The following is a 54,425-nucleotide window of genomic DNA, read 5'->3' as shown; positions in this document are numbered from 1 at the left end:
ACCAAGCAGGCCAGGGAGATCAACCCGGCGACCAAGGTGATGGCGTCACCGTGGAGCGCGCCGCCGTGGATGAAGGACAACGGCGACTTCAAACTGGGCTGGCTCAAGGCCGAGTACTACCCGGCGTACGCCCAGTACTTCGTCAAGTACATCCAGGCGTACCAGGCGCAAGGTGTCCCGATCCATTACGTGTCGGTGCAGAACGAGCCGACGTGCTGCGCGAGCTATCCGTCGATGAACTGGAACGGCGCCGGTCTCCAGTACTTCACGAAGACGAACCTGCTGCCCGCCTTGAAGGGACTGTCCACAAAGGTCCTCGCGCTGGACTGGAACTGGGACAAGTACGCGGAATTCGGCGCGCCGACGATGGACGACGCCTCGATCCGCACCGACCCGAACTTCGGCGGGATGGCGTGGCACGGCTACGGCGGCGACGTCGCGCAGCAGACCGCCGTGCACAACCAGTACCCGAACGTTCCCGCGTACAGCACGGAACACTCCGGCGGCACCTGGGTGAGCCACCAGCAGGCCGAAGACATGGCGAACATCGTCGACTACACCCGGAACTGGAGCAAGAGCTTCGTCAAATGGAGCCTCGCGGTGGACCAGAACATGGGGCCGCACAACGGCGGCTGCGGCACCTGCACCGGGCTGATCACCGTCCACAATGGAGATTCGCGGCACGGGCAGGTCGACTACACCGTCGAGTACTACACGATGGGTCACCTGACGAAGTTCGTGAAGCCGGGCGCGTACCGGATCTCGTCCAACGACAACTCCGCCGTGCGGAACGTCGCGTGGAAGAACCCGGACGGGTCGAAGGCGCTGATCGCGTACAACACCAGTGGTACGAGCCAGAACGTGCGCGTCAACTGGGGCGGGCAGTCCTTCACGTACACCCTGCCCGCGTCGACGTCGGCGACGTTCACCTGGGCGGGGACCCAGTCGGGCGAGGGCGGGCGCACGGGCGCGATCACCGGGCTGGGTGGTAAATGCGTCGACGTCGCCGGGGCGGACAGTGCGAACGGGACGGCGGTGCAGCTGTACGACTGCAACGGTTCGGGCGCGCAGCGGTGGTCGTTCCAGGCGGACGGCACGGTGCGGGCGCTGGGCAAATGCCTCGACGTCACCGGGATGTCCACGGCGGACGGCGCGCGGCTGCAACTGTGGGACTGCGCGGGCGGACCGAATCAGCGATGGGCGGCCAACGCCGCCCGCGACCTGGTGAACTCCGGTTCGGGTAAATGCCTGGACGCCACCGGGAACTCCTCGGCCAACGGCACCCGCCTGCAGATCTGGTCCTGTACCGGCGCCGCCAACCAGAAGTGGACCACCCCCTAGCGCCCCTCGCGTTTCGTCCTCTGAATGCGGTGGTTCGTATCGCGGACTACCGCATTCAGAGGACTAAATGCGTCAGGGGGAGCGCTCGGCGTAGGCCTCGACGAGCTGGTTTTCGGCGTCGGTGAGGTACTGCGCCAGCAGCTTTTCGGCACCCAGGCCGTCGCCCGCCTCGATCCGCTCGAGGATCTCCGCGTTGCGCTTGAGGTACGGCTCGTGGAAGCGCCGCGGGTCGGCCATCATGTGGAACACCAGCCGCAGCTCGGCGAGGATGCCGCGCATCAGCTCGTCGATCCGTTCGCTGCCGCTCAGCTCCGCGATCGCCGAATGGAACCGGATGTTCGCGGTGCCGAGGTCCTGCCAGCGTTCACTCCGCTCGGCGATCTTGCCGTCCTCGACCAGGCGCGCGAGCTTCGCGAACGTCGGGGGCTTCTCCGTCACCGCCCGCACCGCCGAGCACTCGACGACCTTGCGCACCTTGTAGAGGTCGACGACGTCCTCGACGGGCAGCACCCGCACGAAGACACCGCGGTTGAGCTCGTGGGTCAGCAAACGTTCGTGGGTGAGCAGCCGGAACGCCTCGCGCAGCGTGTTGCGGGAGACGCCGAGCGCCGAGCCGATGTCGTGCTCCGACAGCCGGACCCCGGGCAGGAAGAACCCTTCCGCGATACGCGTGCGGAGGACGCCGGCGACCCTTTCGGCCGTGCTGGTGCGGCTGATCATGCCGCGATCCGCTTCGAGTCCTTGAACCGAGGCAGGACCACCCTCCGCGATCGTCACGTGACCGATCCTAACCGGCAACAAGAGGCCAAGCCAAGGATCCCCTTGTGGAATTGTTGAACAATACCTACAGTGGCTCAGCATGTGACCCGTGCCACGATGGGATTCACCCTCTGGAGGTGCCGATGGACGCGACAGCCACTACCGAAGACACACGCCCCTTCGCCTGGTTCCGCACGCTCGGTTCGCGAGGCCGCCGGGCCTTCGTCGGCGCGTTCGGCGGATACGGGCTCGACTCGTTCGATTACCAGACCCTGCCGCTGGGCCTGGCCGCGATCACCGCCTACTACGGCCTGTCCGGCGGCGAAGCGGGCCTGCTCGGCACCACCACACTGGTGGTCTCGGCGATCGGCGGGATCGGCGCGGGTGTCCTGGCCGACCGCATCGGCCGGGTCCGCACCCTCCAGATCACCATCGCGATGTACACGGTCTTCACCGTGCTCTGCGGGTTCGCGCCGAACTTCGAGACGCTCCTGATCTTCCGCGCCCTGCAGGGCCTGGGCTTCGGCGGTGAATGGGCCGCCGGCGCCGCGCTGGTGGCGGAGTACTCGCAGGCGAAGTACCGCGGCCGCACGGTCGCCTTCGTGCAGAGCGCGTGGGCGGTCGGCTGGGCGCTGTCCGTCGTCGTCTACACCGTCGTCTTCAGTATCTGGAGCCCGGACATCGCGTGGCGCGTGATGTTCTGGACCGGTGTCATCCCCGCGCTGCTGGTGCTCTGGGTCCGGCGGAACGTCCAGGACGCGCCCGTCGCGGAAGCCGCCCGTGCCTCGAAGAAGGAACGCGGCTCGCTGGCGGGCATCTTCAAACCGGACCTGCTGCGCACGACGTTCTTCGCCGCGCTGCTCGCCACCGGTGTCCAGGGCGGTTACTACACGCTCGCGACCTGGCTGCCGAGCTACCTGAAGACCACCCGCGGCCTCACCGTCATCGGCACCGGCGGCTATCTCGCGTTCCTGATCTCCGGCGCCTTCATCGGGTACATCACCGGCGGCTATCTCACGGATCTCCTGGGCCGCAAGAAGACGTTCCTGCTGTTCTCGGTGCTGTCGGCGGGCCTCATCGTCGCCTACACGCAGATCCCGGCGGGCGCGAACACGCTCGTGCTGTTCCTCGGCTTCCCGCTCGGGTTCTCGATGTCCGCGATCTTCAGCGGGTTCGGCGCCTTCCTCGCCGAGCTGTACCCGTCGGCGCTGCGCGGGACCGGGCAGGGCTTCACCTACAACCTCGGCCGGGCCATCGGCGCGACGTTCCCCGCCGTGGTCGGTTTCCTCGGCGCGGGCGGCGCGATGGTGTTCGGCGCGGTCGGCTACGGGATCGCCGTACTGGCGCTGCTCGGCCTGCCCGAGACTCGCGGCCGCGAACTTCTGTGACCACAATCGGAAGAGGAGGCACCGCGATGACCACCTTCGACGACCCGGCGACGTTGACCCCCGGCGAGGCCCGCGCCCTGTTCCGCGCGGGCACGGCCCGCCCGACCACCGGCTGGGCGAACGGGTTCACCCAGACCAATCTGATCGCCGTCCCCGAGGACTGGGCCTACGACGTCCTGCTGTTCTGCCAGCGAAACCCGCAGCCTTGTCCGGTGCTCGACGTCAGCGACCCCGGCGATCCGTCGACCCGGCTGGCTCCCGGCGCCGATCTGCGCACCGACCTGCCGCGCTACCGCGTCTGGCAGAACGGTGTGCTCTCCGGTGAGCTCGCGGACGCGACCGGGTTGTGGCGCAGCGACATGGTCACGTTCTCGATCGGGTGCAGTTTCACCTTCGAATCGGCGCTGGCAGCCGAGGGCATCCCGCTGCGGCACGTCGACCAGGGCCGCAACGTGGCGATGTACGTGACGAACCGCGAATGCGTCCCGGCCGGGCGGCTGCACGGGCCGATGGTGGTCTCGATGCGGCAGATCCCCGAAGACCGCGTGGACGACGCCGTGCGCATCACCCGCGGGATGCCCGCCGTACACGGTGCGCCGGTGCACATCGGCGATCCCGGCGCGCTCGGCATCGCCGATCTCGCCCACCCCGACTTCGGGGACGCGATCGCCGCGGAACCCGGTGACGTGCCGGTGTTCTGGGCGTGCGGCGTGACTCCGCAGGCGGCGCTGATGGCCTCGCGGCCGCCGTTCGCGATCACGCACGCGCCGGGCTACATGTTCGTGACCGACAAGCTCGACAGTGAGTTCAGGGTGGCCTGATGGACCTCAACAGTGATCTCGGCGAAGGTTTCGGCGCTTGGAAGATGGGCGACGATGACGCCATGCTCGACATCGTCACCAGCGCGAACGTCGCCTGCGGCTTCCACGCCGGCGACCCGTCGGTGATGCGGCGCGTCTGCGAACGCGCGGCGGAGCGGGGCGTCGTCATCGGTGCCCACGTCGCTTATCGCGATCTGGCGGGCTTCGGGCGGCGGGCGATGGACGTCGCCCCCGCCGACCTGGCCGACGACGTGCTCTACCAGATCGGCGCGCTCGACACGTTCGCGCGCGCGGCGGGAACGCGCGTGCGGTACGTCAAACCGCACGGGGCGCTGTACAACACGGCGGCGGTGGATCCGGAGCAGGCGGCCGCCGTGGTCGAAGGGATCCGGCGGTTCCGTCCCGAACTCGCGCTGTTGTGCCCGCCGGGATCGGAAATGGCCAAGCAGGCCGAAAAAGCCGGGCTCTCCGCGTACGCCGAGGCGTTCGCGGACCGCGCGTACACCTCCGAAGGCCTTCTCGTCTCCCGGAAACTGCCCGGTGCCGTGCTCCACGACGCCGACGAGGTGGCTTCCCGGGCGGTCACGATGGCGACCACCGGCAAGGTCGTCGCCGCCGACGGGACCGAGCTGGCGTTAGAGCCGCATTCGCTGTGCGTGCACGGCGACACGCCCGGCGCCGTCGAACTGGCGCGCCGGATCCGCGCGGGGCTCGGCGAGTCCGGTGTCCACATCGGATCGTTCCTCGAGGCACCGTGATGCGAGTGCTGCCCTATGGGGCGCGTGCGGCCATGGTCGACTTCGACGATCCGTCGGAGGTCCTCGGCCTGCACACGTCACTGGAGCAGGACCCGCCGGACGGCGTCCTCGAACTGGTCCCGGCCGCGCGGACCCTGCTCATCCGGTTCGACCCCGGCCGGACCCACCACGACCGGCTCGCCGAAGACGTCCTCCATCGGTCCACAGTGGACATCAAGCCGCGCGAAGCCGCCGAGATCGTCGTGCCGGTGCATTACGACGGCCCGGATCTGGCCGACGTCGCGGCCGCCGCCGGCATGTCCGCGGAGGCCGTCGTCCGTCGCCACGAGGACGGCACCTACGTCTCGGCGTTCTGCGGCTTCGCCCCCGGTTTCGCCTATCTGACCGGGCTCGACCCCGCACTGCACCTGCCGCGCCGGACGAGCCCGCGCACCCGGGTGCCCGCCGGCTCGGTCGCGATCGCGGGCGAATACACGGCGGTGTACCCGAACGCCTCACCCGGCGGCTGGCAGCTGATCGGGCGGACCACGCTGCCGGTGTGGGACGTCGAGCGGGAGCCGCCGAACCTGCTGGCGCCCGGTACGCGGATCCGGTTCACTTCATGACCGCGAAGATCGAAGTGGCCCACCCCGGAGTCTTCTCCACCGTGCAGGATCTCGGCCGCCCGGGGCTGGCCGCGATCGGCGTCGGCCGCTCCGGCGCCGCCGACCGCGGTTCGCTGCGGCTGGCGAACCGGCTGGTCGGGAACCCCGAGGGACACGCGGCCCTGGAATGCGTTCTGGGCGGCCTCGTCCTGCGGTTCCCGGCTCCGGCGACCGTCGCCGTCACCGGCGCGCCGTGCTCGATCACCGTCGGCGGGCGGGCTTTCGGCCCCTCCTCTCCGATCCCGGTCGGCCCCGGCGAAGAGCTCGTCCTCGGGATGGCTTCTCACGGTTTGCGTTGCTATGTCGCCGTGCGCGGCGGCATCGACGTCCCCGCGGTGCTGGGCGCGCGGGCGACCGACACGCTCGGCAAACTCGGCCCACCCGCGCTTTCGGCCGGGATGACCTTGCCGGTGGGGCAGCGGACGTTGCCCCAGCCCGGGGTGGATCTCGCTCCTCGCGCGCCCTTGCCGGACGTGCCGGTTCTGCGGGTCACCCCAGGGCCCCGGGTTTCGTGGTTCGTCCCCGGCGCACTGTCCACTTTGGTCTCTTCCGGTTACGTCGCCACCGCCGACGTCGACCGGGTGGGTGTGCGGCTGGACGGTCCCGTGTTGTCGCGGGCGCGAGGTGGCGAGTTGCCACCCGAAGCCGCCGTTCCGGGGGCGTTGCAGGTACCTCCTTCGGGGCAACCGATCCTGTTCCTGGCCGACCATCCGGTGACCGGGGGCTATCCGGTGATCGCCGTGGTGGAGGAAGCGGATCTGGATCTGGCCGCGCAGGTGCGGCCGGGGCAACAGGTGCTTTTCCGGCTCGCTTAAGGCCCTTTCGCAACGTCGGCCGTGGCCAGGCCCGGTACCGCCCGGCGATCATGTCGCGAAAGCCACTTTCGGGACATCAGACGTCTCGAAAGTGGCTTTCGCGACACCACCCCAGATCAGAGCTGTCCGTCCTGACCACTCACCAGTCCCGAAACCCGCAAAGTGATGTTCAACCGCCCCGCCAGCCCCAGCGCCGGATCAGCGGTCCCCGGCAACACCCGAGGCACCCCGTGGAACGCCAGCCGCGACTCCCCGCCGAAAACGAACAGATCCCCCGACCGCAGATCCACATCCGTATACGGCCGCCCACGATCGACCGTGTTCCCGAACCGGAAAACACAGGCGTCCCCGAGGCTCAGCGACACGACGGGCTCCAGCGAGGCCTCGTCCTTGTCCTGATGCAGCCCCATTTTCGCGGCGGAGTCGTAGAAGTTCACCAGCGCGATGTCCGGCTCGTACGACGACGGGCCATAGGCGGACGAAACCGCCCGCCGCCCGAGATCGCCCAGCCACGAAGGAAACGGCAGCACCGGGGAGCCGTCGTCGGTCACCTTCGAATACCGGTACGGGTGCCAGTGCCAGCCGAGGCAGACCGTCCGCACCGACATGACGCCGCCGTTCGGCAGCCGCGTTTGCCGGTAACCACGCCAGCCGCGGCAGGCTTCGACCAGACGGCGTTGCTCGTCGAAATCGAGCCAGTCCGGAACGTGCACCGCGCCGGGAGCGACTTCGGTACGCGGGCGAGGGATCAGCGCGTCCACATGTCGAGTCTGCCAGGGCGCGCGCCGATGATCCGGTGGCCCCGCATCATGACACCGGCCGCGGCGAACCAGCGGAGCACGCGCGAGCCGAATCGTGGCCTCACCGGGGCATCCATGACCGTCACAGCGAAGCAAGCTGCCATAAAGAGCCCGGAGAAGCCACCTTTCGGACTACTCCGATCGGCCGGTTGACCGCAGTGCGTTCACCCGGTCACCGTGCGAATTCGACCACCGTCACCCCGGCCCGCGCGGGCACGGGATCGTTCATCTCCGCGAGCACCGCGGGGACGTCGTCGAGGCCGACCCGCTTGCCGATCATGCCTTCGAGATCGATCCCGGCCGTCTCCACCACCCGCAGCATCTCGGGGTACTCGTGCGCCTGCAGGCCGTGGATGCCGACGATCTCCAGCTCTCCGCCGATCACCCGGTGCATCGGGATCGGCGCGATGCCCTGCGCGGGCGGCATCAAGCCGGCCTGGACGTGCCGTCCGCGTTTCCGGAGGCTGCCGACCGAGGCGGCACAGGTGGTCGGCGAGCCGAGGCAGTCGAGCGAGACGTGCGCGCCGCCGCCGGTCAGCTCCCGGACGTGCGCGGCGATGGCCTCGTGGCCTTCGAAGCCGGACGGATCGACGGTCACGAGCGCCCCCATCCGCGACGCCAGCGCCCTGGCCTGCGGAGACGGGTCGACGGCGACGACCGAAGCACCGGCCGCGACGGCCAGCAGGATCGACGAGACGCCGACGCCACCGCAGCCATGGACCGCGACCCACTGACCAGGCCGGACCCCGCCCTGGCGCAGCACGGCCCGGAACGCCGTCCCGAACCGGCAGCCCAGCGCCGCCGCTTCGGCCGCGGAGAGCGTGTCCGGCAGCGTCACGAGGTTGACCTCGGCGTTTTCGATGGCGACGTACTCGGCGAACGAACCCCAGTGGGTGGCGCCCGGCTGGAACTCGCGATCGCAGATCTGCTGGTCACCGGCGGCGCACTGGGCACAGGCGCCGCAGGCGCAGACGAACGGCACGGTCACCCGGTCGCCCGCCGACCAGCCCCGGACGCCCTCGCCGAGCGACGCGATCCGGCCGGCGAGTTCGTGCCCGGCGACGTGCGGCAGTTTCACCGACGTGTCGTGGCCCTGCCAGGAGTGCCAGTCGCTGCGGCACACCCCGGTCGCCTCGACGGCGATCACCACCCCGCCCGGCGGCGCGACCGGATCCGGCACCTCGCGTACCTCGGGCAGCACCCCGAACTCCTCGAAGACGACCGCCCGCACCCGCGCTCCTAAGTTCCCGTGTCCCGGCCTCGCTGCATCACGAGGCCCTCGCCGGGCACCGTACACCGGGCGGCCCGCCCACGCGGTGGCCCGAGAAGCCGCGACAGGGACTCCGGCGGCACCCCGAGGATCTCCTCGAGATTCTTGAGCACCAGCAGGGATTCCGGCCGTTCGGGACGGCACCGTCCCGACTGCCAGTGGCTCAGCGTCGCCAGACTGACCGAGCACCCCCGGCCTCTCAGCCGGTACCGGATCCGATCGAGCCCGAGGCCCCTCGCCCTGATCGCCGCCCGGAGGGCGTCCGCGAACGGCCCCGTCTCCAGCAGCCGCCTGAGTTCACGTCCTTCCGCCGCCCCCCGGTCGATGGTGTGTGTCCGCTGACCGGTCATCTTTCATCGCCTTCGCACGCTCGCTAGCCACCCGGAATAGCGCAGCCTAGGCGCGGGATCACATGATCGGAAGGGCCTTAGATCACCTTTCCGCACGGCAGGCGGGTGACGTAATTATGCAGAGACGTAGGGAAAATTCCCACCGTGTGTCCCCGCCGGTACGGGTCCACAGTGGACACGGCCTCAGCGCAGCGCGACCGAAAGCGCCTGTGCGATCTCCTTGCCGATCGCGTGCGTCGCTGCGTCCGGCGGCGATCCGACCTTGACCACCATCGGGCCGCCGAAGGGCTGGCGTTCGACGACCTCGATCCGCTCGCCGAGGCCGATCGAATGCTCGGTCAGGTAGCGCAGGAGTTCCGGATCGGTGTCCCAGACGCGGACGATCTCGCCGACCGCACCGGGCGGGAGGTCGTCGAGAATGCGCATCGGCATCTCCTCGACACTGCCGTCGGGGGCGGGGATGGGGTCGCCGTGCGGGTCGCGCACCGGGTTGCCGAGCTTCGCCGCGATCCGTTCGACGAGCCTGTCCGACACCGCGTGTTCGAGCGCGTCGGCCTCGGCGTGCACCTCGTCCCAGGTGTAGCCGAGTTCGGACACCAGGTAGGTCTCGATCAGCCGGTGACGGCGGAGCACCGAGCGGGCCAGCAGCCTGCCCTCGGTGGTCAGCTCGATCCCCCGGTACGGGACGTGCGCGACCAGCCCCAGCTGGGACAGTTTGGTGACCATGCCGGACGCCGACGACGGGCTGACCTCCAGCCGTCCGGCCAGCGACGTGTTGGTGACGGCCTCACCGCGCTCCACCAGCCCGTAGATCACCCGGACGTAGTCCTCCACGGACGACGACCTGCGACTTGCCCCTTCACCCATGCGTGCGAGTTTACGGCTTGCCGCTTGGTCGCGGCTCACCCAGCGTGCGGCCGCCAGCGGTACCGGATCCAGCCGGGGACGGGGTCGGCGCCGAGCTGGGCGTAGAACGCCTCGCCCTTCTCGTTGCCCTCCTGCATGTCCCATTCGACCCGGCCGGGCGAGCGCGCGGCCAGCTCGTCGAGCAGCTCCCGCCCGAGGCCGAAACGGCGGTGCTCGGGACGCACGAAGAGGTCGTCGAGCCAGATCCCGGGCCGGGCCTCCCAGGTCGAGAAGTTCCAGCTGCAGAAGGCGAAGCCCGCGACCTTGCCCGGCTCCTCCGGAGGGGTGGCCAGCAGCACCCAGGCCTTCGGGTCGGGCCCGAAGAGGAAGCCGGACATCTCCTGCCTGTCGAGCTTCAGATCGTGTTTGTCCTCGTAGACCGCGTGCTCCTCGATGAGCGCGCAGATCTCCTCGATGTCGTCCGCGACCGCGTCCCGTACCGGCATGGGTCTCAGCTCCGTTCGTAGACGATGTCGCCGCCGACGGCGGTGGCGACGACGTGGATCGAATCCAAAGTGGACTCGTCGGTCGGGTCGGCCGAGAGGACGGCGAAGTCCGCGAGCTTGCCGGGCTCCAGCGTGCCCAGGTCCTTCTCGGCGAAAGCGGCGTACGCGGATCCGTAGGTGTACGCGCGCAAGGCTTCGGCGGGGGTGAGCCGCTCATCGGGACCCAGCACGACACCGGACGCGGTCTTCCGCCGCACCATGTCGGCCAGCGCGAGCAGCGGCGCGCCTTCGACGACCGGGCGGTCCGAGCTGGCGGGCAGCACACATCCGGCGTCGAGCAGGCTCTTGAGCCGGTAGCACCACGGCTCGCGTCCGGGCCCCAGCGCGGCGCGCATCCCGTCACCGATCTCGTTGACGAACCGGCCCTGCGGCGACGCGATCAGGCCCAGCGACGCCAGCCGCTTCAGCTCCTCGGGCCGCAGCACCGCGCAGTGCTCGATGCGGTGCCGGTGGCCGGGACGCGGGTCGGCCTTGAGCGCGGCTTCGTAGGCGTCGAGGACGACGGTGATCGCGCGGTCGCCGATGGCGTGGGTCGCGATCTGCCAGCCCGCCCGGTGCGCGGCGGCGATCATCCGCGCGATCTCGTCCTCGGGTACCTGGAAGTAGCCGACATTGTCGGATTCCCCGGCGAACGGTTCGTGCATCGCGCAGGTGCGGCCGATCAGCGAACCGTCGGCGAACAGCTTCATCGCGCCGAGCCGCAGCCATTCGTCGCCGAATCCGGTGCGCATCCCCAGGTCGAGACCAAAGCCCGCACCCGCGTCCAGCTCGTGGAGCACGCTCGCCGCGACCATCACCGTGCTCCGCACCCGCAGCACGCCGCGATCGCGCGCCAGCTGGTACGCGGCGAGTTCGGCGGGGGTCTCCCCCACGAGACCCCCGCCGATCCCGGCCTCCTGCACGCTCGTGATGCCCTCGGCCAGGTACCGCTCGCTCGCCCTGTCCAGCCCGCGGACGACCCGCTCGACCGGCGTCGGATAGGTCAGCGGCCGCAGCAGGAGCTGGGCCTGTTCCCGCAGCAGCCCGGTCGGCGAACCGTCCTCGTCGCGGACGACATCGCCGCCAACGGGCACGTTCGCCAGGTCCAGCCGCTCCAGGACCGCCGAGTTGACCACGGTCATATGCCCGGACGTGTGCTTGAGCCGCACGAGGTGCCCGGGAGCGGCGCGGTCGAGCCCCTGCCGCGTCGGATGGCCGCCGACGAGCTTGTTCTGGTCGTAGCCGCTGCCGATGATCCAGCCGCCCGGCGGTGTTTCGGCCGCGCGCCGCGCGACAGCGTCGTACACCTCGTCGACGCTGCGGCAATCCGAAAGGGCGACGTCGTCGAGAGCCATGCCGAACCAGGCCATGTGGTTGTGCGCGTCGTGGAACCCGGGCACCACCACCGAGCCGCCCAGATCCACGCGGCGCTTCGCGGAAAGCGCAGCAGCATCGTGCCCCAATGCGACAATTCGTCCGTTCAGCGCGGCAAGCGCTACGGATTCCCCCGTCCCGGTGAGGAACCGGGCGTTCTCGTAGACCGTGTCGACCCGCATGGATCCGACCCTATCGATCGATCGATCGGTCGTCTAGGCTCGCGGTCATGAGCACCGTGGATTACGCACTCGACGACGGCATCGCCGTGATCTGGCTGAACCGCCCCGAACGGCTCAACGCGGTGGTCGCCGAACTGGTCGACGACCTGCTGGAGGCGCTCGACGCGGCCGCCAAGTCGGACGCGCGCGCCGTCGTGCTCGCCGGCCGCGGACGGGCCTTTTGCGCCGGTCACGACCTCAAAGAGCCCACCCCGGAGGGTGATTCACGCCCGCGACTCGACCGACTACAGGACGTGACACGACGCCTTCGCGGCCTCCGCCAGCCCGTCATCGCCGCGGTCCACGGTTACGCGATCGGCGCGGGCGCCGAGTTCGCGATGGGCTGCGACCTGATCCTCGCCGCCGAAGACGCGGTGTTCGCCTTTCCCGAGGTCTCCCTGGGCCTGAGCGTCACGGGTGCGGCGTCGCGGCTGCTGCCGCTGCTGGTCGGCCCGTTGAAGGCCAAGGAACTCCTGCTGCTGGGCGAACGGGTGAGCGGGACCAAGGCGCATGAACTCGGCCTGGTCAACGCCGCCGTGCCCGTCGACGACCTGATGGACACCGCACTCGCGTGGGCGGCCAAGATCGCCGCGCATCCGGCCGCCGCGGCCACGATGGCCAAACGCGCCCTCGATTCCGGCATCGACAGTTCGCTCGACGCCGCGCTCGAACTCGAAGTCAGCCACGCGCTGATCACCGAACATTCCGCCGAGGTCGCCGCTTCGGCCGAGGCCTTCCGGAGCCGGACATGAGCTCGCTCGCCGGGATCGACACCCTGGTGGGGCTGACCACGAGGGCCGCCGCGCTCTGGCCGGACAAGACGGCGTGGATCTTCGACGCCACCGGGGAAAGCTTCACCTTCGCCGACGTCGACGCACGCAGCACGGAGTACGCCCGCGCGCTGCTCGACCTCGGCGTGACACCGGGCGACCGGGTCGCGGTGATGCTGCGCAACCAGCCCGAATTCCCGTTGCTGTGGCTGGCCTTGGCCAAGATCGGCGGGGTGCTCGTGCCGGTCAACACCGGGTACCGCGAGTTCGACGGCGCCCACGTGCTGCGGCATTCCGGCGCCAGGTTCGCCGTCGCCGCCGGGGAATTCCTGGAGCTGCTGGACAAGATCGCGCCGGAGACCTCGCTGGAACGTGTGCTCACGCCCGCCGAACTCGTGGCACCTCGGGACGGTGCCTGGATGACCTTCTGGTCCGAAGGCGAACGTCCGGTCAACATCCAGTACACCTCGGGTACCACGGGCGCGCCCAAGGGCTGCGTGCTGCCGAACCGGTATTGGACGACACTGGCGATCAGCCTGGCCACGGACTTCCCGTCGGTCGGCGCGGACGACGTCATCCTGACCGCGCAACCGTTCCACTACATCGATCCACAGTGGAACGTGGCGCTGGGGCTCGCGGGCGGCGCGACGCTGGTGGTGCTCGACCGCTTCCACCCGTCGACGTTCTGGGAGAAGATCCGCGAACACGGCGTCACCTGGTTCTACTGCCTCGGCCTGATGCCCACCCTTCTGCTGCGCCAGCCGGAAAGCGAGCTGGACAAGGCGCACCAGGTCCGCGCGATCTGCGCCTCGGCCATCCCGCGCGACCTGCACGCCGCGCTCGAAGCACGCTGGGGCGCGCCGTGGTTCGAGGCCTTCGGCATGACCGAGACCGGCGGCGACATCCGGATGTACCCGGCGGATCACGAGGAGACGGTCGGCACCGGCTGCCTCGGCAGGCCGGCGCCCACCCGCGAGGTGATGATCGCGGACGCGGCCGGGAAACCGCTGCCGCGCGGGGAAACCGGCGAGCTGCTGATCCGCGGGGTCGGCCTGATGCACGGCTACCACGACGACGCCGAAGCGACCAGGCGCGCGTTCGACGGCGGCTGGTTCCACACCGGCGATCTGGCCACAATGGACGGCGAGGGCCGCGTGTACTACGTGGGTCGCACCAAGGACATGATCCGCCGCAGCGGCGAGAACATCTCCGCCGACGAGGTCGAACGGGCGCTGCAGCTGCATCCCGCGGTCAAGCTCGCGGCCGTCATCGCGGTGCCGGACGACATCCGCGGCGAAGAGGTCAAGGCGTACATCGTCCTCGACGAGAACGAGGGACACCGGTGCGAACCGGCCGAGCTGGCGGAGTTCTGTTCGGCGAAACTGGCCTACTTCAAGGTTCCCCGGTTCTGGGCCCTCGTGGCGGAGCTGCCGATGACACCGTCGGAACGGGTCGCGAAGGGTGAGCTCAAGAAGGTGGACGACCTCCGCGCCGGTTCGTGGGACAGGACCACCGGAACATGGTTGTGAACACCCGCGAAAGGGTCCGGCAGGCCGCGGTGAAACTGTTCGCCGCCAAGGGATTCCACGGCACCGGCATCCGGGATCTGGCGCAGGAGGCGGAGCTGTCGTCCGCCAGCCTGTACCACTACATGGGCACCAAAGAGGATCTGCTGGTCGCCATCATGAACGAGTCGCTGCGGCGCCTGCTCGACGCGGCCGAGCTGGCGACCGCCGGGCTCTCCGATCCCGTGTCACGGCTCGGATCCCTGGTGGCGCTGCATGTGCTCGCGCACGCCATCCAACCGGATGACACCCGCGTGGTGGACAACGAGGTCCACGCGCTCACCCCCGGCGCCAGGGCCGGAGTGGTGGGACTGCGCGACGCCTACGAAAGGCTGTGGGCGGACGCCATCGAAGCCGGTGTCGCGGCCGGCGTCTTCCACACCGATCAGCCTTCGGTCACCCGGCTCGCGCTGGTGGAGATGTGCAGCGGGGTCGCGCGCTGGTATTCGCCGAGCGGGCCGCTCACCCTGGATCAGCTGGCCGCCCATTACGCGGAGCTGGCGCTGCGGGCGCTCGCCTGTGAGCGCCCTCTGGACGTCACGGCGCTGCAAAACTGCCGTGAAGTGGTCTCAGGAGTGTGGCGAGTGCCCGTTTAGCGGCGACTTTAGGTCGGTACGCCTTGCTCAGACGGCTTCTCTGGGGGACGCTCGAAGGGTGACTGAGCAAACGATCCAACTCGAACTGGACGACTCGGGTCTCTCGCCGGCGTTGCCGGTGCCTTCGAACCCCCGTGATCAGGTGCAGGACGTCCCCTACCGCCCGGTGGGATTCCGGGACGACGACCTGCCCACGGCCCTCGAACGGTGCGCGACATGGCTACGCCAGGCTCAGGAGTGGCTCGGGGAACCGGTCGATGTGCTGGCCGTCCATCTCGACTATGACGACCGCAAGGGTTCGCCCTACTACGACGTGAAACTTCTCTGCAACGAAGAGGACCTGGCCGGGGTCCCGATCGCGATGCGGAACCAGAAGGACGAGGACGAGGACTAGAGAGACCGACTGCAATGAAGGGGCCTTTCATCGCGAAATTTGCGATGAAAGGCCCCTTCATTGCACGTGGCGGGTGCTGAAGGGGACCTTCCCCGCGTCTCGTGCGGTGAAGGGAGCCTTCGTCGCATGACATGCGGGAAAGGCGTCCTTCACGCGGCAGGGCGGCGGTACGGAGTGGGCCGGGCGGGGGGGGGGGGGGGGGGGGGGGGGGGGGGGGGGGGGGGGGCGGGCGGCGCCCCCCGCCCCCCCCCCCCCACCCCCGCCCCCCCCCCCCCCCCCCCGCCCGCCCACCGCCCGGGGGGGGGGGGGGGGCGGCGGGGGGGCGGGGGGGTGGGGGGGGGGGTAGTGGTCTACCCCCCCCCCCCCCCCCCCCCCACCACCTGTACCCACGTCTCAGCCCAGGGTGCCGCCGACCTTCACGTGCCCCTTGAGCAGGTTGCGCGCGATGGTCCGGCGCTGGATCTCGTCGGTGCCCTCGTAGATCCGCAGCAGCCGCAGTTCGCGGTACCAGCGCTCGACCGGCAGTTCCCGCGTGTAGCCCATTCCGCCGTGGATCTGCAGGACCCGGTCGACGATCTCGTTCGCCTTAACCCCGCCGTACAGCTTCGCCATCGACTGCGCGTGCCGCGAGTCCAGCTTCTGGTCGACCTGCCAGGCGGCGTGCAGCACCAGCCAGCGCAACGCCTCGAGCTCGGTGCCGGAATCCGCGATCATCCACTGGATGGCCTGGCGCTCGGCGATCTTCTGCCCGAACGTCTCCCGCGTGTTGGCGTGCTCGATGGCCATCGAGATCAGCCGTTCGCACGAGCCGATGGCGCGGGCGGGCAGCAGGTAGCGCCCCGCGCCGATCCACTGCATGGCCAGGTCGAACCCGTGGCCGAGTTCGCCGAGGATCTGCGTCTCCGGCACACGGACGTCCTCGAAGACCAGCGCCGCCGGGCCCCATTCGCCCATGGTGTCGATGTACTCGGACTTCCAGCCCGCGTCGCGGTCCACGAGGAAGCAAGTGACGCCGCCGTTCGCGCCCTTCTCGGGGTCGGTGATCGCGAAGACCATCACGAAGTCGGCCTCGTTACCACCGGTGATGAAGGTCTTCTCGCCGTTGATGACCCAGTCGGTGCCGTCCTTGCGGGCGGACGTCCGGATGGCCTTGGCGTCCGAACCCGCGCCGGGTTCGGTGATCGCGAAGCACGACTTGCGTTCGCCCGAGATCGTCGGGAGCAGGTAGCGCTCCTTCTGCTCGTCGTTGGCGTAGTAGAGGATGTTGTCCGCCGAGCCGCCGAAGCGGAACGGCACGAACGTGCGGCCGAGTTCGGCCTCCAGCAGCGCGGTCATCACCGCGGACAGGCCCATGCCGCCGTACTCCTCCGGCGTCTGCACACCCCAGAAGCCGGACTCCTTGGCCTTGAGCTGCAGCTCGCGCAGCTCGTCGGTGGTCAGGCCGGGCCGGCCGGCGCGTTCGCGGCGCAGCACCTCCTGCTCACGCGGCATGAGGTCGCGCTGGACGAACGTGCGCACCCAGTCGCGCACCTCGCGTTCCTCGACGCTCAGAGAGAAATCCATGGTCAGCCCGCTCCCGTTCGACAGTGACCTAGCGCTGACTAAGCGCTCGCTTAGTCAAGCGTACCGCTTCGGTTGTCGTTCGCCGAGGAGTTGTCATAAGTTTTCGCAACCTGTTCCCGTCGCGTCGAAGGGCACCCATGAGCACGACAGCACCCGCGACGAAGCGGGATCGCACCCATTACCTGTACATCGCCGTCATCGTGGCGGTGGCGCTCGGCATCGCCGTCGGCATCCTGTTCCCCGAGGTCGGCAAGGAACTGAAGCCGCTCGGGACCGGGTTCGTGAACCTGATCAAGATGATGATCTCGCCGATCATCTTCTGCACGATCGTGCTCGGCGTCGGCTCGGTGGCGAAGGCCGCGAAGGTCGGCCGCGTCGGCGGGCTCGCGATCGGCTACTTCCTGATCATGTCGACGGTCGCGCTGGTCATCGGCCTGGTCGTCGGCAACATCCTCCAGCCCGGCAGCGGACTGCACCTGACCCCCGAGATCGCCGAAAAGGGCCAGGACCAGATCGCCAAGAGCGAGGGCACCGTCGAATTCCTGCTCGGGATCATCCCGAAGACGCTGGTCTCGGCGTTCACCGAGGGCGAGGTGCTGCAGACGCTGCTGGTCGCGCTGCTCGCCGGGTTCGCGTTGCAGAAGCTCGGCACGAAGGGCGAGCCGATCCGCCGCGGTATCGAGCACATCCAGCGGCTCGTGTTCCGGATCCTGGCGATGATCATGTGGGCGGCCCCGATCGGCGCGTTCGGCGCGATCGCCGCCGTCGTCGGCTCGACCGGCTGGAAAGCGCTGCAGAGCCTCGCGGTGATCATGCTCGGCTTCTACATCACCTGCGCGCTGTTCGTGTTCGTGGTGCTCGGGCTGATCATCGGCCTGTTCGCCAGGGTCAACATCTTCAAACTGCTGAAATACCTCGGCCGCGAGTTCCTGCTGATCCTGTCCACGTCGTCGTCGGAATCGGCGCTGCCGAGGCTGATCGCGAAGATGGAGCACGCCGGGGTCTCCAAACCGGTGGTCGGCATCACCGTGCCGACCGGGTACTCGTTCAACCTCGACGGCACCGCGATCTACCTGACGATGGCGTCCATCTTCATCGCGGACGCGCTCGACAAACCGCTGACCATCGGCGAGCAGATCTCCTTGCTGGTGTTCATGATCATCGCGTCGAAGGGCGCGGCCGGGGTCACCGGCGCGGGGCTCGCGACCCTGGCGGGCGGGCTGTCCTCGCACCGGCCGGAACTGGTCGACGGCGTCGGGTTCATCGTCGGCATCGACCGGTTCATGTCCGAGGCCCGCGCGCTGACGAACTTCGCGGGCAACGCCGTCGCGACCGTCCTGATCGGCACCTGGACCAACGAGATCGACCGAGAGCAGCTCGACCGTACGCTGAACGGCGAATCACCGTTCGACGAAGCGACCTTGCTCGACGAAAACGCGAGTAACGCCGACGCCGAATCGGGTATGAAGGAGACGTGATCGATTGTGCGGTCCGCTGGTCGGAACCCCTGCCCGCTGAACCCCGGTTCTTGGCCCTGCTCGACGAGCTGGAGCAGGGCCGGTACGGAAGCTACCGCCAGGACATCGACAAACGCCGGTTCCTGACCGGGCGGGTGCTGGCGAAGACCGTCGCCGCCGAGCGCCTCGGGCTGGCCGTCGAGGACGTGCGCTTCGACGCGACCTGCGAAGACTGCGGCAAACCGCACGGGCGGCCCAAGGTCCCCGGCGCGCCGCTGATGCTGTCGATCTCGCATTCCGGCGACCTCATCGGCGTCGCGGCCACCGCGGGGACGCCGGTCGGCCTCGACGTCGAGACGGCCACCAGGCGCGCCGAGGACTCGCTCATGGAGTACGCGCTGACCCCCGCGGAGCTGGCCGCGATCTCCGGCCTCTCCGACGACCAGCGCGCGACGGCGTTCTTCACCTACTGGACGCGCAAGGAAGCGGTCATGAAGGCCACCGGGAAGGGCCTCAAGATCCCGCTGCAGAGCATCACGTTCTCCGGCTACGACGAGCAAGCGCGGCTGGTCCGGTCGACCCACGAAGCCCTCGATCCGGACCGGACCCGCCTGGCGGATCTGAAGGCGACCGAGGGCTACCGGGCCGCCGTCGCGCTGCTGACGTCGGAGGACATCTCGGTCACCGAAGCCTTCGCGACCCTCTAGATCTCCAGGCCCATCGCGGCCAGCAGGGTGCGGAACTTCGCCGAGGTCTCGTCGAGTTCGGTCTGAGGATCGGACGCGGGCACGATGCCGCCGCCGGCGTACAGCCGCATGGAGGTGTCGGCGATCTCCGCGCACCGGATCCCGACGGCCCATTCGCCGTCTCCCGCCGCGTCGACCCAGCCGACGGCGCCCGCGTAGTACGCGCGGTCGAACGGCTCCAGCTCCTGGACCAGCGAGCGCGCGGCACCGGTCGGGGTGCCGCACACGGCAGGCGTCGGGTGCAGCGCGGCGGCGAGGTCCAGCGCGGTGACGTCCTGATCGATCAGCTCGCCGGTGACGGTGGTCGAGAGGTGCCAGATCGCCGGCGTCGAGACGAGTTCGGGGCCGCGGACGTCGAGCGTGCGGCAGAACGGCCGCAGGATCTCGACGACGGACTCCACCACCACGGCGTGTTCGACGTGGTCCTTTTCGGACGCCAGGAGCGCCTCACCATTGGCCTTGTCGATCGCCGGGTCGGCCGACCGGGGCATCGACCCGGCATGCGGCCGGGACAGGACGGCACCGCCGGTGCGGGACACCAAGAGCTCGGGGGTGGCGCCGACCAGCGTGCGCCCGTCGGGCAGCTGAGCGGCGTAGGTGGTGTGCCGGGGGTTCCCGTTCGCCAGGTTCCGGACGACTTCGGCGACCGGGACGGCCTCGGCGAAGTCGAGATCGAGAGCGCGGGCCAGGACGACTTTGCGCAGGTCACGGTCGCTCAGCGCGGAGACGGCCGCGCGGACGGCGGCCAGATGCGCCTCCGGTTCGGGCACGGGAGAGACCTTGACCGGCTGCGGAAGCGAGGTTCGCGGCGGGACGGCCGCGTGCTCGGAAGACGCGCGGTGGATCGCGCGGGGCAAGACCAGATGGCCCGGCAGCGAAGTGGTGTCGAAGGGCAGCACGCCGACCGCGATCGACGCGCCCGAGTCGGTGAACAGCCCGGGGAGCGCCCCGGACAGCCGCGACGGCTCGGTGTCGGTCGCGGTGGCCACGGCCCCGCTCGCGAGGAGCGCGTGCCGTGCCGTGGCCAGGAGGAAGTCGCCCCGCTCGTAGCGGGCGGCCAGGTCTGCCGGGGTCGCCGGTGCGGTACTGGTCGTCACCCCACCAGCGTCCCAGGCTCCGGCTGAGACCAGGGGAAAGTGTTGCCCGGGCAACAGCCTCTCAGGCAACACCTTCCCCCGGACAGCCCGTGACCTGGGCAGTGTCTCTCAAAAGCGCGCTGCCGGATTTCCGTAACCGGGCCGTGGCAACGGCTGGCCACTCGCCCAGCCATGTCAGCGGCCCGCCTCCGCAAATCCGAGGCCTCCGGCCGAGAGAGACGCGCCCGCGTTACTTCAGCGCCTCGAGAAGGGCCTCGCGCTGCCGCTCGCCCAGGCCGGCGGCGCGCCGGTCCGGGTCGATCCCGGCCTGCTCCAGCAGGGCGGCGACCTTGACCGCGCCCAGGCCGGGCACGGCCTTCAGCAGCTGCGTGACCTTCGTCTTGCCGATGGTCTTGTTCTCCTTGGCCTGCTTGAGCACCTTGTCGATGCTCTCCTTGCCGGACTTGATCGACGCAAGCAGCTCGGAGCGCGCTTTGCGAGCCTCAGCCGCCTTGGCGAGGGCATCGGCGCGCTGCTCCGGAGTCAACGTGGGCAGAGCCAACGTAGTAGTCCTTTCATCTCAGGTCTCCGCTTTCGCGGCCGACGGCCTTTAAACCATGCTTGCAAGAGCAAGCGCTGGCCAGCCGTCTCTGTACCACGGCTCCAGTAAACGCCACCCGTTCCTCGGCCGTGAAACCGACACGCACTTATTACCCCTCGACCACGCCACGGGCAACCCGCCTCAGCCTGCGGAAACACGCCGTTCGAGCGGCGATTCGCCCGCGTTCATCACCCTTATGAGCGATGTCTTCACTTCGCACAGTCGGCCATTTTTCGTTTCATGGTAAGAAAAATACGAATTATTGATGATCTTGGCCCGAACCGGCGAACACCCGTTAGCGCGACACTGTGACCGAACGGTTGCCTGCGATGTTACTGACCGGTTCACCCCTCCCGGATTAGAGTCGGCGCAACCCCAGTTCACCGGAGAACGAGCACCACGGGAGTACGCGATGTTGAGCACGATGCAGGACGGGCAGCTGTCACTGGGCAGGCTGCTCCGCCATGGGACCACGGTGCACTCCGAGAGCGAAGTCATCACCTGGACCGGTTCAGAAGCCCGCCGGGAGACCTACGGCGAACTCGGCAAGCACGCCGCCCGTCTGGCGAACGCCCTCCGGAGCCTCGGCGTCACCGGCGACCAGCGCGTCGGCACCTTCATGTGGAACAACGCGGAGCACATGGCCGCGTACCTGGCCATCCCGGCGATGGGCGCGGTGCTGCACACCCTGAACATCCGGCTGTTCCCGGAGCAGCTCGTCTTCGTCGCCAACCACGCGGAGGACCAGGTCGTCATCGTCGACGGCACGCTGGTCCCGCTGCTGGCCAAGCAGCTGCCCGAGCTGAAGACCGTGCGGCACGTCATCGTGGCCAACGGCGACGCCTCCACCCTCCCGGCGCCCGACGGCGTCCAGGTGCACGCCTACGACGAACTGCTGGCCGGTCAGCCGGACACCTTCGACTGGCCCGAGGTGGACGAGCGCTCGGCCGCCGCGATGTGTTACACCTCGGGCACCACGGGTGACCCGAAGGGCGTCGCGTACTCCCACCGGTCGATCTGGCTGCACTCGATGCAGGTCACGATGACCGACAGCATGCGGCTGGCCCAGCACGACAAGGCTCTCGCGATCGTCCCGATGTTCCACGCGATGGCGTGGGGCATGCCGTACGCGGCGCTGATGGTCGGCGCCTCGCTGCTGATGCCGGACCGCTTCCTCCAGCCCGCGCCGATCGCCCAGATGCTCGCCGCCGAGAAGCCGACCTTCGCCGGCGCCGTCCCGACGATCTGGCAGGGCCTGCTCTCCCACCTCGACGCGAACCCGCAGGACATCTCGCATCTGCGCGAGGTCGTCGTCGGCGGATCGGCGGCGCCGCCGTCGCTGATGCACGCCTTCGAAGACCGTTACGGCGTGCCGATCCTGCACGCCTGGGGCATGACCGAGACGTCGCCGCTGGGCAGCGTCGCGCGTCCGCCCGCCGCCGCGACCGGCGAGAAGGCGTGGGAGTACCGCTACACCCAGGGCCGGTTCCCCGCGTCCGTCAGTGCCCGGCTGATCGGTGACAACGGCGAGGAACTGCCGTGGGACAACGAAAGCGTCGGCGAGCTCGAGGTGCAGGGCCCGTGGATCGCGGCGTCGTACTACGCCGGGACGACCGGTGACGAGCCCGACCCGGAGAAGTTCCACGACGGCTGGCTGCGCACCGGCGACGTCGGCAAGATCAGCCCCGACGGCTATCTCACGCTGACCGACCGCGCGAAGGACGTCATCAAATCCGGCGGCGAGTGGATCTCGTCGGTGGACCTGGAGAACCAGGTGATGGCGCATCCCGCGGTGGCCGAGGCGGCCGTGGTCGGCATCCCCGACGAGAAGTGGGACGAGCGCCCGCTGGTCGCCGTCGTGCTCAAGGAGGGCCAGCAGGTCACGGCCGGGGAACTGCGCGAGTTCCTGTCCGACAAGGTCGCGAAGTGGCAGCTCCCGGAGAATTGGACCTTTGTGGACGAAGTCCCGAAGACCAGTGTCGGCAAGTTCGACAAGAAGCGGCTGCGGGCGTTCCACTCCGAAGGCAAACTCGACGTGAGTCAGCTCTAACGGGTTAATCTCCCGCGCGCCTGCCCTTCGGTGAAGGCCATCTTGAGGGACTCTGGTCCCTGAAGGTGGCCTTCACTGCGTTCGGCGAAGGGTTTGTTGGTGCGTAAGACAAACAGGCGAATGTTCCTGACACTGGCGGGAACGGCCGTACTTTCCGCCTGCGGGTCCAACACTGTCCAAACGGGCGGTGTCCAACCAGGGAAGCCTCCCCCATCGACGGCTTACTCCGCCGGGATGACCAGGCCGAAACCCAAACCGGTGGATCTCACCCAGTGGTACCACCCGTATCCCGAAGCCGGTGTCCAGGAAGCCGTCACGCGGTACGCGGCCGCGTACCAGAAGTCCAAGGTCGCGGTGCAGTGGAATCCCGACGACTACGAGGCGAAACTGAACGCCGCGCTGCAGGCGGGCCCTGTCCCGGACGTCTTCGAAGGCCAGGTCACGGTCGATCGCGTCCGGCAGAATCTGCTCGTACCGCTCGACGACGTCATCGGGCCCGTGCGCGGGGATTTCAACCCCTCGGTGCTCGCGGCGCAGTCGGTCGACGGCAAGACCTACGGCATTCCTCAGGCTCTGGACACCCAGGTCCTCTTCTACCGCAAGAGTTTCCTGCAGGAGGCCGGGGTTCAGCCGCCGCAGACGCTCGACGAACTCGTCGACGCGGCGAAGAAGCTTTCCAAGGACGGCGTCAAAGGACTGTTCGCCGGCAACGACGCGGGCGCGGCGGCGCTCGCCGGGCCGCTGCTGTGGTCGGCCGGGCTCGACTACGTCAAGGACGGCAAATCCGTCGGCTTCGACGATCCGCGCGCCGCCAAGGTGTTCGCGAAACTCCACGAGCTCAACGGTTCGCTGCTCCTTGGCGCCGCGACGGACTGGCCGGATCCGCTCCCGTTCGTCGACGGGCTCACCGCCATGCAATGGACATGGCTGTGGAACCTGCCGAAGATCCAGGACACCGTGAAGGACGATTTCGGCATCCTGGCCTTCCCCCGGCTCGACGCGGCGGGCGCGCCGTCCGTCCCGGTCAGCGGGTTGAGCGCGATGGTGCACTCCAAGAGCCTGAACGCCAACGCCGCCAAGGACTTCGTCAAATGGCTGTGGCTGGAGCGCACCGACTTCCAGCAGGAGTTCGCCACCAGGTTCGGTTTCCACCTGCCCGCACGGCTGAGCGTGCTCGACAAGGTCACCACGGCGGCCGACGCCGCGAAGCTGGTCAAGGAGAACGGGCGCGCCGCCGGTCCACTGTGGACACCGACGGCGAACACCGCGCTCGTCGACGCGCTGGGCCGGATAGTCCGCGACGGCGCCGACGCGGTCGCCGAGACCAAGGCCGCCGTCGAGGCCGTCAAAGCCGAACTGGGTCGCTTGTCCGCGTGAGCCGCCGCGAACGTACGTAAGCGAAGATCAGCGCGATCGACAGGATCACCGCGCCACCGTCGGTGACCACCGAGGGCAGCACGCCCGGCCACCCGTGTTCAGCCAAGGCGGCCCGGTGCACCTCGAACGGCACGACGAACACGCCGAAGGCCTGGCCGGCGTTGACCGCGAGCACCGGCCAGAACAGCCATCGCCGGCGGAACCACACCAGCAGGCCCAGCGCGTTGCCGACGATGAAAACGTTCCCCACCAGCCGCAACGCTCCGAGATAGGCGGGCGCGTCGCCGGTTTCGACGCCTTTGAGCCGCATGCTCGCCTCGATCAGGTCCAGATCGATGATCACGTAGTTCTGCAGCGTCGTCCCGATCACGAAGACGAGCGAGCACAGCACCGTGACCAGGCGGATCTTCGGTGTCCAGAGCATCACTTCCCCCGTTCTCTATCAGTGATAGAGACCAATCTATCACTGATAGGGTCCTCGGGTGGCACGCAAAGGCTCGCTCGACCTCGCCAAGATCACCGAGGCGGCCGTCGCACTGCTCGACGAAGCCGGTCTCGCCGAGCTGAGCACCCGGCGCCTGGCGGCGAAACTCGGCGTCAGCTCACCGACGCTGTACTGGCACGTGAAGGACAAGGCGGAACTGCTGGATCTCGTCGCCGAAGCGATCTGCGCCGACGCCTTCGAGATCGACCGGGACCTGCCGTGGCGTGATCAGCTCGCGAGCGGGCTCCGCCAGTTCCGCGCCCTCCTGCTGCGTCACCGGGACGCCGCCGCGCTGCTGCGCGAGCGGCCGCCGACCGGGCCGCACCGGCTGGGCCATATCGAGACGACCGCGCGGATCCTGCTGGAGGCGGGCTTCTCCGAAGCGGACACCGCCGGGATCTCGCGGCTGCTCACCGCGCACGTGCTCGCGTCGGTCGAAACGCTCCCCGCGCGGAAGCCGGACGAAGGATTCCTCGAACGGCTCGCGGCCTATCCCCACGTGGGCAGGCTCGGGCGGGCTTTCGCTCGCCAGAGCGGGGAGGACGTCTTCGCGCTGGGGGTCGAGGTGATCCTGGACGGACTCGAAGCCCGGCTCCAGCCCCCGGAACACCCACTGTGTGGATTTTGGTGCGTCAGATGACCTGAAATCCACACAGTCCCGCGTGACCGGTCCTGTCACGAAGACATGCGAGGGGGTGTGTGGATATAGGGACATTGAACGTCCCTATATCCACACACCCCTCACCCTCGGTGACACCTCAGCGTCCCGCGCGGGTCGTGAGTGGGGATTCGGGTTAGAGCCAAGGGTGTCTCAGGTACCTGAATATGGCGGCCAGGTGGCCGCAGGGTCGTGAAGGCCTCCTTGCCTACCCTGAAGGTAGGGAAGGAGGCCTTCACGGACTACCCGAATCGCCACTCACGACCCCCGTGACCCGAAGCCCGGCTCTAGTCGCCGGAAACGCCCCAGATCGCCAGTTCGACGGCGACGTCGTCCGCGTAGAGCAGCGCGCAGTTCGCGCTCCAGCGCGGGCGGCGTTCGTACGGCAGCCGTCCCGCCTTGTCGAGTTCGTCGAAGGCGGCGACGGACGGCTCCTCGGTACCGAAGGCGGCGACGAGTTCCGCGTCGGTCAAGGGCCGGATCGTGCCGAAGTCGTCCTCACCCGTGGCGCTGATGAACTCGTGGACGTCGAGCACCGAATGGGTCCCGGACTCCTGGACGCTCCGCACCTCGTACAGTTCCTCGATCGAATCCGGGCGGCCGAGTTCGTCCTCTTCCCAGAGGTAGTCGCCCTCCTCGAAGACGCGCGCCTTCATCGCGTCCAATGCCGCCTCCGGATCGCCGTCGAACCGGCCGCGGACGGACCAAGCCGAAGCACCCACCGGACCACCTCCCGCGTTCGCCAAGCGGCCAGCGTAACCAGCCCGCTTGGCTCCTCGGCCATTCGGCCGAACGTGACAAATTTTCGCATTACCCTTTTCTGGCGTTCACCCCACGGCTAACGTCTTGCGGCATCGTCCTTCCGCGACACCCACCCGCGACGACTGGGGGCACCGCCATGTCCGACATCTCCAGGCGCACCTTCACCGCGGCGGGCGCCGCCGGCGTCGGTCTGCTGCTGTGCACGCCGACCGCCAACGCGCTCGACCGGGCGCTGGCGCTCACCACGTCCCGCGCGGTGCGCACCGCGGGCACCACACTGGAAGCCGCGGCGGCCCCGCGGACCAGCGGCCCGGGCTACACCCGGCTGACCGCGGGCCCCGGCTGGCCGCTCGTGGTCCGGGGCGATCTCGCCGCGCCGAAGTCCGGCCGCGACGACCGGCGCCGCGCGATGGCCTCCTTCGCGCAGTTCACCGACCTGCACTTCACCGACGCCGAGAGCCCGGCGCGGTTCGAGTACCTGCACCCGTTCGTTGGCTCGGCGCACCGGCCGCAGGAGACCCTCGGCCCGGTCGCGACGACGGCGCTGGTGGAGCGGGTCAACAGCCTGAAGGCGGGCCCGTTCACCGGGCGCGCGATCGACTTCATGGTCACCACCGGCGACAACACCGACAACCACGAGCTGATCGAGCTCGAATGGTTCCTCAAGGTGCTCAACGGCGGCACGGTGAACCCGACCTCGGGCGACCCGAATGTGCACGAGGGCGTCCAGACGTCCGGGTCCTCGCAGTACTGGAACCCCGGCAAGACGCTGGACGACGCGTACACGAAGAAGGGCTTCCCGCAGCTGCCCGGTCTGCTCGGCGCGGCGTCGAACACCTTCACCTCGCCCGGTCTCGACGTCCCGTGGTTCTGCACCTTCGGCAATCACGACGACAGCATCGTCGGCACGGTGCCGGATCTGCCGGGGATGGACGCCTGGTACACCGGCCGCTTCAAGGTGATCGGCAAGGACGAGACGACGTCGCGCAAGCTCGCCAACGCGATCAACTCGGGATCCGGCGTCCCTGTCACCGAGTTGTTCGGCGGCTCCGGCACGATCCGCGAGATCACCCCGGACGAGCGGCGGCGGCCGTTCAGCACCGCGGAGTTCGTCCAGCACCACCTCGACTCCGCCAACACCGGCCCCGGCCCGGTGGGCCACGGGTTCAGCGGGAACAACGCCGACGGGCGGAACGTGTACTACACCTTCCGCATCGCGCCGGGGATCACCGGCATCAGCCTGGACACCACGACGATGGCCGGACTGGCCGACGGGTCGATCGGGCTCGGGCAGTTCACCTGGGTGGAGAACACGCTCAAGCGCAACAGCTCGACGTACTACGACTTCTTCGGGCGCAAGGTCACGCAGAACGTGACGGACGAGCTGTTCATCCTCTTCAGCCACCACACCAGCGACACCATGGGCAACGTGCTGCCGGACGCGCGGCATCCGCTGGAGATCCGGCTCAACGGCGACACGTTCGTCTCGCTGCTGCACCGGTTCCCGAACGTGCTGGCGTGGGTAAACGGGCACACGCACCGCAACAAGATCACCCCGCACGCCGGCAAGACCGCGAAGCAGGGCTTTTGGGAGATCAACACCGCTTCGCACATCGACTTCCCGCAGCACGCGCGGATCATCGAGGTCGCCGACAACGCCGACGGCACGTTGTCGCTGTTCACGACCCTGATCGAGGCGGAAGCGCCGTACGAGGCGCCGTATTCGGACACCTCGACGCAAGCGCTTGCGTCGCTGTACCGGGAGTTCTCGTACAACGACATCCACGCCTCACTGGACGCGGTCGGCACCCCTCAGGACCAGAACACCGAACTGCTGCTCCCCCACCCGCTCGCCTGAACCCGTTACCCCGGAGGTAATCGACACGGGGCGCGGTGCCGGGCACGCTCGACGCCATGATCGACGACGAAGGCACCGCGCTCTTCCACCGGACCATGCCGTTCACCGAGCGGCTCGGCATCGAGGTCCTGGAACACGCCCCGGCCGCCGTCCGTGCCCGGATCGCCTGGGACGAGACGCTCTGCACGCTCGGCGGGGCGCTGCACGGCGGCACGCTGATGGCGCTCGCCGATTCCGCGGGCGCGGTCTGCGCGTTCCTCAACCTGCCGGAGGGCGGGCAGGGCACGACGACCGTCGAGTCGAAGACGAACTTCCTGCGCGCGATCCGGTCCGGCCACGCGACGGCCACCGCGAAACCGCTGCACGCGGGCCGCAGGCTCATCGTGGTGGAAACCGAGATCCGGGACGACGAGGGCAAGCTGGTCGCGAAAGTGACACAGACTCAGGCCGTCTTGTAGGCAACTGTTTACATACCTCGCGCGACCGGCGAAAATCCCTTCCCTACTGGGTGGAATCGAGGGATGGAGCCGGGATGCGCATACGAGGGCTGGTCACGCTGCTGACGATCGCGACGATGACCGCGGTGACGGCACAGACGGCGGAGGCGGGTCCCGGTCGTCCGGACGACGAAGCGATCGACTACCACGAATGGTCCGGTCACCACGGTTTCCGCGACGGCAGGCTGGAAGGCCTCGGCCTCGACCACGGCGCGCTGCGCATCGACCGCCCGATCGGCACGATCGAGCACACCGAACCCGCGCTCGGCACCACGAAGACCTACGAATACGGCCAATGGACGTCGCGGAGCCACACGCAGGGCTTCGACGCCTCGCAGCTGGTCGCCTCGTGGAACGCGAAGACCCCGGCGAAGACCTGGGTCAAGGTGGAGGCGAAGGGCCGCACCGCGTCGGGCACCGAGACCTCCTGGTACGTCATGGGCCGGTGGGCGAGCGGGGACGCCGACATCAAGCGCACCAGCGTCGACGGCCAGAGCGACGCCAACGCCGCGGTCGACGTCGACACGCTGGTCATGAAGGCGGGCGTCGCGCTGCGTTCGTACCAGCTCCGGGTCAGCCTGTACCGCGAGGCCGGCTCCCGCGCCACGCCGTCGGTGACGTCGGTCGGCGCGATGACGTCGCTGGTCCCGGACCGCTTCGAGGTCCAGGCCACGAAACCGGGCCGCGCCACCGGGATCGAGCTCAAGGTGCCCGCGTACGCGCAGAACCTCCACAAAGGACAGTTCCCGCAGTACGGCGGTGGCGGCGAGAACTGGTGCAGCCCGACGTCCACCGAAATGGTCGCCGAGTACTGGGGCAAACGGCCCAAGCCCGAAGACATGACGTGGATTCCGGAGGGTTACGTCGATCCGACCGTCGCGTACGCCGCCCGTTACACGTTCGACTACGCCTACGACGGAACCGGCAACTGGCCGTTCAACACCGCGTACGCCGCTTCACTCGGTCTGCGTGGGCACATCACCCGTTTGCACTCCCTGAACGAACTCGAGAACTACATCGCGCGCGGCATCCCGGTGATCACGTCGCAGTCGTTCAAGGCCGAGGAACTCGACGGCGCGGGCTACGGCACCGCCGGGCACATCATGGTCGTCGTCGGCTTCACGAAGGACGGTGACGTGATCGCGAACGACCCGGCCGCGAGCAGCAACGACCGGGTCCGGAACGTCTACAAACGACACCAGTTCGAGACGATCTGGCAGCGCACCAAGCGGTACAACACGAATGGCGGCGTTTCCGGTGGTCCTGGCGGGGTCGCGTACATCATCACGCCGCACTGAATCAATACCGCACCCGAGCGGATGTCGCGATCCGGGCCGCCCACGTGGCAAGCTCGGAGGTTCGACGACTCGGAGGTGGGTATGCCGTACGAGGTCCAAGGCGTCGTTTCCCGCGCCAAGGGTGAACCGGTCTCGCTGGAGTCCGTGACGGTGCCCGATCCCGGGCCCGGCGAGGCCGTCGTCTCGGTCAAGGCGTGCGGCGTCTGCCATACCGACCTGCACTACCGCGAGGGCGGGATCAACGACGAGTTCCCCTTCCTGCTCGGCCACGAGGCGGCGGGGTTCGTGGAGGCCGTCGGCGACGGCGTCACGGACCTCGAACCCGGCGACTACGTGATCCTGAACTGGCGCGCGGTCTGCGGCACTTGCCGGGCCTGCCGCCGGGGCAGGCCTTGGTACTGCTTCTCCACGTTCAACGCCGCCCGGCCGATGACACTGGCCGACGGCACCGCCCTGTCGCCGGCGCTCGGCGTCGGAGCGTTCCTCGAGAAAACGCTAGTCCATAGTGGACAGTGCACGAAGGTCGACCCCGCCGCCGAACCGGCCGTCGCCGGGCTGCTCGGTTGCGGGGTGATGGCCGGTCTCGGCGCGGCTTTGAACACGGGCGCGGTGAGCCGCGGTGATTCCGTCGCGGTCATCGGCTGCGGTGGCGTCGGTGACGCCGCGATCGCGGGGGCGAATCTGGCGGGCGCGAAGACCATCGTCGCCGTCGACACGGACGACCGGAAACTCGCCTGGGCCAAGGACTTCGGCGCCACGCACACGCTGAACAGCAAGGGGTTGAGCGAAGACCAGGTAGTCGAGGCCATCCGGGAGTTCACCGATTCGTTCGGCGCGGACGTCGTGATCGACGCGGTCGGCAGGCCCGAAACCTGGCGGCAGGCGTTCTACGGCCGCGATCTCGCGGGCACGGTCGTGCTCGTCGGCGTCCCGACCCCGGACATGCGCCTGGACATGGCGCTGATCGACTTCTTCTCGCGCGGCGGCTCGCTCAAGTCGTCGTGGTACGGCGATTGCCTGCCCTCACGCGATTTCCCGATGCTGATCGACCTCTATCTCCAGGGCAGGCTCCCGCTCGACAAGTTCGTCACCGAGCGGATCGCCCTCGACGGCGTCGAGCAGGCCTTCGAGCGTATGCATCACGGCGACGTCCTCCGCAGCGTGGTGACGTGGTGAAACTCTTCACCGACGCCGATTTCCCGGCCGATCCGTATCCGGGAGCGCGGCCGGGGCATTCGTTCGTCCACTTCGACGGCGCCGGGCACAGCCTCGACACCGCGCCGGAGGGCTGGCGCGAACGCCAGGCAGTGCTCGCCTACGGCTCGAACGCGTGCCCGTCCAAGATCACCTGGTTGCGCGAGAACATGGGCCTGGAGGGTCCGGTCGTCGTCTGCCACGCGCGCTGCAGCGACCTCGCCGCGGTCTGGGCGTCCGGCCTGCGGTTCCGGGACGGGCAGCGCCCCGCGACGCTGGCCGCCGCCCCGGGCGTCGTCGAGGAGCACGCCGTCTGGTTCGCGACTCCCGAGCAGCTGGCCGTGCTCGACAAATGCGAGGGCAACGGCGTGCGCTACGACCTGGTGCGGCTGACCGCCCCGGCCATCACCCTCGACGACGGCACCGTGCTCGACGACGTGCTGGCGTACGTCGGCGCCGCGGACATCCGCCTGCCGATCCTGGTGGACGGCAGGCATATCCGCGTCGCCGACCTCGAACAGCGCCGGGCCGCGGCGCTGGACGGGATCCCCGCCGAAACGCACGGCCTGGACTGCACGCTGGTCGAGGCCGGGACGCTGCTCAGCGAATCTGGTGGTGAACCCACGTCCGCGATCGACGTCGGCAGGGCGAGACTTGGTCGTCCAGCTCACGAAGATGCCGAAGGCGCCCTGCCACCGCGATAGCGGGGCCTTCGGCCGGGCGGGTTCACGCGTTGAGTCACTTTCCGAAGAGTCTGTCAGCTCCGCCGACCGGATCAGAGAAGCTTCCCGGGATTGAGGATCCCGCCCGGATCGACGGCCTTCTTCACCGCACGCAACACTTCGACGCCGATCTCGCCGATCTCGGCCGCCAGGTAGCGGGCGTGGTCCACACCGACGGCGTGGTGATGCGAAATCGTGCCGATGCCGGTGATCGCCTCGGACGCCGCCGCCTTCGCCCGCCGCCATTGGCCGATCGGGTCGGCCTCGTCGCGCGCGGTGAGCACCGTGAAGTACAGCGACGCGCCCGTTTCGTAGGCGTGCGAGACGTGGCACATGATGATGGCGTTGCCGAGCGTCGCGGTGAGCGCGGCACGGACGGCGTCGCGCAGGTCACTCAATTCCGCCCAGTACGCGGCGGTTTCCAGGGTTTCGACGCAGACCCCGTTGTCCATCAAGGCATCCCGCTGCCGAGGGCCGGAGAACCGGCCGCGTCGCCAGGATTCGCCGAGCGCGGTCCCGATGCGGACGGCGTCGAACTCCCCCAGTACACGGGTCGTCTCCTGACGCCGCCGGGCGACCTCGCGTTTCGACGCGCCTTCCCAGCCGACGATCAGCAGGCATGGAGCGCGGACTCCCCGCGCCTTGAGATACCGGCGCAGCGCCTTGGTCTTCAAGCTGTCGTTGAGGGCGAGCGAAACCTCACTCTCGTCCACATCGGACAATCGCGTGACGTCGGCGAGCACGTGCCGCTGGGCGAGTTCGCGGACCGCGTCGGTGCCCTTCTCCCAGCCGTCGAGGACGAAGCCCTCGTAGCGGCGCACTTCCGGCACCGGGCGGACGCGGAGGGCGACCTCGGTGATCACGCCGAGCGCGCCTTCGCTGCCGACGGCGAGCTGCCGCAGATCGGGCCCCGCGGCCGACGCCGGCGCGACGCCGAGTTTCCATTCCCCGCGCGGGGTCGCCAGCCGGACACCCTTGACCATGTCCTCGAATCGGCCGTAGCCCGACGACGCCTGCCCGGCGGACCGGGTCGCGGCGAATCCGCCGATGGTGGCGCGTTCGTACGACTGGGGAACGTGTCCGAGGGTGAAGCCGTGCTCGGCGAGCATCCGGTCGGCCTCCGGGCCGGTGACGCCCGCCTGCAGGACCGCGATCCGGGACACGGGATCGACGGAGACCAGTTCATCGAGCCTGCCGAGGTCGAGCGCGATCACCGCGGTCTTGTCCCCGCGCAGCGCCGCGACCCCGCCGACCACCGACGTCCCGCCGCCGAACGGGACGACGCCGACGTCGTGCCGTGCGCAGATTTCCAGTACCGACTGGACTTCGGCGGGATTCTCCGGCAGGACGACGGCGTCCGGCACCGGAAAATCACCGAACCCCCGCCGCCGTATCAGGTCCAAATAGGACAGACCACTGGCCCGCGCGAGCCGTTCCCCCGGCGCTGTCAGGACGTGCTCCGCGCCCACGAGTTCCTCGAGGTCTCGCTTGGGCTGTTCGCCCAGCACCGGTTCGGGAACGGACAGCGCCGAATCCGGCGCGAAAGGCACCGCGGAACCCAGCGGGCCGATACGCTGGACGAGCCACCTCAGGGCCTTGGCCGGGAGGTGGGCGGCGTCACCGGCCTCAGGCGTCCAGGATCGTCTTAACCGGTGGTCAATAAGCTCGGTCACGACTACAGTGTTACATATGGACGTAAAACGTCACTCACCAGCGGAAACAGGCGTTTCGGCGCTGGCGGACACCCGATCCCGCCAGGCCTCGACGCGTGTGTCCGACGACGTTCTGCTCGACGCCGCGAAGAAGTGCGTGCTCGCCGTCGGCGTGAGGCGGACCACCCTCGCCGAGATCGCCCGGACCGCCAAGGTCAGCCGGATGACCGTCTACCGGCGGTTCCCGGACGTGCGCAGCGTGCTCGCGACCCTCATGACCCGTGAGTTCGGCGGCCTGCTGCAGGGCGCCGCGGAACCCGAGGTCGAGCCCGCCCACTTCCGCGAGAAGCTCGTCCAAAGTTCTTCGGCCGCCGTCGCCGCGCTGTCGGGCGACCCGCTGTTCCGCACCCTGCTCGATCTCGACTCCGAACTGGTCCTGCCCTACATCGTCGAGCGGTTCGGGAAGACCCAGCGCTTCGCCGAAGGCGTGATCATGCATCTGCTGAAGTCGGGTCACGAGGACGGCTCGATCCGTAAGGGCGACCTGCCTTCGCAGGCGCGCACCCTGCTGCTGCTCATCCAGTCCTTCGCGTTCTCCTACCGCCCGGCCATCGCGGACGTGAACGAGAAGGAGCTGATGGCGGAGTTCGCCCACGTGCTCGACGCGGCGCTGCGCCCGTGACGCCGGGCTCGCTCAACGCTCGACGGCGCGACCGGGAACTCACGGCGCTGGCCGGCGGCGAGCGGGTCGATCTGGTGGTGGTCGGCGGCGGTGTCACCGGCGCCGGGATCGCGCTGGACGCGGCCGCGCGCGGGCTCTCGGTGGCCCTGATCGAGGCGTACGACCTGGCGTACGGGACGTCGCGCTGGTCAAGCAAGCTCGTCCACGGCGGGCTCCGGTACCTCGCCAAGGGCGATCTGGCGCTGGCGCACGAAAGCGCCGTCGAACGCGGCATCCTCATGACCCGCACCGCCCCGCATCTCACCAGGGCGATCCCGCAGCTGTTCCCCATGTACCGCGAGACCTCTCGCGGTCAGCAGGCCTTCATCATGACCGGTCTCGTCGCCGGTGACGGCCTTCGCCGCGCGGCCAGGACCCCGGCGACGGTGCTGCCCCGGCCGAGGTCGATCCCGGCCGCGGAGGCGCTGGCGCTCGCGCCCGGCCTGTCCCCGCGAGGCCTGCGCGGCGCGCTGCTGGCCTACGACGGCGCGCTGACCGACGACGCGCGTCTGGTGGTGAGCCTCGCCCGCACGGCCGCGGCACGCGGCGCGAAGATCCTGACGAGGGTCGAGGCCTTCCGGCTCGACGCGGAATCGGTGCTGGCCAGGGACCGGCTCACCGGCCGGGAAATCGAGATCCACGCCCGTCAGGTGATCAACGCGACGGGTGTCTGGGCGGGCGAACTGGCGGAGTCGGTGCGGCTGCGGCCGTCCCGCGGCTCACACCTCATCCTGGCTTCGGGAGCGGCGCGGATCGGTGCGACATCGGTCAACGTGCCCGTTCCCGGCGAGAACAACCGCTTCGTCTTCCTGCTGCCGCAACCCGATGGTCGCGTGTTCGTCGGCGTCACCGACGAACCGACCGACGGCCCGATCCCGCGCGTGCCGACCGCGCCGGAGTCCGATGTGGACTTCCTGCTCGAAGTGGCGTCGACGGCGTTCACCCGCCCGCTGACCCGCGCCGACGTCGCGGGCAGGTTCGCCGGTCTGCGGCCGCTGGTCGAAGGCGGCGGGCGCAGCGCGGATCTCTCCCGCAAACACGCGGTGGTGACCGGCGCCGACGGCGTGCTCACCGTCGTCGGCGGCAAGCTGACGACGTACCGGAAGATGGCGGAGGACGCCGTCGACGCCGCGCTGAAGCGGTCCGGTCTCCTCGCCGGGCCGTCGACCACGTCCCGGCTCCCGTTGCTCGGCGCGACACCACGTGACCGCCTGTCCACTGTGGACGCGCCGCCTCGGCTGGTCGCCAAGTACGGCACCGAAGCGCCGCGGGTCGCGGCACTCGGCGAGGTCGACCCGGAACTGGGTCCACCCCTGTTCGACGGGACCGACATCAGCGCCGCGGAAGTCGTCTGGGCCGTACGGCACGAGGGCGCCCTCGACGTCGAGGACGTCCTGGAGCGCCGCACCCGGCTCGGCCTGGTCGCTCCCGACGCCGAGGCCGCCCGCACCCGCGTCCAGGAACTTGTCGACAAGTCGCTCGCCGGCCTCTCCTGACCTTCCGCGTTTAGTCCTCTAAATGCGGTGAGCCATGCCCCCAACTTGACGAGTCGTTGGGTTTTTGCAACAGTATGTTCCATGAGCCCGGTCAGACGCGGCAAAGAGCTGCCGATCTACAACCGGCTTCCCGTGCTCCGGGCCGAGCGTGGACTGAGCAGGGCCGCCCTCGCGACGGCCGTCGAGGTCAATCCGCAGACCATCGGCGCGCTCGAACGGGGGGATCACTACCCGAGCCTGGACCTGGCGTTCCGCATCTGCGCGGTGTTCGACCTCCCGGTCGAGGCCGTGTTCAGCCGCGAACCGTTCACGCCGCTGTCCACTCAGGTCTACCGGGAGGGGGGAACATGAGCGAGGAGCGAGGGCGTCTCGCGGCGTACTGGGACCGTCAGCAGGAACGGCTGGACGAGATGGAACGCAAGCGAGCGCTGAGACTGCCGTCCTGGCGCACGCGGAAACGGCGACGGGCGTTGAGTGTGCTGGTGGTGGCAGGCGATCTGATCCTGATCGCCGGCGCCGCGATGTTCCAGTCGAAACCCCCGGCGGTGTTCGTCGTGTGCTGGTTCGGCGGGGCCGTCATCGCCGGCGGCGCGCAGTACCTGCTACGGATCCTCACCGGCAAGATGAGCGGCGGGTTCTCGCTCCGGCTCGACGAACGCGAGCGGGAATGGCGCCACCGCGTCACCTACGTCAGCTACCAGATCCTGGTGGTGTTGATGCTGGTCGCGGTGCTGTACGGCTTGATCATCTCGGGCACCGAGGACGGCGGCGCGCGGGGCGCGATGATGGGCTGCGCGCTGCTGGTCACCGGCACCACGCTGTCCACCGTCATCCTGGGCTGGTCGCTGCCGGACGACGATCCGGAAGACTTCGAAGAGGTGAACCCGGCATGACCACCCGGACGCGTTCGGACCGCCGTCGGCTCGCCGTCTCCGCCGTGATCGGTCATCTGGTCGTGATCGCCGGAGCCGCCCTGCTCCGTGAGCCGACGCTGTGGTTCGCCGTCGGCCTGATGGTGCCGGGGCTGTGTCTCTGCGTCGGCACCGCCGCGGTGCTGCGCAAGGCCGTCGGCAGACCGGGTTCCGCGGCGAAGGACCTCGACGAACGCGAACTGCTGCTGCGCAACCGCGCGCACTACGCTGCGTTCCAAGGGATCTGCGTGTTGATGCTGGTGGATCTCGTATACGGGCTCTACGCGGCGGGGCGACCGGATTCCGGTTCCCTGCTGTCTTCGATGACAGCGGCGTTGTTCGTCTTCGGGACGTCGCTACCGGCGCTGTGGCTCGCGTGGCGGCTGCCGGACGACGATCCAGAAGACTTCGAGGGGGTGGCTCCGGGATGACCGGGGACAAGAAGCGGCACAAGATGTCCATCGGCGTGGTCGCCGTCGTGCTGGTGGCGGGTGGGGTCCTCGCCGGCGCGGGCCGGGCGGTCCTGGTGTACCGGGCCACCTCGGTGGTGAGCAACGTCAAGCTGGACGGGCTGATCGAGCGGAACCGCACGGTTTCCGGCGTCCATCGGGGATTCGCGGCGCTGGTGCGGTTTTTCGAAGAGGGGAAAGGGAAATGAGCGAGGGGAAGCTGGAGATCGACCGGATCTCCAAGCGCTATGGCGCGAAGGTGGCGCTGGACGAGGTGAGCTTCGAGGTCCAGCCCGGTGAGCTGTTCGGCTTCGTCGGCAGCAACGGCGCGGGCAAGACCACCACGATGCGGATCGTGCTCGGGGTGCTGGCGGCCGACTCCGGCCAGGTGCGCCTCGGCGGCGCCCCGATCACCCACGAGACCCGCACGCATATCGGGTACATGCCGGAGGAACGCGGGCTGTACCCGAAGATGAAGGTGCTGGAGCAGCTGGTCTATCTCGCCGAGCTGCACGGGATGTCGGCCAACGACGCCCACCGCAGTGCCGAGAACTGGATCGCCCGGCTAGGGCTGGCCGAACGGCGCAAGGACGAGGTCCAGAAGCTGAGCCTCGGCAACCAGCAGCGCGTGCAGCTCGCCGCCGCGCTGGTGCACGATCCGAGGGTGCTGGTGCTGGACGAGCCGTTCTCCGGCCTCGACCCGCTGGCCGTGGACGTGATGAGCGGGGTGCTGCGCGAGAAGGCCGCGACCGGTGTGCCGGTGGTGTTCTCCAGTCACCAGCTGGATCTGGTCGAGCGGCTGTGCGACCGGGTCGGCATCATCCGAAGTGGACGGATGGTCGCCTCCGGCACCGTCGGGGAGCTGACCGCCGGCGCGGGCAACGGTCTCGTCGTCACCGCGCCGAACGCCGCGCCCGGCTGGGCTTCGGCCGTTCCCGGTGTCCGGACGATCGAGCAGAACGGCCCGACGACGATCCTCGAACTCGAGACGGGAGCCGACGACCAGGCCGTGCTCGCCGCGGCGCTGGCCACCGGCCCGGTCACCGAATTCACCAAACGCAGGCGTTCGCTGACCGAGCTGTTCCGCGACGCCGTCGCCGAGAAGCCGGTGGCACAGGGGGTTTCCGCATGAACACCGTATCCTCGTGGCGCGCGGTCTGGCTCATCGCCAAACGCGAGCTGAACACCCGGCTGCGCACCAGGTCCTTCGTGGTCGGCACCGCCGTGCTGCTGGTCATGCTGATGGGGTACGTCCTGCTGCAGTCCACGCTGATCAGCAACGAGGACAAGAGCAAGGTCGGCCTCACCGGCCAGACCGCCGGGATCGCGCAGCAGCTCCAGACGGCGGGCGCGGCGATCGGCGAGAAGATCGAGACCGTCACCGTCGCCGATCCGGCGCAGGGCCGGACACAGATCGAGAACGGTGATCTCGACGCGCTGCTGTCCGGCAACGCCACCGAGCTGAAGGTGCTCGTCAAGTCCGAATTGGACACCAAGCTGCGCGCGCTGCTGAACGGCGTGTCCCAGCAGGAAGTGCTCAACGGCATCCTTTCCGAGGCACAGAAGTCGCCGGACGAAGTGATGCGCACGGTCCACCAGACGCAGGTCGAGGTCGACTCGGTCAAACCGCCGGACCCCGAGAAATCGCAGCGGATGGTGATCGGGCTGATCGTGGCGGTGCTGCTGTACATGAGCATCGTGACCTACGGGACGCTGGTCGCGCAGGGCGTGGTCGAAGAGAAGTCCAGCCGCGTGGTGGAGATCCTGCTGTCCACGGTCCGGCCGTGGCATCTGTTGCTGGGCAAGGTGATCGGGCTCGGCCTGGTCGGGCTGACCCAGCTGGTGATCATCGGCGGCGCCGGATTCCTCGTCGCTTCGGCGACCAACGTGCTGACGCTGTCCGGAGTCGCGACGGGCGCGCTGCTGTGGGGTGTGGTGTGGTACCTGCTCGGGTTCCTCTTGTACGCCACCGTCTACGGCGCCATGGGTTCGCTGGTCTCCCGGCAGGAGGACACCCAGTCGGTCATCGGCCCGGTCAACATCGTGCTGATCCTCGGCTTCATCGTCGGGTTCAACCTGCTGGCCCAGGCGCCGGAGGGTACGGGCACGAAGGTGCTTTCCCTGGTGCCGCTGCTTTCCCCGGTGCTGATGCCCGCGCGGATCGCGGCGGGGACCGTCGAGGTGTGGGAGATCGCGGCGTCGCTGGGCCTGACCGTGGGCGCCATCGCCCTGTTCACCTGGCTGGGCGCGCGGATCTACCAGAACAGCGTCCTGCGGGTCGGAAGCCGGATCAAGCTTTCGGAAGCCCTGAAGGGCTGACCCGCGAGTCCGTGAAGGCCTCCTTCCCTACCCTGAGAGTAGGGAAGGAGGCCTTCACGGACCTTTGATGGCGCCGTAGCGTTCCAGGGCGACCTGGCGTTCGTGCGCGTGGTCGACCATGGGCGCGGGATAGCCGGGCAGGCCGGCGGGTTTGTGCACGGCTTTGCCTTGTACAGACCGGAGTTCGGGGACGTAGCGGCGAACGTAGTCACCGGCGGGATCGAACTTCTCCCCCTGCGTGGTCGGATTGAAGATCCGGAAGTACGGCGCGGCGTCGGTGCCACTGCCCGCGACCCACTGCCAGTTCAACTGGTTCGACGCGAGATCACCGTCGACCAGATGCCGCATGAAATGCCGCGCGCCGAGCCACCACGGCAGATGCAGGTCCTTGACCAGAAAACTCGCCACGATCATCCGGACGCGGTTGTGCATCCAGCCCTCGGCGAGCAACTGCCGCATCCCCGCGTCGACGATGGGGAAACCGGTGCGGCCATCGCACCACCGTTGGAAAGCCTCGTCGTCGCTCTCGTATTCCATGGCGTCGAACCGGGAATCGTAGTTCTTCCGCGCGGTTTCGGGGCGGTGCCACAGGACATCGGCGTGGAACTCGCGCCAGGCGAACTCGCCGCGCAGCGCTTTCGCCCCGGCCCCCTCGTTCCCGGTGAGGTCGGCCAGCAAGGTGCGCGGGTGGACGCAACCCCAGCGCAGATACGGCGAAAGCCTTGTCGTGCCGGGACGATCCGGCCGGTCACGATCCTCGTCGTAGGTTTCCAGGCCGTCGTCCAGGAACTCGTGCCAGCGTTCCAGCGCCGCCTTCTCGCCAGGCTCCGGCAGCTCCATCCCTTTGAGCGACGGGGACTTCGGGAGTTTGACGGATCGCGGCGGCTCCACCCAGTCCACAATGGACTTACCGGTGTCCGCGGGCCGCGGCCGGCCGTGGCGCACCCACGCGCGGTAGAACGGGGTGAACACTCGATAGGGGTCGCCGTCCGGTTTGGTCACCCGGCCGGGCGTCACCGCGTACGAAGAACCTGTCTCGACCCAGGCGATGTCGTGCTCCGCCAACGCCTTCTTGACCTCGTCGTCGCGGCGGCGGCCGTAGGGGCCGGTGTCGGAGCTGACGTGCACGGCCGCCGCGCCGATCTCGCGGGCGGCTTTGACGACCTCCTTGACCGGGTCGCCCTTGACCAGCATCAGCCGTCCGCCGAGCTGGTCGTCCAGCGCCTTCAGGCAGCCGTGCAGGAACGCGACGCGCGGGGCGCCGGAGGGTTTGAGGAGCGCGTCGTCGAGGACGTAGAGCGCGAGGACGTGCTTGCTGTGCTTCGAGGCCTCCAGCAGGGCGGCGTGGTCGCCGAGACGCAGGTCGCGACGGAACCACAGCACTACGGGGGCTTCTCTGGTCACTCCGGCAACCCTAAGCGGTACCGCCGACGAGTGCAGTCCCGGATGCGACGAACGGGCCGTTCCTTGCGAAATTCGCGAGGAACGGCCCGTTCATAGCGCTTGCGGTAGGGGGATCAGCGCTCCGAGATGGGCGCGTAGTCCCGCGACGCGTAGCCGGTGTAGATCTGCCGCGGGCGGCCGATCTTGGTGGCCGGGTCCTGGATCATCTCGCGCCAGTGCGCGATCCAGCCCGGCAGGCGGCCGAGCGCGAACAGCACGGTGAAGTACTTCGTCGGGAAGCCGAGCGCCCGGTAGATCAGACCGGTGTAGAAGTCGACGTTCGGGTACAGCTTCCGCTCGATGAAGTAGTCGTCCGAGAGCGCGGTCTCTTCCAGCTTCTTCGCGATGTCGAGCAGCTGGTCGCCGCCCTTGAGCTTGGAGAGGATCTCGTCCGCGGTGTTCTTGATGATCTTCGCGCGCGGGTCGTAGTTCTTGTAGACCCGGTGCCCGAAGCCCATCAGGCGGACACCCTTTTCCTTGTTCTTCACGCGGGTGACGAAGTTCGCGACGTCGCCGCCCTCGGCCTGGATGCCCTCGAGCATGTCCAGGACCGCGCTGTTGGCGCCACCGTGCAGCGGGCCGAACAGCGCGTTGATGCCCGCCGAGATCGAGGCGAACAGGTTCGCCTCGGAGGAGCCGACGAGGCGCACGGTCGAGGTCGAGCAGTTCTGCTCGTGGTCGGCGTGCAGGATGAACAGCAGGTCGAGCGCCTTGGCGACGTCCGGGTCGACCTCGTAGGGCTCGGCCGGGAAGCCGAAGGTCATCCGCAGGAAGTTCTCGACCAGGCCGAGCGAGTTGTCCGGGTACAGCAGCGGCTGGCCGACGGACTTCTTGTACGCGTACGCGGCCAGGGTCGGGACCTTGGCCAGCAGGCGGATGGTGGACAGCTCCACGTTCGGTTCGTCGAACGGGTTGAGCGAGTCCTGGTAGAAGGTCGACAGCGCGGATACGGCGCTGGACAGCACCGGCATCGGGTGCGCGTCACGCGGGAAGCCGCTGAAGAAGGCCTTCAGGTCTTCGTGCAGCAGGGTGTGACGCTGGATCTTCTCGGTGAACTCCGACAGCTGCGTCTGGGTGGGCAGCTCGCCGTAGATGAGCAGGTACGAGACCTCGATGAAGGTCGACTTCTCGGCCAGCTGCTCGATCGGGTACCCGCGGTAGCGCAGGATGCCGGCGTCACCGTCGATGTAGGTGATGGCCGAGGACGCGGCGCCGGTGTTCACGAACCCCGGGTCGTGGGTGATGTACCCGGTCGTCGCCAGCAGCTTCCCCAGCTCGATCCCAGGCGCACCCTCCACCGGGTGGATCACCTTGAACTCGTGCTCACCATTGGGCAGGCGCAGCGTCGCCGTCTCGCCCGTCGTCGCGTCGGACATGTAAGTCCCTCTCACGTTCAGCACGGGCCGGCGGCGCCTGTAGGTTCCACAGGTACGCCCTCTTTCACGCGCGTGACCCACGGCCTCGCTGCACACCGCCCCGCTGGGGTATGAATTCCCCTCCACGCTAGTCGAGAATGGGGTCAACGCGCAGCGGGTGAGTTGCTCACAACAGCCCCTTTGGGACCAGGTTCACACGGCGGAAGCCATATCTTCGGCCGTCGGCGGTTCCGCCCCACTCCGTGAGACGGTGATCGACGCCGCTTTCGCCGCGAATTCGAGCGCCGTGCGCCAGCCGTCGGCGTCGAGAGTGGACACGTCACGCACCCCGTTCGAGTACAGCCACGCCAGCAGGGCACCCTGCACCGTGTCACCGGCGCCGATCGTGTCGACCACGTCGACCCGGCGCGACGGGACCTGCGCGATTTCGCCCGCTCGTGTGATGACGGACAACCCCTGCGCGCCGCGGGTCAGCACGACGGCATCGACTCCGCAAGAGGTCCAGACCTTTGCCGCGTCGACCGGGTCGGCGCCCTCGGCGAGCCATTCCGTGTCGTCGTCGGAGATCTTGAGCAGGCGGACATGCGGCAGCCAGGACCGGAACCGCGCCCGGTACGCCGCCGGATCCTCGATCAGCGCCGCACGGATGTTCGGATCGAGAACGGTCAGCACGCCGCGCGCGGATTCGCGGCGCAAGACGGTTTCGTACGTGCTCGCACCCGGCTCCAGGACCATGCCGAGGGTGCCGAGGGAGAGCGCCGTCACATCTTCGGGGAGCGGGCCGGGGTCGGCGACGAGCCGGTCCGCGGTGCCTTCGGTGTAGAACGTGTACCGCGCGGAACCCTTTTCGTCGAGCGCGACCACGGCGAGCGTCGTCGGCTCGTTTCCCCGCTGCAGCAAGGCGGTGTCGACGGCGGAAGCGTGCAGCCGGTCCACCAGCGCGACGCCGAAACGGTCGTTCGAGACACGCGACAGGAAGCCCGTGGGGACGCCGAGCCGTCCGGCGGCGAGGGCGACGTTGTAGGGACCACCACCCATCCGGGGCAGCAATGCGCGCAACCCACCGTCCACAGTGGAATCCAACGGTTCACCGGGAACGAGGTCGGCCAGCGCCTCTCCACCTACGACGATCACGGGCGCGATGCTAGCCGAGGCGGTGGTTCCACCACCAGAATTGTCAGTTCAGGACATTTTTTGTCGCTATCCCGCCAAGGAGGAGTTCCGAAAGCGCGGTGAACGCTTCGGCGTCGGTCACCCCGGTGCGCTGACCGATCACGCCGGTCTGGATTCCCTCGATGATCAGTCCCGCCATTTCCGCGATCAGCCGCGCGTGCACCTCGCGGAAAACACCGTCGGTGACGCCGCGATCGATGAACGACCGGATCCGGCCCGCCGCGGCGCGGCTGTTGAGCTGATACGCGTCCCGCGCCGGCGCGAATTCGGCGATGTCGGTCATGAAAGCGGCCGAGGCGCGATTCAGGTATTCGGAGATCCCGGCGAGATACTCGCCGAGGATCTTGCGGGCGTCGTCGATCCCGTCGATCCGCTCCTCCAGCAGCTCGGCGGCCCCCTTGAAGAAGTGGGTGACGACCTTGACCGCGAGCTGCTCCTTGCTGGGGGCGAGCGCGTAGAGGGTCGACTTCGAGCAGCGGAGCCTGGCGGCCAGGTCGTCCAGCGTGAACTGGGAGAACCCCTCGGCGAGGAAGAGCGCTTCGAGCTCCGAGAGCAGTGCTCTCTGACGCGCGGTGGGCTGGCGGCGCGAGGTCATCCGATCACTATCCCTTATGCGGACGGTGTACCCCCAGCGCCATCTACTGTACGCTGAATCAGCCCACAGTACTGTTTTTAGTACCGTTCAGCTCGGAGGAGCCATGCCGGCGGACCGTCTGCTGCCCAGCACCGAGGCCCAGGATCTGATCGACCTGGCCAAGGAGATCGCGCGCGAGGAACTGGCCCCGATCGCGAGCAAGTACGAGGAGACCGCGCACTTCCCGCGCGAACAGTTCCGGCTGCTCGGGCAGGCCGGGCTCCTCGGGCTGCCGTACTCGGAGCGCTGGGGCGGCGGCGAGCTGCCGTACGAGGTCTACCTGCAGGTTCTCGAGGAGATCGCCGCGGCGTGGATGTCGGTCGGCGTCGGGCTCTCCGTGCACACGATGTCCTGCTTCGCGCTGGCGCATCACGGCACCGACGAGCAGCGTGACCGCTGGCTGCCCCCGATGCTGGAAGGCGGCCTGCTGGGCGCGTACGCGCTTTCGGAGACCCACGCCGGCTCCGACGCGGCCGCGTTGTCGACCCGCGCGCGGCTCGACGGCGACCAGTACGTCGTGAACGGCACGAAGGCGTGGATCACCCACGCGGGTGAGGCCGACTTCTACACGACCATGGTGCGCACCAGCGACGAAGGCGGGCAGGGCATCAGTTGCCTGCTCGTCGACGCGGCGACGCCGGGCCTCTCGGCCGCGCCGCCCGAGCGGAAGATGGGCCTCACCGGGTCGACCACGGCGCAGCTGATGTTCGAGAACGCCGCCGTCGACGCCGGGCGACGGATCGGCGAAGAGGGCGAAGGGCTGAAGATCGCGCTGTCGTCGCTCAGCTCCGGACGGCTGGGCATCGCCGCGTGCGCCGTCGGGCTCGCGCAGGCCGCGCTTGACGAGGCACTCGAGTACGCGAAGGGGCGCACGCAGTTCGGGCGGCCGATCATCGAGTTCCAAGGCCTGGAGTTCCTGCTGGCCGACATGGCCGCGACCGTCGAGACCTCGCGCGCGATGTACCTCGACGCCGCCCGACGCCGCGATCGCGGGCTGCCGTTCCAGCGGCAGGCGTCCATCGCGAAGCTCGTCGCGACCGACGGCGCGATGAAGGTGACCACCGACGCCGTGCAGGTCCTCGGCGGCGCCGGATACACGAAGGACTTCCCGGTGGAGCGGTACATGCGGGAGGCGAAGGTGCCGCAGATCTTCGAGGGTACGAACCAGATCCAGCGCATGGTGATCGCGCGGGAACTGCGGAAATCCTGACGTTCCGCGCTGATACGATCACCGATGGTCACCCGCTGGCCGTGAGACACTGTGGAAGACGTGAGGAGACGCTGTGACAGCCGTTCCCTATTCCACGACCGGGTCGCACGGTGAACCAGGGTGGGCCATCCCGGATCACCTGCTGTCGGTCGCGGAGTACGCGGCGCTCGGTGAACCCGATTCCGGATTCACCGAGCTCGTGGAAGGCCGCCTCGTCATGTCACCGAGCCCCAAGAGGAGACACAACAAGGCGCTGTACGCCTTGGCCAGACAGCTGGAGTCGCAGCTGCCCGACCACCTCGAGTTCGTCCAGGACATCGACGTCGATCTAGGGTTGGTTCCGCCCGGCGAGCCGGGTTTCGCCAGGCGGCCGGATCTGATCATCGCCCTTCGCGCGGCAGGCGAACGGATCGACGAAGAAGACACGATGTATCACGCGGACGACGTCGTCGTGGTGGTCGAGATCGTGTCACCCGGCTCGAAGCGCACCGACTACGTGACCAAACACGGCGAGTACGCCGACGCGGGGATCCCGCATTACTGGATCGTCGACCTCAGTGAACCGGTCTCACTGGTCGCCTGCCATCAGGCGGGCGAACTCGGCTACCAGGACGCTCCGGCCATGACCGGCGAATTCGCCGCCGCCGAGCCGTTTCCGGTGAAACTGGATCTCGACCGGCTTCTTTCTTAGGAAGCGCGCCAGCTGAGGCGAACTCAGTGTCCCCGCGGGCCGAACTGCTGTGGCGGACCGGTCTGGGGCGGCGGCCACCCGTTCTGCGGCGGATAAGGCTGCTGTCCCGGCGCGGGCTGCCACTGCGGCTGCGGCTGCGGCTGCGGCGGAACCTGAACACCGTGGGGCTGCGGAAAACCCTGCTGGTGCTGGTATCCCAGTTGCGCCTGCCACTGCGCGTCCTGTCCGGCCGAGGCCGCGGCGCGCGCCTTGCGTCGCTTCCCGCGGATCAGCATCGTCATACCCACGCCGGTCAGCGCGACCCCGACCCCGGCCATCCAGAGCCCGTGCTTGCGGAACGTCTCGGCACGAGACTCCGAGGCGGCCTTCATCTCGGCGTAGGTGTCCTCGTCGACGACGCGGCTGCCCTTGGTGCTTTCACAGACGTCGCCGGGCCCCATGATCCGGCTACCGCATTTGATCACGTTCGGATCCTCGCGCGAGAACAGCAAGGTGACGACCAAGAAACCGATACCGACGACCAGAACGAAGACCCAGCGCTTCATGTGTGACACACCCTCCCCAGTGTGTCACACATGAGAGCACAGGTGGGTCCGCCTGGCAAGACCTGAGTCAGCCCTCGCGGTACCGGCGTTCCTCGGTGACGCCGACCCCGGTCTCCTCGTCGAAGTGGTAGACCTCGCGCCCGCGCACGAACACCCGCATCGCGCGGTTCATCACGTCCAGCGGGTCACCCGACCAGATGACGACGTCGGCGTCGAGGCCCGGCTTCAGCGAGCCGACCTGGTCGTCGAGGTCCAGCATGACGGCCGGGTTGACGGTCAGCGCCTTCAGCGCGGTCTCCGGGTCCAGGCCGTCCTTCACCGACAATGCGGCCTGGTACACCAGGAAGTTGATCGGCACGACCGGGTGGTCGGTGGTGATCGCGATCTTCACGCCCGCCCTGGCGAGGATGCCGGGCGCGCGCAGGGTGCGGTTGCGCAGCTCCACTTTGGACTTGGTGGTGAACAGCGGGCCGAGGATCACCGGCACGTCCCGCTCGGCGAGCAGATCCGCGATCAGGTGCCCTTCGGTGCCGTGGTTGATCACCAGCTTGTAGCCGAACTCGTCAGCCAGCCGGATCGCGGTGACCATGTCGTCGGCGCGGTGGACGTGCTGGTCCCAGTACAGCTCCCCGTCGAGGACCTTGGCCAGCGTCTCCTTGGTGAGGTCGACGTCGAACGGCTTGCCCTCGGCGGCGGCGTGGTCGCGCTGGGCGGCGTAGTTGCGCGCGGCGGTGAAGGCGTCGCGGATGGTCGACGCGACGCCGAGCCTGGTCGACGGCGTCTGCTTCTTCTCGCCGTACACGCGCTTCGGATTCTCGCCGAGCGCGCTCTTCACGCTGACGCCCTCGGCGAAGATCATGTCGAGCACCGTCCGGCCCCACGTCTTGACGCCGATCGTCTGCCCGCCGATGGGGTTCCCCGAGCCGGGCTTGATGACGACGCTGGTGACGCCGCCCGCGAGCGCGTCGTCGAAGCCGGGCTCGTACGGGTCGATCCCGTCGATCGCGCGGAACCGCGCGCCGTTGGGGTCGGTCATCTCGTTAGTGTCGTTACCCGACCAGCCTTCGCCGTCTTCGTGCACGCCGAGGTGGGCGTGCGCGTCGATGAACCCGGGCAGCACCCAGCTGCCCGCCGCGTCGATCAGTTCGGCGTCGTCGGGGACGTCGACGCCGGCGTCCGTGCCGACCGCGACGATCTTCCCGTTCTCGATGAGGACCGTGCCGCCGTCGATGGGATCACCGTCGACCGGGACGACGTAACCACCGACGATGGCCTTGACCTGTGCTTTGTCAGACATACTTTGACACGCTAACGAACTGGGCCACCGGTCCGCACGCGGGGCTTTTCGAAATGGATCAGTTCGTAGTGCTTCTCGGGCGTGCGGTGCGTCTCGACGTAGCCGAGTTTCCGGTACATCCGCAGCGGACCGGCGCTGCGCTCCCCGGTGAACAGGCGGAACACGGTCACCGACGGCGGCGCGGCCGCTTCGGCGGCGAGCAGCAAGGAGCTGCCCAGCCCGTGTCCCTGCCTGTCCGGGGCGACGATGAGCCTGCCGACAAGACCGGCGCCGCCGTCCACGACGATCCGGACGCTCGCCACCAGGCGCGCGGATTCCCTGATGCCCCAGGCGAAACACGCGGGATCGCCCAGGGCCTCCTTGGCCTGATCGAAGGTCTCCATCAGCGGCGGGAGGTCGAGGTTTTCGTGCGCCCTGGCCTCCGGGACGTACGCCGCGCGCTGCAGCGTGAGCACTTCGCCCGCGTCGGCGGGGCCGAGCCGGAGCGGCGACATCTCAGCGCACCCGGATTCCCCAGCTCCCGGTCCACGACGACGCGGGCTCCAGGTCGATCAGGTCGGTGCCGGTGTTGAGCGCGTCGGCGGGGCAGGTCATCGGCTCGATCGCCACCGCCCGGCCGCGGCCGACCAGGTCGTCCGGCGTGAACACCTGCGCCCAGCGGAAGTCCGGCCCGGCCCAGACCAGCAGCACCCGGTCCTCGTGCGAGAGGACGTGGTGGTGGTTGCCGTCCTCGGCCACGCTCAGCCCGCCGAACGCCGTGTCGAGGTCGACGCCTTCGAGCACCTTGCCGGACCGGAAGTCGTACTCGGTCCCCTCGACGTCCTGCTCGTCGGCGTACGGCATCTGCTCGTCGCCGAGATACGGCCGCACCCGGCTCGCGGGCAGCGTCAGGGTCAGCTCGTCGGTGGGCACGTCGCCGATGCGGAAGTAGGGGTGCGTGCCGAGCCCGACACCGATGGGGCTCTCGCCCTCGTTGCGGATCTCGTGCGTCACGACCAGTTCGCGCGGCGAGATCTCGTAGGTGATCGTCGCGCGCAGCGGCACCGGCCAGCCCTCTTGCGCCGGGACGTCGATGGCCAGCGTGATCGACGACTCCGCGTGCTCGAGGAGCTCCCACTCCTCGTGCCGGGTCAGGCCGTGGATCGCGTTGCCGCGCGCCTCTTCGGTGATCGGGAGCTGCTGTTTCTCACCCTGGTACTCCCACTGGCCGCCCTTGGTGCGGTTCGGCCAGGGCAGCAGCACCTGTCCGGCGCCCTTCGGCGGCTTCTCGTCCTCGGCGAACGCCTCGACGTACGGCACCCCGCCGACCTCGAACGCACGCAACCCGGCACCGATCTCGGTGATGACGGCTCGCGCGTTGCCGCGGGTGATCTCGAACTGCTCTCCGGTGGGATTGGCCATGCGGACGAGGTTACCGGCGGCCAGTGGGAAAGTACTGTGGGAATGCCACGCCCGGACGAAGGAGACCGCCGCGATGACCGTTCCCGGCTACCCCAGCACCGTCGGCCGCGTCCTGGAACGGAGCGCGCGACGCGTTCCGGGCCGGGTCGCGCTCACGTTCGCCGATCGCGTGTGGACCTACGCGGAGCTCGACCGTGCGGCGGGCCGGGTCGCGGCGAAGCTGCTCGGCCGCGGGCTCGTCCACGGCGACCGGGTCGCGGCCTTCGGCAAGAACTCCGACGCGTACCTGTTGCTGTACCTCGGTTGCGCACGGGCCGGGCTGGTGCACGTGCCGGTGAACTTCAACGCGCGCGGCGAAGAACTCGAGTACCTGCTCACGCAGTCCGAGCCCGCCGTCGCGTTCGTCGACCCCGCGCTGGCTGAGCACGTCAGCGTCGACCATGTGTCCACACTGGACATACTCGACTGGGCATTGGACGAAACCATTGCCCCGCACGAGGAATCCGGGGTCGCGGACGATGACCTCGTCCAGCTGCTCTACACGTCCGGGACGACCTCGCGGCCGAAGGGCGCGATGCTCACCCACCGCGCGCTGGTGCACGAGTACTCGTCCTGCATCGCCGCGCTCGACCTGAGCGACCGCGACGTGCCGCTGCACGCGTTGCCGCTGTACCACTCGGCGCAGATGCACGTCTTCCTCATGCCAGGGCTGGCCGTCGGTGCGACGAACCACCTCGTCGAGGCGCCGGACCTCGGGGACATCCTCGCGCGGATTCCTCGCCAGGGCATCACTTCCCTGTTCTTCCCGCCGACCGTCTGGGTGGGACTCGCGAACCATCCCGGCCTCGCGGACGCGGATCTGAGCTGCCTCACCAAGGCCTACTACGGCGCGTCGATCATGCCCGTCCCGGTGCTGAACGCGCTCCGCGCGCGACTGCCGGAAGTCGGGTTCTACAACTGCTTCGGCCAGTCGGAGATCGGTCCACTCGCGACGGTCCTGCGTCCCGAAGAACACGACGCACGCCCGGATTCCGTCGGCCGACCGATCCTTTTCGTCGAGACGCGCGTGGTGGACGCCGAGATGAACGACCTCCCGCCGGGCGAACTCGGCGAGGTCGTGTACCGCTCTCCCCAGCTCTGCACCGGTTACTGGGGCAAGCCCGAGGAGTCGGTGGAGGCGTTCGCGGGCGGCTGGTTCCACTCCGGCGACCTGGTGCGGCAGGACGAGGAGGGTTACCTGTTCGTCGTCGACCGGATCAAGGACGTCGTCAACACCGGCGGCGTGCTCGTCGCGTCGCGCGAGGTGGAAGACGCGCTGTACGCGCATCCCGCCGTCGCCGAGGTCGCCGTCGTCGGCCTGCCGCACGAACGCTGGATCGAGGCGATCGCCGCGGTGGTCGTGGTGAAGGAACCCGTCGAGGAAGCCGAACTGATCGAGTTCGCCAAGAAGTCGCTGGCCGCGCACAAGGTGCCGAAGTCGGTGCACTTCGTCGGCGAACTGCCGAAGAACGCTTCCGGGAAGCTGCTCAAACGCGAACTGCGGCAACAGTTCGGCGGGTCGGCGTCCGCGATCGGCGTCTAGGGCGACCTGATCTCGCGCATGATCTCCCACGCGTTGAAGCCGTCTTCGGCGTGAGGACTGCCCAGCGCGAGCCAGCTGGGATCTCGAGGATCATCGAGGCGGTCGACCAGGCACCCGAACCGGGGCGCGACAGGCGGATCACCGGTGAAGAGCTCATCGGGATCGTCCACGAGCGAGGCCAAGAACGCGATGTCGGAGATGTGACGACTGGGCATGCCGGGCTTCGACGGCTCATCGATCAGGGCCTTCACCTTGACCACCAGGGCAGCGGCCAATCCCGGCAGGTACAAGGTCGCCGACTTCCCGCCATAGGTCGCCGTGAGTGGCCGTGCACCGTCGAGCGCGGTCTTGCCACCGGGGATCGACACGATCCTTCCGGCGGGAGTCCGTAGCTTCGGGATGGCACGCGCGCCGAGTCTGTCCGGTGCGAGTAGGTCGACCATCATGCCGGTTTCCGGATGGAGGTAGCGATGAGCCTTGCCGTCCGCGCTGATGCCATCGACCTCGTAGCCCAGGTTCTTGAGCACCTCATGCGCGCGAGGGAACGCGTCGAGCGTGAAACGGACATCGAAGAGGAGATCGATGTCCTTCGTGACGCGAGGTATCGATCGGCCGGCCAGCAGACCGTGCAGGATGACCATCTGCCCGCCGATCATGACCCAGGGCTCGGGTAAGCGGTCGGCCAAGTCGAACATCGCGGGCCAGACGACGCGGTCACCCTCGCCCTGCAGAGGCGGCAAAGCCAATGTCCCCAAGCTTGGCCGCAGCGCGGAATCTCTCATCCGCCGAGATTATGCGCCTCGCCCAAACGAGTGAGAAGTTGTTGCGCCGCAAGGACAGAGCGCTCATCTCCGGCGTCGAGCAGGTCCGCGGCAACAGCTGCCTGGATCGCGAGCCCGCCCGCTCCCGGAGGACGCAGGACGCCGGACAAGGCAGGAACACGAATCACCGCGTTGGATTCCACACTGCCCTGCCGCAGCCGGCGTGATCGCGCGAGTTCGTCGAAGCGGGCGGCGTCCACATAGAATTCTTCGTCCGCACCGCCCGCCATCAGATCGGCACCGTAGTGACCAGCGGCGGCAGGACCACTGACGACGGCGTGCGGGTCTTCCCGCAGCCGCGCGAGGGGCCCGGCCAGCATCCGCACGCGGTACACGCGCGCGCGACCGGAGAGCAGGCGCGGCCATTGGGCAGGATCACGTTCCCGCGCGTAGCGCTTGAGCCGGACCCGTTCCGACGGCGAGATCCACGCCGGATGATGGCCGCTCAGCGACCACAGGAACCCCCAGGCCATCCGGGCGGAGAGCGGCCGACCGGCAGCGGGCTTCACCACGCTCTTCCGATGCTCGACCGATCGGGCGTCGACCAGCAGCTCACGGCCGATCCGGATGGCATCCAGCCCGCCACCGTGCACGAGTTCGCGGACGCGCTCTCGCGAGATCTCCAGAACCTGCGCCGCCCGCGCGACCGGGATCAGCTGGGCCGAGTCGACCATGCCACTCCCTTCGGTCGCTTCACTGCCAAGTTTACACAAACATTCGCCAACCAGGGGGTTTGTGTAAACCGAGCTTACTAGACCGGTCGTCATAGTTTGGGCTACAGTCGGCCGCATGGTCCGCCGCACCGATACCCGGCAGCGCATGCTCGACTCCGCCGCCGACCTCTTCCACCAGCAGGGTTACCACGCCACCGGGCTCAACCAGCTCGTCGCCGCCGTCGGCGCGCCCAAGGGATCGCTCTACTTCCACTTCCCCGGCGGCAAGGAGCAGCTGGCCGCCGAAGCCATCCGGCAGTCCGCCGACCGGCTCTGCGACCAGCTGCGCGCGATCGCCGCGAACTCGCCCGACATCGTCACCGGTATCGAGAACGTGGTCGAAGCGCTGGCGATTTCGCTGGAGGAGTCGGATTTCCAGCGCGGCTGTCCGCTCGCGACGGTGGCGCTCGACGCGTCGGGCGACAGCGAGGTGATCCGCCAAGCCTGCGCCGACGGCTACACCTCCTGGCACACCGTCATCGCCGACGCGTTGGACACGGACAAGGCGGACCAGCTGGCCACTGTCGTCCTCGCCGCCATCGAGGGCGGATTGCTGCTGGCCAAGACGTTGCACGACACCGCGCCGCTGCGCGCGATCGCCCCTCACCTTCGCACCACACTCGAACGGGAGCTGTCCTGATGCGCGTCCATCACCTGAACTGCGGAACCATGCGGCCGATCGGCGGCAAACTCATCGACGGCAAGCCGGGCCTCTTCCGCCGCGCCGAACTGATCTGCCACTGCCTTCTGCTGGAGACCGAGACCGGGCTCGTGCTCATCGAGACCGGCGTCGGTACGCCCACTGTCACCCGGCCGGTCGAATGGCTCGGCGCCGGGTTCGTCCAGCTGGTCCACCCCGACAGCGACGACGACCTCAGCGCCACCACGCAGATCCGCAAGCTGGGCTTCGACCCGGCCGACGTGCGCGACATCGTGCTCACCCATCTCGACCTCGACCACGCGGGCGGGCTCGTCGACTTCCCCCAAGCGCGGGTCCACGTCCACGATCGCGAACTCCAGGCGCTGGAGAAGCCGATCGACCGCAAGGAAGCGAGCCGCTACCGCAAGGTCCAGTTCGACCACGGCCCGATCTGGCGGTCGTACCGCGCCGACGGCGAGCCGTGGTTCGGCTTCGACGCCGTCCGCGAGCTCGACGGAGTCCCGGACGTCCTGCTCATCCCCCTCGCCGGGCACACCCGCGGCCACGCCGGCATCGCGATCGACACGGGCGACGGCTGGCTCCTCAACGCCGGCGACGCCGTCTTCCACAACGGCGAGCTGGAGGAAAAACCGTACATCCCCTTCGCATTGGGCTTCTTCGAGTTGTACATGCAGACGGAGAAGACGGCACGACTGGACAACCAGCGCCGGCTGCGCGAACTTGTCAGTAACAACGGTGACGAGGTCACGGTCTTCGCCGCGCACGACGCCACCGCATTCGCACGGCTCAGCCAGAGGAGCAGGTTATGAAGGTGCACCACCTGAACTGCGGCACGATGCGCGCCCCGGGAGGCAAGCTGCTCGACGGCCAGCCGGGGCTGCTGCGCCGCTCGGAGCTGGTGGCGCACTGCCTGCTCATCGAGACCGGCGACGGGCTCGTGCTGGTGGACACCGGCTTCGGCCGCAAGGGCGTCGAGAATCCCGGCGCGTGGCTCGGGACGCCGTTCACGATCATGGTCGGTGCGAAGCCGGTCGAGACGGAGACGGCGGCCCACCACGTCGAGGCGCTCGGTCACAAGCTCGAAGACGTCCGGCACATCATCTGCACCCACCTCGACGTCGACCACGCGGGCGGGCTCGCGGACTTCCCGAACGCCGTCGTGCACGTCCGCACGGCGGAGCACGACGCGGCGACGTCGCCGTCCAACCAGAGCGAGAAGCTCCGTTTCCGCGCCAACCAGTTCGCCCACCGTCCACTGTGGAGCATGTACGACGAGGCCGGGGACGACTGGTTCGACTTCCAGGCCGTCCGCGAGCTCAAGGGCCTGCCAGCGGAGATCCTGCTGGTCCCGCTCGCGGGGCACACCAAGGGCCACACCGGTGTCGCGGTCGACACCGGTGACGGCTGGCTGCTGCACGCGGGTGACGCGTACTTCTTCCACGGTCAAATGGATCCGGTGAAGCCGCACTGCCCGCCCGGGATGACCGCGTTCCAGAACATGGTGCAGACGCTGCGCAAACCGCGGCTGGAGAACGTCGAGCGGCTGCGGGAGCTGAGCCGGGAACACGCCGACGAAGTCACCGTGTTCTCGGCCCACAGCCCGGTGGAGTACCAAACGCTCAGCCGCGGCTAGCGCCTAGGTGTACTGCCCCGGGAGGTTGCGAACGTGGAGACACGTAGTCGGATGATCTTGGAATGAGGGAGGGCCTCCGGGTTCGGTGTGGATTGCG

The 54,425-nt window shown here is 68.7% G+C and carries 57 protein-coding genes (1 of these 57 running past the window's edge); 34 read left to right on the top strand and 23 right to left on the bottom strand.

The features are described from left to right. On the top strand, positions 1-1,341 hold the 3' portion of the coding sequence (locus tag ACIRGA_RS28615; protein ID WP_400946479.1) for a ricin-type beta-trefoil lectin domain protein. Its footprint begins 591 nt before the window's first position; the window shows 1,341 of its 1,932 coding nt (coding positions 592-1,932); the start codon falls outside the window, past its left edge; it ends in the stop codon at positions 1,339-1,341. Between the two features lie 72 nt (positions 1,342-1,413). Here ACIRGA_RS28615 and ACIRGA_RS28610 read toward each other — a convergent pair whose 3' ends face one another. Further along, on the bottom strand, positions 1,414-2,061 hold the full coding sequence (locus tag ACIRGA_RS28610) for a GntR family transcriptional regulator (RefSeq protein ID WP_400946548.1): 648 nt from the start codon (positions 2,059-2,061) through the stop codon (positions 1,414-1,416). 182 nt (positions 2,062-2,243) lie between these two features. On the opposite strand from ACIRGA_RS28610, the gene ACIRGA_RS28605 reads away from it, so the two are divergent. From ACIRGA_RS28605 to ACIRGA_RS28585, 5 genes are read left to right on the top strand one after another with little or no spacing between them, the layout of a single operon-like run. Beyond that, entirely contained in the window at positions 2,244-3,488 is a 1,245-nt protein-coding gene (locus tag ACIRGA_RS28605; RefSeq protein ID WP_400946477.1) for an MFS transporter, read from the top strand. A gap of 26 nt (positions 3,489-3,514) precedes the next feature. Beyond that, entirely contained in the window at positions 3,515-4,309 is a 795-nt protein-coding gene (locus tag ACIRGA_RS28600) for a putative hydro-lyase (RefSeq protein WP_400946474.1), read from the top strand. Beyond that, positions 4,309-5,067, top strand: a complete 759-nt coding sequence (locus tag ACIRGA_RS28595; protein WP_400946471.1) for a LamB/YcsF family protein — start codon at positions 4,309-4,311, stop codon at positions 5,065-5,067. Before ACIRGA_RS28600 ends, ACIRGA_RS28595 begins: the two co-directional genes overlap by 1 nt. Then, a complete protein-coding gene (locus tag ACIRGA_RS28590) occupies positions 5,067-5,672 on the top strand; it encodes an allophanate hydrolase subunit 1 (protein WP_400946468.1) in 606 nt (201 codons plus the stop codon). Before ACIRGA_RS28595 ends, ACIRGA_RS28590 begins: the two co-directional genes overlap by 1 nt. After that, complete coding sequence (locus ACIRGA_RS28585; protein WP_400946466.1) at positions 5,669-6,526, top strand: biotin-dependent carboxyltransferase family protein; 858 nt, start codon at positions 5,669-5,671, stop codon at positions 6,524-6,526. The genes ACIRGA_RS28590 and ACIRGA_RS28585 overlap by 4 nt, the downstream gene beginning before the upstream one ends. A 116-nt stretch (positions 6,527-6,642) precedes the next feature. Here the strand turns inward: ACIRGA_RS28585 and ACIRGA_RS28580 are convergent, their stop codons facing one another. From ACIRGA_RS28580 to ACIRGA_RS28555, 6 genes are all read right to left on the bottom strand, one after another. Beyond that, positions 6,643-7,287, bottom strand: a complete 645-nt coding sequence (locus ACIRGA_RS28580) for an alpha-ketoglutarate-dependent dioxygenase AlkB family protein (RefSeq protein WP_400946463.1) — start codon at positions 7,285-7,287, stop codon at positions 6,643-6,645. A gap of 211 nt (positions 7,288-7,498) precedes the next feature. Further along, positions 7,499-8,557 (bottom strand): alcohol dehydrogenase catalytic domain-containing protein, encoded by a 1,059-nt coding sequence (locus ACIRGA_RS28575; protein WP_400946460.1) that lies wholly within the window; start codon positions 8,555-8,557, stop codon positions 7,499-7,501. A gap of 8 nt (positions 8,558-8,565) precedes the next feature. Then, entirely contained in the window at positions 8,566-8,946 is a 381-nt protein-coding gene (locus tag ACIRGA_RS28570; RefSeq protein ID WP_400946458.1) for a transcriptional regulator, read from the bottom strand. 183 nt (positions 8,947-9,129) lie between these two features. Continuing rightward, on the bottom strand, positions 9,130-9,813 hold the full coding sequence (locus tag ACIRGA_RS28565; RefSeq protein ID WP_125684091.1) for a metal-dependent transcriptional regulator: 684 nt from the start codon (positions 9,811-9,813) through the stop codon (positions 9,130-9,132). Positions 9,814-9,848: 35 nt separating this feature from the next. Next, positions 9,849-10,298 (bottom strand): GNAT family N-acetyltransferase, encoded by a 450-nt coding sequence (locus tag ACIRGA_RS28560; protein WP_400946455.1) that lies wholly within the window; start codon positions 10,296-10,298, stop codon positions 9,849-9,851. Positions 10,299-10,303: 5 nt separating this feature from the next. Continuing rightward, on the bottom strand, positions 10,304-11,893 hold the full coding sequence (locus ACIRGA_RS28555; RefSeq protein ID WP_400946451.1) for an amidohydrolase: 1,590 nt from the start codon (positions 11,891-11,893) through the stop codon (positions 10,304-10,306). Positions 11,894-11,940: 47 nt separating this feature from the next. Here ACIRGA_RS28555 and ACIRGA_RS28550 point away from each other — a divergent pair, with 47 nt between their 5' ends. From ACIRGA_RS28550 to ACIRGA_RS28535, 4 genes are read left to right on the top strand one after another with little or no spacing between them, the layout of a single operon-like run. Beyond that, a complete protein-coding gene (locus ACIRGA_RS28550) occupies positions 11,941-12,684 on the top strand; it encodes an enoyl-CoA hydratase/isomerase family protein (RefSeq protein WP_400946448.1) in 744 nt (247 codons plus the stop codon). Beyond that, positions 12,681-14,231 carry an ATP-dependent acyl-CoA ligase gene (locus tag ACIRGA_RS28545; RefSeq protein WP_400946446.1) on the top strand — a complete coding sequence of 517 codons (1,551 nt, stop codon included), beginning with the start codon at positions 12,681-12,683 and terminating at the stop codon, positions 14,229-14,231. The genes ACIRGA_RS28550 and ACIRGA_RS28545 overlap by 4 nt, the downstream gene beginning before the upstream one ends. Beyond that, entirely contained in the window at positions 14,222-14,863 is a 642-nt protein-coding gene (locus tag ACIRGA_RS28540) for a TetR/AcrR family transcriptional regulator (protein WP_400946444.1), read from the top strand. The genes ACIRGA_RS28545 and ACIRGA_RS28540 overlap by 10 nt, the downstream gene beginning before the upstream one ends. A gap of 58 nt (positions 14,864-14,921) precedes the next feature. After that, positions 14,922-15,257, top strand: a complete 336-nt coding sequence (locus tag ACIRGA_RS28535; protein WP_034308634.1) for a hypothetical protein — start codon at positions 14,922-14,924, stop codon at positions 15,255-15,257. 393 nt (positions 15,258-15,650) lie between these two features. Here ACIRGA_RS28535 and ACIRGA_RS28530 read toward each other — a convergent pair whose 3' ends face one another. Then, positions 15,651-16,820, bottom strand: a complete 1,170-nt coding sequence (locus ACIRGA_RS28530; protein ID WP_400946441.1) for an acyl-CoA dehydrogenase family protein — start codon at positions 16,818-16,820, stop codon at positions 15,651-15,653. A 137-nt stretch (positions 16,821-16,957) separates the two neighbouring features. On the opposite strand from ACIRGA_RS28530, the gene ACIRGA_RS28525 reads away from it, so the two are divergent. After that, a complete protein-coding gene (locus ACIRGA_RS28525) occupies positions 16,958-18,298 on the top strand; it encodes a cation:dicarboxylate symporter family transporter (protein ID WP_400946438.1) in 1,341 nt (446 codons plus the stop codon). Continuing rightward, positions 18,295-18,984 (top strand): 4'-phosphopantetheinyl transferase family protein, encoded by a 690-nt coding sequence (locus ACIRGA_RS28520; RefSeq protein WP_400946435.1) that lies wholly within the window; start codon positions 18,295-18,297, stop codon positions 18,982-18,984. Before ACIRGA_RS28525 ends, ACIRGA_RS28520 begins: the two co-directional genes overlap by 4 nt. On the opposite strand, the gene ACIRGA_RS28515 is transcribed toward ACIRGA_RS28520, so the two are convergent. Together ACIRGA_RS28515 and mihF are read right to left on the bottom strand one after the other, a co-directional pair. Beyond that, the gene (locus ACIRGA_RS28515) at positions 18,981-20,120 is read right to left on the bottom strand and encodes an isochorismate synthase (RefSeq protein ID WP_400946432.1); all 1,140 of its coding nucleotides are present in this window, start codon (positions 20,118-20,120) and stop codon (positions 18,981-18,983) included. The genes ACIRGA_RS28520 and ACIRGA_RS28515 overlap by 4 nt on opposite strands. Before the next feature lie 229 nt (positions 20,121-20,349). After that, complete coding sequence (mihF, locus tag ACIRGA_RS28510; RefSeq protein WP_005155963.1) at positions 20,350-20,661, bottom strand: integration host factor, actinobacterial type; 312 nt, start codon at positions 20,659-20,661, stop codon at positions 20,350-20,352. Between the two features lie 451 nt (positions 20,662-21,112). Between mihF and ACIRGA_RS28505 the strand changes: the two genes are divergently transcribed. Both ACIRGA_RS28505 and ACIRGA_RS28500 read left to right on the top strand, forming a co-directional pair. Further along, the gene (locus tag ACIRGA_RS28505) at positions 21,113-22,750 is read left to right on the top strand and encodes a long-chain fatty acid--CoA ligase (RefSeq protein ID WP_400946429.1); all 1,638 of its coding nucleotides are present in this window, start codon (positions 21,113-21,115) and stop codon (positions 22,748-22,750) included. 99 nt (positions 22,751-22,849) lie between these two features. Continuing rightward, positions 22,850-24,127 (top strand): ABC transporter substrate-binding protein, encoded by a 1,278-nt coding sequence (locus tag ACIRGA_RS28500; protein ID WP_400946426.1) that lies wholly within the window; start codon positions 22,850-22,852, stop codon positions 24,125-24,127. Here the strand turns inward: ACIRGA_RS28500 and ACIRGA_RS28495 are convergent. Further along, positions 24,096-24,551 (bottom strand): hypothetical protein, encoded by a 456-nt coding sequence (locus tag ACIRGA_RS28495; protein WP_400946423.1) that lies wholly within the window; start codon positions 24,549-24,551, stop codon positions 24,096-24,098. The genes ACIRGA_RS28500 and ACIRGA_RS28495 overlap by 32 nt on opposite strands. A 58-nt stretch (positions 24,552-24,609) precedes the next feature. Between ACIRGA_RS28495 and ACIRGA_RS28490 the strand changes: the two genes are divergently transcribed. Continuing rightward, the gene (locus tag ACIRGA_RS28490; RefSeq protein WP_400946420.1) at positions 24,610-25,251 is read left to right on the top strand and encodes a TetR/AcrR family transcriptional regulator C-terminal domain-containing protein; all 642 of its coding nucleotides are present in this window, start codon (positions 24,610-24,612) and stop codon (positions 25,249-25,251) included. A gap of 305 nt (positions 25,252-25,556) precedes the next feature. Here the strand turns inward: ACIRGA_RS28490 and ACIRGA_RS28485 are convergent, their stop codons facing one another. Further along, the gene (locus tag ACIRGA_RS28485) at positions 25,557-26,015 is read right to left on the bottom strand and encodes a hypothetical protein (RefSeq protein ID WP_400946418.1); all 459 of its coding nucleotides are present in this window, start codon (positions 26,013-26,015) and stop codon (positions 25,557-25,559) included. A gap of 152 nt (positions 26,016-26,167) precedes the next feature. On the opposite strand from ACIRGA_RS28485, the gene ACIRGA_RS28480 reads away from it, so the two are divergent. From ACIRGA_RS28480 to ACIRGA_RS28460, 5 genes are all read left to right on the top strand, one after another. Continuing rightward, positions 26,168-27,889, top strand: coding sequence for a TIGR03767 family metallophosphoesterase (locus ACIRGA_RS28480; protein WP_400946416.1), 1,722 nt, complete (start codon positions 26,168-26,170; stop codon positions 27,887-27,889). 56 nt (positions 27,890-27,945) lie between these two features. Further along, complete coding sequence (locus ACIRGA_RS28475) at positions 27,946-28,347, top strand: PaaI family thioesterase (RefSeq protein WP_400946414.1); 402 nt, start codon at positions 27,946-27,948, stop codon at positions 28,345-28,347. 74 nt (positions 28,348-28,421) lie between these two features. After that, positions 28,422-29,684 carry a C39 family peptidase gene (locus ACIRGA_RS28470; RefSeq protein ID WP_400946412.1) on the top strand — a complete coding sequence of 421 codons (1,263 nt, stop codon included), beginning with the start codon at positions 28,422-28,424 and terminating at the stop codon, positions 29,682-29,684. Between the two features lie 81 nt (positions 29,685-29,765). Beyond that, entirely contained in the window at positions 29,766-30,860 is a 1,095-nt protein-coding gene (locus ACIRGA_RS28465) for an S-(hydroxymethyl)mycothiol dehydrogenase (protein ID WP_400946410.1), read from the top strand. Next, positions 30,854-31,582, top strand: a complete 729-nt coding sequence (locus tag ACIRGA_RS28460; RefSeq protein WP_400946408.1) for a gamma-glutamylcyclotransferase family protein — start codon at positions 30,854-30,856, stop codon at positions 31,580-31,582. Before ACIRGA_RS28465 ends, ACIRGA_RS28460 begins: the two co-directional genes overlap by 7 nt. 71 nt (positions 31,583-31,653) lie before the next feature. Here the strand turns inward: ACIRGA_RS28460 and ACIRGA_RS28455 are convergent, their stop codons facing one another. Next, the gene (locus tag ACIRGA_RS28455; RefSeq protein ID WP_400946405.1) at positions 31,654-33,273 is read right to left on the bottom strand and encodes an FAD-binding oxidoreductase; all 1,620 of its coding nucleotides are present in this window, start codon (positions 33,271-33,273) and stop codon (positions 31,654-31,656) included. A gap of 97 nt (positions 33,274-33,370) precedes the next feature. Here ACIRGA_RS28455 and ACIRGA_RS28450 point away from each other — a divergent pair, with 97 nt between their 5' ends. The 8 genes from ACIRGA_RS28450 to ACIRGA_RS28415 all read left to right on the top strand — a co-directional run bounded on the left by ACIRGA_RS28450 (position 33,371) and on the right by ACIRGA_RS28415 (position 39,148). Then, a complete protein-coding gene (locus ACIRGA_RS28450; RefSeq protein WP_400946546.1) occupies positions 33,371-33,934 on the top strand; it encodes a TetR/AcrR family transcriptional regulator in 564 nt (187 codons plus the stop codon). Further along, positions 33,931-35,469, top strand: coding sequence for a glycerol-3-phosphate dehydrogenase/oxidase (locus tag ACIRGA_RS28445; RefSeq protein ID WP_400946402.1), 1,539 nt, complete (start codon positions 33,931-33,933; stop codon positions 35,467-35,469). Before ACIRGA_RS28450 ends, ACIRGA_RS28445 begins: the two co-directional genes overlap by 4 nt. Positions 35,470-35,550: 81 nt before the next feature. Next, positions 35,551-35,820, top strand: a complete 270-nt coding sequence (locus tag ACIRGA_RS28440; protein WP_005155992.1) for a helix-turn-helix transcriptional regulator — start codon at positions 35,551-35,553, stop codon at positions 35,818-35,820. Continuing rightward, positions 35,817-36,362, top strand: a complete 546-nt coding sequence (locus ACIRGA_RS28435; protein WP_400946400.1) for a hypothetical protein — start codon at positions 35,817-35,819, stop codon at positions 36,360-36,362. The genes ACIRGA_RS28440 and ACIRGA_RS28435 overlap by 4 nt, the downstream gene beginning before the upstream one ends. Further along, the gene (locus tag ACIRGA_RS28430) at positions 36,359-36,811 is read left to right on the top strand and encodes a hypothetical protein (protein WP_400946398.1); all 453 of its coding nucleotides are present in this window, start codon (positions 36,359-36,361) and stop codon (positions 36,809-36,811) included. Before ACIRGA_RS28435 ends, ACIRGA_RS28430 begins: the two co-directional genes overlap by 4 nt. Beyond that, a complete protein-coding gene (locus tag ACIRGA_RS28425; RefSeq protein ID WP_400946395.1) occupies positions 36,808-37,038 on the top strand; it encodes a hypothetical protein in 231 nt (76 codons plus the stop codon). The genes ACIRGA_RS28430 and ACIRGA_RS28425 overlap by 4 nt, the downstream gene beginning before the upstream one ends. Continuing rightward, positions 37,035-37,961: an ABC transporter ATP-binding protein gene (locus ACIRGA_RS28420; protein WP_400946393.1), complete on the top strand. Its 927-nt coding sequence runs from the start codon at positions 37,035-37,037 to the stop codon at positions 37,959-37,961. Before ACIRGA_RS28425 ends, ACIRGA_RS28420 begins: the two co-directional genes overlap by 4 nt. Beyond that, positions 37,958-39,148 carry an ABC transporter permease gene (locus tag ACIRGA_RS28415; protein ID WP_400946391.1) on the top strand — a complete coding sequence of 397 codons (1,191 nt, stop codon included), beginning with the start codon at positions 37,958-37,960 and terminating at the stop codon, positions 39,146-39,148. Before ACIRGA_RS28420 ends, ACIRGA_RS28415 begins: the two co-directional genes overlap by 4 nt. A 54-nt stretch (positions 39,149-39,202) precedes the next feature. Here ACIRGA_RS28415 and ACIRGA_RS28410 read toward each other — a convergent pair whose 3' ends face one another. From ACIRGA_RS28410 to ACIRGA_RS28395, 4 genes are all read right to left on the bottom strand, one after another. After that, on the bottom strand, positions 39,203-40,552 hold the full coding sequence (locus ACIRGA_RS28410) for a cryptochrome/photolyase family protein (protein ID WP_400946388.1): 1,350 nt from the start codon (positions 40,550-40,552) through the stop codon (positions 39,203-39,205). A 113-nt stretch (positions 40,553-40,665) separates the two neighbouring features. Beyond that, positions 40,666-41,967 carry a citrate synthase gene (locus ACIRGA_RS28405; protein WP_400946385.1) on the bottom strand — a complete coding sequence of 434 codons (1,302 nt, stop codon included), beginning with the start codon at positions 41,965-41,967 and terminating at the stop codon, positions 40,666-40,668. 192 nt (positions 41,968-42,159) lie between these two features. Further along, complete coding sequence (locus ACIRGA_RS28400) at positions 42,160-43,101, bottom strand: carbohydrate kinase (protein WP_400946382.1); 942 nt, start codon at positions 43,099-43,101, stop codon at positions 42,160-42,162. Between the two features lie 43 nt (positions 43,102-43,144). Beyond that, a complete protein-coding gene (locus ACIRGA_RS28395; RefSeq protein ID WP_400946380.1) occupies positions 43,145-43,735 on the bottom strand; it encodes a TetR/AcrR family transcriptional regulator in 591 nt (196 codons plus the stop codon). 103 nt (positions 43,736-43,838) lie between these two features. Here ACIRGA_RS28395 and ACIRGA_RS28390 point away from each other — a divergent pair, with 103 nt between their 5' ends. Beyond that, positions 43,839-44,984 (top strand): acyl-CoA dehydrogenase family protein, encoded by a 1,146-nt coding sequence (locus tag ACIRGA_RS28390; protein ID WP_400946377.1) that lies wholly within the window; start codon positions 43,839-43,841, stop codon positions 44,982-44,984. Between the two features lie 73 nt (positions 44,985-45,057). Further along, positions 45,058-45,675 carry a Uma2 family endonuclease gene (locus ACIRGA_RS28385; RefSeq protein WP_400946374.1) on the top strand — a complete coding sequence of 206 codons (618 nt, stop codon included), beginning with the start codon at positions 45,058-45,060 and terminating at the stop codon, positions 45,673-45,675. A 23-nt stretch (positions 45,676-45,698) separates the two neighbouring features. Here the strand turns inward: ACIRGA_RS28385 and ACIRGA_RS28380 are convergent, their stop codons facing one another. The 4 genes from ACIRGA_RS28380 to ACIRGA_RS28365 form a co-directional block, all read right to left on the bottom strand. Next, positions 45,699-46,220 (bottom strand): hypothetical protein, encoded by a 522-nt coding sequence (locus ACIRGA_RS28380; protein WP_400946371.1) that lies wholly within the window; start codon positions 46,218-46,220, stop codon positions 45,699-45,701. Positions 46,221-46,287: 67 nt separating this feature from the next. Continuing rightward, entirely contained in the window at positions 46,288-47,517 is a 1,230-nt protein-coding gene (locus tag ACIRGA_RS28375; protein ID WP_400946368.1) for an amidohydrolase, read from the bottom strand. Between the two features lie 11 nt (positions 47,518-47,528). Further along, positions 47,529-48,011 carry a GNAT family N-acetyltransferase gene (locus ACIRGA_RS28370; RefSeq protein WP_400946365.1) on the bottom strand — a complete coding sequence of 161 codons (483 nt, stop codon included), beginning with the start codon at positions 48,009-48,011 and terminating at the stop codon, positions 47,529-47,531. Position 48,012: 1 nt separating this feature from the next. After that, complete coding sequence (locus ACIRGA_RS28365) at positions 48,013-48,918, bottom strand: aldose 1-epimerase family protein (protein WP_400946363.1); 906 nt, start codon at positions 48,916-48,918, stop codon at positions 48,013-48,015. 73 nt (positions 48,919-48,991) lie between these two features. Between ACIRGA_RS28365 and ACIRGA_RS28360 the strand changes: the two genes are divergently transcribed. After that, entirely contained in the window at positions 48,992-50,500 is a 1,509-nt protein-coding gene (locus ACIRGA_RS28360; RefSeq protein WP_400946361.1) for a fatty acyl-CoA synthetase, read from the top strand. Here ACIRGA_RS28360 and ACIRGA_RS28355 read toward each other — a convergent pair. Together ACIRGA_RS28355 and ACIRGA_RS28350 are read right to left on the bottom strand one after the other, a co-directional pair. Beyond that, positions 50,497-51,282, bottom strand: coding sequence for a hypothetical protein (locus tag ACIRGA_RS28355; protein ID WP_400946358.1), 786 nt, complete (start codon positions 51,280-51,282; stop codon positions 50,497-50,499). The genes ACIRGA_RS28360 and ACIRGA_RS28355 overlap by 4 nt on opposite strands. Beyond that, on the bottom strand, positions 51,279-51,995 hold the full coding sequence (locus ACIRGA_RS28350; RefSeq protein WP_400946356.1) for a hypothetical protein: 717 nt from the start codon (positions 51,993-51,995) through the stop codon (positions 51,279-51,281). Before ACIRGA_RS28350 ends, ACIRGA_RS28355 begins: the two co-directional genes overlap by 4 nt. A 115-nt stretch (positions 51,996-52,110) precedes the next feature. Here ACIRGA_RS28350 and ACIRGA_RS28345 point away from each other — a divergent pair, with 115 nt between their 5' ends. From ACIRGA_RS28345 to ACIRGA_RS28335, 3 genes are read left to right on the top strand one after another with little or no spacing between them, the layout of a single operon-like run. Continuing rightward, entirely contained in the window at positions 52,111-52,674 is a 564-nt protein-coding gene (locus ACIRGA_RS28345; protein ID WP_400946353.1) for a TetR/AcrR family transcriptional regulator, read from the top strand. Next, positions 52,674-53,504: an MBL fold metallo-hydrolase gene (locus ACIRGA_RS28340; RefSeq protein ID WP_400946351.1), complete on the top strand. Its 831-nt coding sequence runs from the start codon at positions 52,674-52,676 to the stop codon at positions 53,502-53,504. Before ACIRGA_RS28345 ends, ACIRGA_RS28340 begins: the two co-directional genes overlap by 1 nt. Beyond that, positions 53,501-54,328: an MBL fold metallo-hydrolase gene (locus ACIRGA_RS28335; RefSeq protein ID WP_400946349.1), complete on the top strand. Its 828-nt coding sequence runs from the start codon at positions 53,501-53,503 to the stop codon at positions 54,326-54,328. The genes ACIRGA_RS28340 and ACIRGA_RS28335 overlap by 4 nt, the downstream gene beginning before the upstream one ends. The last annotated feature ends 97 nt before the right edge of the window (positions 54,329-54,425 follow it).

The organism is Amycolatopsis sp. NPDC102389, from assembly GCF_044765885.1.
GTDB lineage: Bacteria > Actinomycetota > Actinomycetes > Mycobacteriales > Pseudonocardiaceae > Amycolatopsis.
Note: the sequence above shows the minus strand (reverse complement) of the source record. Positions and strands in the feature narration are given on the sequence as shown.

Excerpts from the sequence above, each read along its gene's own strand:
- ACIRGA_RS28610 (WP_400946548.1), bottom strand. The coding sequence starts at position 2,061 with ATGATCAGCCGCACCAGCACGGCCGAAAGGGTCGCCGGCGTCCTCCGC.
- ACIRGA_RS28605 (WP_400946477.1), top strand. The coding sequence starts at position 2,244 with ATGGACGCGACAGCCACTACCGAAGACACACGCCCCTTCGCCTGGTTC.
- ACIRGA_RS28600 (WP_400946474.1), top strand. The coding sequence starts at position 3,515 with ATGACCACCTTCGACGACCCGGCGACGTTGACCCCCGGCGAGGCCCGC.
- ACIRGA_RS28595 (WP_400946471.1), top strand. The coding sequence starts at position 4,309 with ATGGACCTCAACAGTGATCTCGGCGAAGGTTTCGGCGCTTGGAAGATG.
- ACIRGA_RS28590 (WP_400946468.1), top strand. The coding sequence starts at position 5,067 with ATGCGAGTGCTGCCCTATGGGGCGCGTGCGGCCATGGTCGACTTCGAC.
- ACIRGA_RS28585 (WP_400946466.1), top strand. The coding sequence starts at position 5,669 with ATGACCGCGAAGATCGAAGTGGCCCACCCCGGAGTCTTCTCCACCGTG.
- ACIRGA_RS28570 (WP_400946458.1), bottom strand. The coding sequence starts at position 8,946 with ATGACCGGTCAGCGGACACACACCATCGACCGGGGGGCGGCGGAAGGA.
- ACIRGA_RS28565 (WP_125684091.1), bottom strand. The coding sequence starts at position 9,813 with ATGGGTGAAGGGGCAAGTCGCAGGTCGTCGTCCGTGGAGGACTACGTC.
- ACIRGA_RS28560 (WP_400946455.1), bottom strand. The coding sequence starts at position 10,298 with ATGCCGGTACGGGACGCGGTCGCGGACGACATCGAGGAGATCTGCGCG.
- ACIRGA_RS28555 (WP_400946451.1), bottom strand. The coding sequence starts at position 11,893 with ATGCGGGTCGACACGGTCTACGAGAACGCCCGGTTCCTCACCGGGACG.
- ACIRGA_RS28550 (WP_400946448.1), top strand. The coding sequence starts at position 11,941 with ATGAGCACCGTGGATTACGCACTCGACGACGGCATCGCCGTGATCTGG.
- ACIRGA_RS28545 (WP_400946446.1), top strand. The coding sequence starts at position 12,681 with ATGAGCTCGCTCGCCGGGATCGACACCCTGGTGGGGCTGACCACGAGG.
- ACIRGA_RS28540 (WP_400946444.1), top strand. The coding sequence starts at position 14,222 with ATGGTTGTGAACACCCGCGAAAGGGTCCGGCAGGCCGCGGTGAAACTG.
- ACIRGA_RS28530 (WP_400946441.1), bottom strand. The coding sequence starts at position 16,820 with ATGGATTTCTCTCTGAGCGTCGAGGAACGCGAGGTGCGCGACTGGGTG.
- ACIRGA_RS28525 (WP_400946438.1), top strand. The coding sequence starts at position 16,958 with ATGAGCACGACAGCACCCGCGACGAAGCGGGATCGCACCCATTACCTG.
- ACIRGA_RS28505 (WP_400946429.1), top strand. The coding sequence starts at position 21,113 with ATGTTGAGCACGATGCAGGACGGGCAGCTGTCACTGGGCAGGCTGCTC.
- ACIRGA_RS28495 (WP_400946423.1), bottom strand. The coding sequence starts at position 24,551 with ATGCTCTGGACACCGAAGATCCGCCTGGTCACGGTGCTGTGCTCGCTC.
- ACIRGA_RS28480 (WP_400946416.1), top strand. The coding sequence starts at position 26,168 with ATGTCCGACATCTCCAGGCGCACCTTCACCGCGGCGGGCGCCGCCGGC.
- ACIRGA_RS28475 (WP_400946414.1), top strand. The coding sequence starts at position 27,946 with ATGATCGACGACGAAGGCACCGCGCTCTTCCACCGGACCATGCCGTTC.
- ACIRGA_RS28470 (WP_400946412.1), top strand. The coding sequence starts at position 28,422 with ATGCGCATACGAGGGCTGGTCACGCTGCTGACGATCGCGACGATGACC.
- ACIRGA_RS28465 (WP_400946410.1), top strand. The coding sequence starts at position 29,766 with ATGCCGTACGAGGTCCAAGGCGTCGTTTCCCGCGCCAAGGGTGAACCG.
- ACIRGA_RS28440 (WP_005155992.1), top strand. The coding sequence starts at position 35,551 with ATGAGCCCGGTCAGACGCGGCAAAGAGCTGCCGATCTACAACCGGCTT.
- ACIRGA_RS28435 (WP_400946400.1), top strand. The coding sequence starts at position 35,817 with ATGAGCGAGGAGCGAGGGCGTCTCGCGGCGTACTGGGACCGTCAGCAG.
- ACIRGA_RS28430 (WP_400946398.1), top strand. The coding sequence starts at position 36,359 with ATGACCACCCGGACGCGTTCGGACCGCCGTCGGCTCGCCGTCTCCGCC.
- ACIRGA_RS28425 (WP_400946395.1), top strand. The coding sequence starts at position 36,808 with ATGACCGGGGACAAGAAGCGGCACAAGATGTCCATCGGCGTGGTCGCC.
- ACIRGA_RS28420 (WP_400946393.1), top strand. The coding sequence starts at position 37,035 with ATGAGCGAGGGGAAGCTGGAGATCGACCGGATCTCCAAGCGCTATGGC.
- ACIRGA_RS28415 (WP_400946391.1), top strand. The coding sequence starts at position 37,958 with ATGAACACCGTATCCTCGTGGCGCGCGGTCTGGCTCATCGCCAAACGC.
- ACIRGA_RS28405 (WP_400946385.1), bottom strand. The coding sequence starts at position 41,967 with ATGTCCGACGCGACGACGGGCGAGACGGCGACGCTGCGCCTGCCCAAT.
- ACIRGA_RS28395 (WP_400946380.1), bottom strand. The coding sequence starts at position 43,735 with ATGACCTCGCGCCGCCAGCCCACCGCGCGTCAGAGAGCACTGCTCTCG.
- ACIRGA_RS28390 (WP_400946377.1), top strand. The coding sequence starts at position 43,839 with ATGCCGGCGGACCGTCTGCTGCCCAGCACCGAGGCCCAGGATCTGATC.
- ACIRGA_RS28380 (WP_400946371.1), bottom strand. The coding sequence starts at position 46,220 with ATGAAGCGCTGGGTCTTCGTTCTGGTCGTCGGTATCGGTTTCTTGGTC.
- ACIRGA_RS28375 (WP_400946368.1), bottom strand. The coding sequence starts at position 47,517 with ATGTCTGACAAAGCACAGGTCAAGGCCATCGTCGGTGGTTACGTCGTC.
- ACIRGA_RS28370 (WP_400946365.1), bottom strand. The coding sequence starts at position 48,011 with ATGTCGCCGCTCCGGCTCGGCCCCGCCGACGCGGGCGAAGTGCTCACG.
- ACIRGA_RS28365 (WP_400946363.1), bottom strand. The coding sequence starts at position 48,918 with ATGGCCAATCCCACCGGAGAGCAGTTCGAGATCACCCGCGGCAACGCG.
- ACIRGA_RS28360 (WP_400946361.1), top strand. The coding sequence starts at position 48,992 with ATGACCGTTCCCGGCTACCCCAGCACCGTCGGCCGCGTCCTGGAACGG.
- ACIRGA_RS28355 (WP_400946358.1), bottom strand. The coding sequence starts at position 51,282 with ATGAGAGATTCCGCGCTGCGGCCAAGCTTGGGGACATTGGCTTTGCCG.
- ACIRGA_RS28350 (WP_400946356.1), bottom strand. The coding sequence starts at position 51,995 with ATGGTCGACTCGGCCCAGCTGATCCCGGTCGCGCGGGCGGCGCAGGTT.
- ACIRGA_RS28345 (WP_400946353.1), top strand. The coding sequence starts at position 52,111 with ATGGTCCGCCGCACCGATACCCGGCAGCGCATGCTCGACTCCGCCGCC.
- ACIRGA_RS28340 (WP_400946351.1), top strand. The coding sequence starts at position 52,674 with ATGCGCGTCCATCACCTGAACTGCGGAACCATGCGGCCGATCGGCGGC.
- ACIRGA_RS28335 (WP_400946349.1), top strand. The coding sequence starts at position 53,501 with ATGAAGGTGCACCACCTGAACTGCGGCACGATGCGCGCCCCGGGAGGC.